The sequence below is a fragment of the Vibrio sp. 10N.286.48.F5 genome (genome assembly GCF_041469785.1).
Lineage (GTDB): Bacteria > Pseudomonadota > Gammaproteobacteria > Enterobacterales > Vibrionaceae > Vibrio > Vibrio crassostreae_C.
The window spans coordinates 212,333-253,295 of record NZ_JBFRLG010000022.1; the positions used below are offsets into that span (position 1 = coordinate 212,333).

Here is a 40,963-nt window from a genome sequence, read left to right on the forward strand (position 1 = left end):
GAAAGAGTTATCACAATATACTGATGCGCAGTTAGCGACACGAAAGACCCGTGCAGATTGTAAGGTACGCTCTAACCGCAACAATTATCGCACACATCAGTTCCGCTCTGTTATTGATCATATTGTGGTGAGTGAGTCGCTAAATGCTTCTCCTGCAAAGCAGAAGGTATTTGAAACACAAGATGTTCTGGACTACAAACTCAGCGACCACTGTCCAGTTTCAACGACTATTAAATAGTAGATTTTAGATAACAGCAGATTGTAGATAGCTGAAACTAATAGAAACAGTAAATATAGAAAGAGGCTGACTGACTTTCGTGCTGAAAGCGAGTCAACCTCTATGCTTGGTCAGCTCAGAACGGATAACGTCAAAGCCAATGTAATCAGCTATAAGCTTGCTACTAACACGTTTTGTTCATACGATCCGCCAGCCACATTCCCACCAGCATGCTTATCATAAACACCCACACCGTCGGGTTGCCGCCACTTAGGCTGGTTACCGCAGGGCCTGGGCAAAAGCCTACAATCCCCCAGCCTAAGCCAAACGCTGTAGATCCAAGAATCAGCTTTCTGTCTATCAACGGATTGTTACGGCTATCTAACGGCTCGCCATTGATGGCTTTAGCGCGCTTTTTAATGACCAGATGATAAAACGGTGCAAAGACCAATAGCGCGCCACCCATGACGAATGCCAAACTAATGTCCCAGTTACCGGTAATGTCTAAGAAGCCGAGTACCTTCTCAGGATCAACCATCCCTGAGATGATCATGCCAGAGCCAAAAAGAATACCTGCGACCAAACCGATAACGATAGTAAATGAAGCGTTTTTCATTATGCCCCCAAGCCAGTCAGATTCTTGATAAACACGGTTACGATTGCCACACCCATAAATACACAGGTCGCAACAATAGAACGTTTAGATAAACGCGCCATTCCGACAATGCCATGCCCGCTAGTACAACCGTTCGCTGTTTTAGTACCAAAGCCCACCAGAAGGCCAGCAATAATCACTAAAGCGAGATTCATCTCTTCTAACTGCGGAAGTTGGTAGCCCGTCGGAATTAATAGCCAACCACTTGCGACCATTCCCACAACAAAGGCGATACGCCAGTGTTTTTCGGTGTTTGCTGTATCCGCATCTTTACGTTCTTTGTTGCTGGTGCCAGTTGGCAATAATCGGCTGACAATGCCACTAATGCCAGCAACTCGACCAATCCCCAACATTAAAACAATGGCCGACACGCCTAACAACATGCCGCCGAAAAAAGCATCCCAAGGAATCAAACTAAGCACAAACCTCTCCTATCCACAAACATCATAAACTCATAACAACCTATAAATTAGAGTTTACTAATAAATATAAATTAGTCAATGCTAATGTACTGCGAGTATGTGTCGTTTTGTAAGTTTGGAATTAACAAGCGGCCTGCATGAAAAAAGCCCCTAGGTGTTAACCTAAGGGCTTAAGATTTATTCTGTCTTTGGTAAAGAACAGCTATTTGACCTTGTTCTTCTCAGCAATCCATTGCGACATGTACTTAGTGCTCGCCATACTATGGTGCTTAAGCATTGAACCAAAGAAATTATTCAGTCGATGCGCATCAAGCTCAGAACCTAGCGCAGTCAGTCGCTCGATCAATTTGTCGCCCAGTTGATTCTGTTCATAGTGCGCTTCAAGAATTGAATGACATTGGCTTTGAGCTTTAAGCCATTTCTTTTCATCTTTATAAAGAGCGACAGCTTGTTCAACAAACTCATCAATATCATCTGACACTGCACCCGGCCATTGCAGTTCACCTTGCGGTACCATGCCTTCACTGCCGATCTCGCTGGTTACATTCGGAGTTTGCAGCTTCATCGCATCAAGTAACTTGCCTTTAATGCCAGCGCCAAAACGTAATGGCGCAACACAAACACGTGCATCTTCCATCACTTCTTGAGCATCTTTAGCCCAACCTTTGATATGGAAACCGGTTTTTGGATTATGCAAAGCGGTTGCTTTCGGCGGCGGATAAGATCCGTAAATATGAAGTTCACTATCAGGCAACTGCTTACGAATCTTCGGCCAAATCTTCTGTAACTGAAGCACTGCATCCCAGTTAGGCGCATGTCTAAAATTACCTATCGTCATGAAATGCTTACGTTCTTCAAAGCTTTTCGTACTTTCAGGCAACGTGTTGAGATCAACCATGAACGGCAGGTGATGTAATAGTTTTGGATCGATATTGAACTCAGATTGGAGCAATTCCATCTCGTAACTTGAGATGATCAACGAAAGATCACAGCGCAGGATTGCAGCGATTTCACGTTTCGCCAAGTCACTGTACAGGTGCTCTTTCGTTAACTCTGTCTCTTTCTTAACAGCTTCATGTCGAGCATTGCGTAGGAATTGTAAATCTTCAGTATCCAGTAGCTTAAAGGCATTGGGACATACCTTCTCGACGCGCCAGCCGAATTGCTCTTCCATCATAAAACGGTCAAACATCACAACATCGGGCTGCAGCTCTTCAATGTAATCGTCAAAGCTATCGCAATTTAACTGTATAGATTGGCTTGTGATGCCCTCTTCAGAGAGATCAATCATGTGCTCGGTTTCTTGAGCGGGTGTTGCAAATTCAACTGACCAACCTTGTCTCTTAAATAGACGTAAAAGAGACATCATATGGCTGCCAGCCGCCGATGAATTCGGTTCTGGCCAAACGTAGCCAATTGCTAAAACTTTCTTCAAAATACTTCCTAAGAAATAACAAAAGGGCCACAGAAGCCCCTAATAAAACGTTAATCGAGTTATGCCGCTGATAATAATGGTTCTAAGAACTCAGCGATCAGATTCGTTCACCTACATTGCGAGCTATCATAAGCACTTCATCGGCTGAGTAAAAGTTTGAAATCGTGGTTTCGACTTGAGCGCCCAATGTCGACTGATAGAGCTTTTGTGCAAAGTTATCTGCTCTGGTGGTCACTAATACATGTTTTAGTGTCGAGCCCTGCTCTGATAGCTTCTGCTTCACTTGAGGCAAAGAGTCTAGAATCAGCTTTTTGCCCAATCCTTGCCCCTGAGCACTCGGTAACACAGCAAGTTGTTCTAGCTCCAAAACAGCTTCAGGCCTAAACCCACTCTTTTGAACCCAAATAATGTAGCCGACAAACTCGCCATCGCTTTCAGCAACAAAGTTAAGAAAGCGTGGCGCAGCATTTAAGTTACATTGTAACCAATTTTTTGAGTTTTGCTGTCGAACAAAAGTAGCTTGGTGAACTAAAGCCGCTCCATCGAGGTCGGCTTCTGTCATAAAACGAACTTGCGCCATGCTGCTACTCATTCTCAGAATTAGGACGCGTTTTACAGTGTAAAATGGCTTTCTCTAGAAGTTCTAATGCCGAGCTATCTGCTTCTGGAAGCTTAGCGTCCGATTGACCTAACGGATCAACACGGCTACCCCACTTAATATGGCCTGCCCCCCAAGTTAAACCGGCACCGAATGCCGCCACAAGGATGTTTGAGTTCGGTTTAACAAAGCCTTGCTCTAACGATTCACACAATGCAATTGGCACAGTCGCAGCCGACGTGTTGCCATAGTTTTGAATGTTCACAAACGCTTTCTCACGTTCAATGCCCGCCATATCACACAGAGTTTGAATAATTCGGATGTTCGCTTGGTGCGGGATCACAACATCGATGTTTTCAGTTGAGATGCCAGTGCGACTCAATACTGTATGTGCTGCAGCGCCCATTCCTTTCACTGCACGCTTGAAGATCTCTTTACCAACGAAATCAAAATCCCAGTAACCGTTATCAGCAGCAAAGCGGTCCATAGACGTACCGAATTTTGGTACTGCTAGAATGTCACGGCCCTCTGCGTCACAACCGATTTGAGCTTCTTGTAAACCCACTTGTTCTTCAGTACGCGATAAAACCACAGCGCCAGCGCCATCACCGAATAGAACCGCAGTATCACGCTTGGTCCAGTCGATGAAGAATGAAAGACGCTCTGCACCCACAACGATCGCATTGCGGTAGTTGCCCGCTTGAATCAATCGAGTTGCTGTTTCAACACCGTAGATAAAGCCTGTACACGCTGCATTAAGGTCAAAAGCTGCTGCGCTCTTGATGCCTAAGTTCTGTTGAACTTTAGACGCGGTATTTGGAATAAGAGAGTCTGGACTGCACGTCGCTACGATCACAAGATCGATATCTTCGGCTGTTAAACCAGCACACGCCATTGCATGTTGAGCAGCAACGGTCGCTAGCTCAGAGGTATTTACATGACTGATACGACGATTTTCGATACCAGTTCGAGTACGAATCCACTCGTCAGACGTATCAATGAAAGTGCTTAAATCATCATTGGATAGCACGGCTGGTGGCAGACACTTTCCCCAGCCCGTAATTTCAGCGTAAAATTTTGTCATCATTTACCTGTTTATTGTTTGTTTTTATTTGAGTATCTTATTCTTGTTTTAAACAGTATAAGCGTTCCGTACATGATTCGTAAATCGCGTTAGGCACGGAGACGCAATAAAAAGAGAAAGTTATGTCTACATTCAACACACGTTGCCCTTCTTGCGGTGGCGTAAACCGAGTTCCTTCAGAAAGAATTTCAGAAAGCCCTACTTGTGGTAAGTGCAAAAACGCACTTCTAGACGGTGCACCAATCGAAGGTACGTCACTGAATTTCCAATCAATTTTGAACAGTTCACAGCCTGTCGTTGTCGATTTTTGGGCGACATGGTGCAACCCATGTGTAGGTTTCGCACCTGTGTTCAGCGATGTCGCTAAAGAGCGCGCTGGCGATGTTCGATTTGTTAAAATTGATACCGAAGCTCAACAGCAACTGGCGGCTATGTATCAAATCAGAAGCATCCCAACGGTGATGGTGTTCAAGAACGGTCAACGTGTTGATACGATTAACGGTGCACTGCCAAAAGGTCAATTTGATCAGTGGCTTAATCAAGCACTAACTAAGTAATACTATTGGTTAAGCTATTGATTTAGCATTACTTAATTTTAAGTAAGCACACAAAAATAGGTTAGAGAGTCTTACCAAATCAAGACTATCTAACCTACTGTTTTATTTATGGTTATCACTTAACTTCTTGAATAAAACTACAGCTTCGCCTTTCGCTTGAATATTAGATTCTTGCTTGCCAAACCCGTATTGCTGTTTGATTTGATCTGCGACTTTCTCAGCAATCATAATGGTTGGTGCATTGGTGTTTGCCCCAATCAGTGTCGGCATCACAGAAGCATCAATGACTCTCAAATTATCCAATCCATAAACTTTGAGATCTTTATCTACCACAGCTAAAGAATCGCTACTAGGTCCCATTTTACAGGTCCCGATCGGGTGATACTGAGTGTCTGCACGATTGCGAATATCTTGCTCGATAGCCTTGTCATCACTGGCGTCCACAGGGTAGAAAGCATTGCCTCGGATATCATCAAACGCGGAACTCTCTAACATTTGATACTGCTTCTTCCAGCCCTTAATCATGATCTCCATGTCTTCAGGATGACTGAAAAACGCAGGATCGATCTTAGGCGGATCATAGGGATCATTACTATTGAGCGTTACGGTGCCGTAGCTCTTCGGTCGCAATAAGGTGACATGAGAGGTAAAGCCATGACTGGTATGAATTTTTCTAGCATGGTCATCTACAACAGCGACCACAAATACAAACTCTAAATCCGGTACAGCGATATGATCTTCGGAACAGAGAAAGCCTATTCCCTCTGCAAAATTACTGCTCATTTTACCGCGGCGTTCTTTGTGCCATAGTGGTAAGGCTTTGGTCATTTCAGAGGCCATTTGCAGCGAGATACCAAAAGTTTCACGCTTTTCACTGCATTTATACGAATGTACTAAGTCGATATGATCTTGAAGGTTCTTGCCCACTCCAGGTAATTCATGAACCTGTTCGATTCCATGTGTCTCTAGTTCAGTTTGAGCACCGACACCAGACAGTAACAGCAATTGGGGAGAACCAAACGCACCAGCGGAAAGAATCACTTCTTTGTTGCATCGTATCTGATAACGCTTTCCGCTAGAACCATATTCAACACCAATCGCCTTCTTGCATTCAAACAAAACCTTATGTGTGGTGGCTTTAGTCACGACCGTGAGATTCGATCGTGAAAGGTTTGGCGTTAAGTAAGCCTTGGCAGCACTGCATCGTTCACCATTCAGCTGTGTTACCTGCGTCGGCATCGCCCCAAACTGAGCAGCGCCGTTAATATCCTCATTGCGAGGTACACCTATCGATTCACACGCCGTTAAATAACGTTCCAACATAGGGCTTGGCGATCTAAGATTGGCCACATTAAGAGGACCACCTTGGCCATGGAACTCATCTTGGTGGACTTCGTTGTTTTCTGCTTTCTTAAAGTAAGGCAAACAGGATTCATAGTTCCAGCCAGCATTGCCCAAGCTTTCCCATCTATCGTAGTCATAGCGATGTCCACGAGCGTACATCATGGCATTGATAGAGCTAGAACCGCCAAGTGTCTTACCTCTAGGCTGATAGCCTTTACGACCGTTCAAACCCGGCTGTTCAACCGTTTCGAATGCCCAATTATTGAGTTTGGTTGGCATCATCGCCACCACGCCAACGGGTGTGTGAATGAATGGGCTGGTGTCTTTACCACCCGCTTCTAACAAGCAAACCGTCACATCAGGATCTTCCGACAGCCGAGAAGCCATCACACACCCAGCTGAACCACCGCCAACAATAATAAAATCATAACTATCCATTTGCCATCTCCGCTATTTCTAGTGGGTGTAACTCACGCTTCAAGATTTTTCCGGTTGCTGTCATGGGTAAGGCTTTACGAATGAATACCTTACGCGGGTATTTGTAGTCGGCGAGTTGCTCACGACACCATGCTATCAAGGCGGCACTATCACATTGCGTATGTTCGTGAAGAACCACATGCGCGTGGATCTCCTCGCCTAAATGTTCATGATGCTCGCCTACCACCGCGACCATTTCGACATCGGGGTGACACATCAACACTTCTTCGACTTCACGTGGATAAACGTTGTACCCACCACGAATAATCATGTCTTTAACACGGTCAACAATGAACAAATTGCCATGCTCATCGACGCGACCGATATCTCCCGTTAAGAACCAACCATCACGAATAGATTCAGCTGTCGCCTCTGGCCTTTGATAATAGCCTTTCATCACACTTGGGCTTTTAATGCAGACTTCGCCGAGTTCACCCATAGCGACAGAGTTGCCTTGTATATCAGTAATCTTGATGAGGTGGCCACATAAAGGCTGACCGACACTACCCGATAAACGATCGCCATCAATATGATTAAAGGTCGCAACCGGCGCCGTTTCCGAGAGCCCATAACCTTCTAAGACTGGTAATTCAAAACGAGATTCAAACTGTCGTATAACCTCAAGCGGCATAGAAGCACCGCCAGAAACACCTAACCTCAAGCTGTGTTTAACCTGTTCAGAGCGTTTGCTTGTGTTTTCTAAACTATCAGAAGACTCTTCTCCCGCCTTTAATAGCGCGATATACATAGTAGGAACACCCGCAAACACGCTGACTTTATGGCTAATGATCTGTTCAATAACCAATGACGGTTCAAAACGAGGAATCAACACCATGGTGGACCCTGTTAGCACACTCGCGTTCATCATCACCGTCTGACCGAAGCTATGGAATAAAGGCAGTGTAGCCATTGTGGTGTCGCTGTACTCCAATCTCATTAGATACTGTGACGACATCGCATTGGTTTGCATGTTGGTGTGGGAAAGCTCAGCCCCTTTTGGTTGACCCGTCGTGCCAGAGGTATAAAGGATCACAGCGGTATCATCGCCATGACAAGCCACAGACTCAAAAGGAGTAAAAGGTTGTGCCAACCAATCAGCGATTGATTCATGCTCCTCATTACTTTCTAAAGTAGTGTCTGTGTTTGTTGGGATAGGCATCTCGACAAAGTGTTCACAGTGGTTTGCCTGCTCAAAACCTTGTAAACCATAGCGACCAATTGGAAGCTCTTCACTGCCGTCAAAACATAAATAGGCCTTCGCGTTAGAGTCATTAAGGTGATAAGCGATCTCTCTGGCCTTGAATAGCACGTTCAAAGGCACGACTACACAACCCGCTTTTAGAATCCCGTAATAGGCTATCGGAAAGTAAGTCACGTTCGGGCATGACAACGCTACCTTATCTCCGTTCTGCAACCCAAGTCTTTTCAAGTTAGCAGCCACGTTTCCAGAAAGTTGTTCTAACTGAGAAAAACTGATTTCATCCGATCCCATACGCAGAGCGGCCTTAGTTGGAAAAAGCGAAGCGCTACGCTCCAAATTAACAGCAAGATTGTGCATCCATGATCTCCTTGTGCGGCTTAGACCTGTTTGTGACGGTCACCGTAGACGTTCTAATCGTTGTAATAAGTCTCTTTCTTGTCATCACGAGCCTGCACATTGGTGTGTCATGTAGATAAGAGTCGTTATTGAGCAAAATGTTTGAGACGCTCCAATGTGCAGCCCAATAAATTACAACATTTCGATAACATTTCGAACAGGTTTCAAAAAGACAAAAACCGGTGATATTCGGACACAGCCTGCGCTAGCCCAATAAAACCTTGCACACATAAACCAAAATTTGGAACAAGCTTGCGAAAGTGAGAACAAGCAACAGGCGTAAATGTTAAAAGTTCGGTTAAGATATCGATATTCAACAAGAGGCAGCTTATGGAATACACCGCAGTTTACGAACCCGACATGCAAGCATTCGGCATTCTGGATCTTCAGTTGCTGCATCGTTACCTGTCGCCTGTTCTCAGTATCGAAGAGTTGCTCGAAGGCAGTAACATCGATGCTCTCCAACTCAACACACCCGATACACACATCACTTTGGCGCAAAAGCTTGCTGTGTTCAGTAATGCGTTAGCGAATTCCAACGAAGACGGATTGGGGCTTAAAGTTGGCCAACAAGCGAGGTTCAGCGATTTCGGCGTGCTCGGTTATGCGGTGTTTAGCAGCGAAACACTACTCGATGCCTTTTTAATCGGGTTTAAGTATCTGCAACTTGCTGGCCCTGTCCTCAGAAAAACCATGTCTGTAGAAGACAACATTGGTTACTTTCGCGCAGAGCAACTTATCGAACTCGATTCTTTACTGCCCTTTTGTTGTGAATACTGGTTCGCAGCGATACACAGTTTGTGCGAAGAGGTCTTACAGCAGCCCTTTCCTTCTCAAGTGATCCGCTTCCCCTATCCAAAACCTGAATACGGCGATCTATACACAGAGATTTTCCGCTGCCCGGTTGAATTCAATAGTGACCGGCTTGAATGGGAGTTCGACGCAACCACCTTGTATTCATCTCTTCCTACCGCCAACCCCATCACTTTACAGATGTGCTTAAAATCGTGTGATGACATGTTGGCAAAAGTCAGTGCACCCAGTAGCCTCAAAGAGAAAGTCTCTCAGATGCTGATTGAAAGGCCAGGATGTTACCCTTCTATAGAATCCATTTCTTCAGAACTGGGCATGTCTTCTCGAACTCTGCGTCGTCACCTGAAAGCAGCGGATACGAGCTATCAGAAGATACTGGACCATGTTCGCTTTCACCTTTCCCGGCACTACCTTTCTTCAACTCGAATGAGTATTGAAGAGATATCTGAACGAGTTGGCTTTTCTGATAGCGCTAACTTTCGTCATGCCTTTCGTAAGTGGAGTGGTAACTCGCCACGTCAATACCGTAAAGAAACGGTCTAACACTTAAAATCCCACTCAATCCAAATCATAAAAAGACAATCACGCTGCAATCTTTTTCTAAATTAAACCACCAATGAACAACGGCTTAACGACTTTTTGCCCGCATAAAATCTCGCCAAACCACCAAATATCGCAACCGTATTTTAGTTTAGTTGGTCGATAAATTTCTTTTATCTTAACGACCATTTTTATTTGTTTTACCCAATTCAGTTTCTCCCCCATAGTCGCGGAAAATTCATCGTTTCTTTTACTATCAGAGGCTCCTGCATTGGACAACATCCAACCAACAACTCGCATAACTGTTCCTGTTATTGCATTGTCTTTTTACGCGATCGCTTCAGGCTACTTAATGAGTTCATTACCATTAATGCTGTCTGAGTATGGCTTAGACAAAGATCTATCGAGTTGGTTGGCGAGTGCATTCTATGCAGGTCTACTGGCTGGTACATTATTGATTGAACGTGCCATTGCGCGTGTTGGCCACAAAGATGCGTTCGTCATCGCATTGAGTGTGTTCATCGCAACGATCCTTGTATTGCCATTGATCCCACGCCAAGCAGTATGGCTACTAGCTCGCTTTGTGGCTGGTGTGGCGGTTGCAGGTATCTTCGTGATTGTAGAGTCTTGGCTAATGAGCGGTGACGAGTCACAACGCGCAAAACGTCTCGCTATCTACATGTGTTCACTGTACGGCGGTTCTGCAGTTGGTCAGCTTGGTATCGATTACTTAGGTATTACTGGTGGCGTACCTTTCATCGCAATGTTCACCCTTCTGTTTGGTGCGATCATTGTGCTGATGTACGGACAAGCAACTCCACCACAGATCCACGATGCGCAATCTTTGTCTTTAAAGCAGATCAGCAAATTAAGCCACAGCGCGCTAATTGGCTGCATTGTTTCCGGATTAACGCTAGGTGCGATTTACGGCTTGATGCCAGTTGAACTTGCTCAACGTAACATTGCACACGAAGACATTGGTGGTTTGATGGCTTTGGTTATCATGGGTGGTATGGCTGTACAGCCGATGGTGACTTGGTTATCTCACCACGTAGGACAAGTGTTATTAATGGCTCTGTTCTGCCTGCTAGGGGTTGCAAGCATTGGTGTGCTGACTATCAATCACGATTTCTACGTACTAGGCATGAGCTTGTTCGTATTAGGCATGGCCACATTTGCGCTATACCCAATCGCGATTAACTTAGGTTGCCGTAACCTTGACCCAAGCTACTTGGTGTCAGTGACTCAAATCATGCTACTTTGCTACAGCATCGGTTCTGTTGCGGGACCAATCGTTGCAGACAGCTTTATGGATTCACAAGCAGGATTGTTCACTTACCTGTTCGCGTCTCTACTTGCTACAACGATCTACATGTTGATTGCTAGCCTAAAGCGCTCTCACCTACAGATTGCAGGCGAGTAAGCTTAAATAGACAGACACTAGATGCGTGTCATTAGGGCTCCGAGTTCAGACTTTATGTCTAAGCGAAGGGCTCTTTTCAACTCATGCCTATATGTAACCTTCTTCTCCCACACTTCTCATTTCATCGTGCAAGGCTAACCAAGAAGTCGATGGCTCTTTCGATATTGACTGGGTGACAAACCGAAATGCTTTTTGAAACGATGCGAAAAGTTATAAGGATCTTTGTAGCCTAAGCGATTAGCAATCATAGAAACTGACCAATCTTGATATTTCAGTAGACTGGTGGCTTTGTCCATGCGTAATTGAATCAATTTACTGCGTGGTGAGAGGTTGAATAGCGTCTTGGTGACTCTATTGAGTTGCTCTTCACTGATAAACACTCTTTCAGCCATCCCTGCCACTGTCCATGGCTGATGCAGACTACTTTCAATTTCGTTATAGAGCGCTTGAACACGTGCAGTGGTGCTGGTCGACTTAGGCTCAAACCCCGTCAATGTTCGGATAATTTCACTCAAGAGTAACTTACGGTAACTGGCTCTACCGCCTATCTCAAAGTAAACCAAGTTCATTAATGACCAGATCTGCTCACACTCTCCAAAAGGCACAATCCCCTGTCCTAAACTTGCTATGTGCTGCCATTGCTTGGTGTCAGGCGTCAGCATCCACGCCATTTTCCAATAATTATATTGAGGATCGAGTTCAAAACGAAATGGGGTTTCAGCAGGAAGCACCACGAGTGTATAAGGTGTAATCGCTTGGACCGATGTTGCGGTTGTTAGAATGCCGCCACCTTCCATAGTGAAAATCAACGTATGAACATTAACGGATTCGCGCTCAACCCAGTAGCCATCATATAGCTTCGCCATGCCGCCCATATAGACACCAAAGCTTTTCATCTCTGGAATATCTTCAACGGTCAAAAAACGTTCTTTGCACTGTTCAGCGAGAAAAACATCATCATGCCAAGTTGATTTTGGTCTCATTGAATCAATGACGGATTCGCACAGGTTTTGTTGTTTTTTAAACATGTTGTTACTTCGCTCAAATCACTATAGTTCTGCCATAAATCGGAGAGCTTATGACAACTAACATCAACCCTAACTCATCTATGAATAACAAGCCAGAGAGCATCTTACCTCGTATCGTTAAACTGGGTTTACCTGTTGCTTTACAAAGTGCGCTTGTCGCTATTCTTGCCCTTGCTGACGTATTAATGGTCAGTGATTATGGTATGGAAGCAGCTGCGGCTGTGGGAATTGCATCAAAATGGCACTTCGTTGCTATTATGATTATGGCAGGGTTGGCCTCAGCAAACGGAACATTAGTCGCTCAATACTGGGGAAAGAACGACCGAAAAAGCGCGCGAACGGTATCATCTATCGCAATGGTGTTTGGCTTAAAAGTTCTGCTGCCTGTTACTGCAATCATCACTCTTGGTTCTCAGTTTTTAATGATGTTGCAGACCAGCGATCAAACCGTGATTGAACTTGGCGCGACTTACCTGTGGTATGGATTCCCTGTCCTTCTGCTGACTCACATTGTGGTCGTGGTAGAAGCAAGCATGCGCTCATCAGGTGACACCGTAACCCCGCTGCTATTAGGCGCGGTGACCATTGCACTCAACATTGCGCTTAACTTCGTTCTAATCAAAGGTGCCTTTGGTATTCCCGCTATGGGCGTAGCAGGTGCAGCACTAGCGACGACACTCGCTCGCGCAATTCAAGTCGGCTTGATGTATAGCTACATGCGCATGCGTAAACATTGGTTGTTAACCACGCCTAGCTCACCACATCGTCCATCATTGTGGCTATCTTACCGTCGTATTGCTTTGCCACTAACGATGAATGCCGTGTTATGGGCAATGGGTACTATGGCATACCAAATGATCTTCGGTCACATGGGCACAACGGAACTTGCTGTGTTCTCTATGCTCGCGCCTTTTGAGTCGCTGTGTTACTCGATATTCTTTGGTATTTCTGTAGCGTGTTCCGTGTTGCTTGGTCACTCACTCGGTCGTGATGAGTTTGATGACGCTATGAGTATGGGTCTGACGTTCATCAAAGCCGTGGTTGGTTTTGGTGCGGTTGTAGGCTTGCTATTGTTTATGGGTAAAGAGCACGTTCTGTCATGGCTAAACCTGACCAAAGACGCTTTATACCCGCTTGCTTCACCTGCGATGATGATCATGTGCTTTGCGGTCGTGATTCGCATGCTCAACATGGTGATCATTAACGGTATTATTCGTGCTGGTGGTGATAATGCGTTCTGCCTTCGCATGGATTTCATCGCGATGTGGATGGTGGGCATTCCAGTATGTGTTTACGGCGCGTTTGTCGCTGAATGGGACTTTAAATACATCTATGGTCTAATGTTGGTAGAAGAAGTCGTGAAATTGACCATCTGTTCACACCGTTACTTGAGCCGACGCTGGATCAACAACCTCACAGTGACCTATGACGAGCCTCAAGCGGCATAGGCTACTTGGCTAGATTCAAGCTGAGATGGAAGTGTATCTACATCAAAAAGGTCTGCGCAATCAGACCTTTTTCGTTTCTTCAGCAACCACTTTTAAACGCCAGTTACTTCTTATTCATTCGGATATGGCGGTTCGACACATTCGACAGTGGCTTCTCAGACACTTTTCGCTTTTCATGTATCAAATGTCTGATCGCTAAAATCGGATGCTTGAGTAACATTCTTGGCCCAGCATAGCGCATGACTAAACGCATCTGCTCTTTCGGATCGGGCTTATAGCAATGAATCGGACACTTATTACAGGTCGGTTTTGCTTCGCCATAAGGACATCTATCCAGTCGTGTTTCGGCGTAACGCAACAGTTGCTCACACTCCTCACATAACGCGTTATTCTGACGAACTTCACCGTGGTGATCTTTGCAATAGATGTGCACCATCGCAATAACGGTTTTGTACTCCGTTGCGAGCTCACCTTGTAGAATATTGCTATGTTGGAACATGTTTTAATTACCTAATGAGAAACCGTACAGGTTGAGATTAACGCTTTCGCTTATCACATCTTCAACTCGCTCGAACACAAAGCCTAACTTAGTCAGTAGTGTGATACTTCGAATGTTATCAGAGGTAGTGATGGCAACTAAATGATCGATATCAGCATTCTGCTTAGCTTGTTCAATTATCGCCTCCGCGGCTTCTTGGGCAAAGCCTTGACCATAAAACTCAGGAGCAAACCCGTAGCCAATATCATGCGACGCTAAGGTGTCTCTTTTTATTAATCCGCAGATACCAATTGGCGTTGAAGTTTCTTTGATTTCAACCATCAACAAACAGACACCCTTCTCTTCATGCATCTTAAGAATGTTGTTTTCAATGTACTCGACAGCCTTTTCAGTGTTGTTGATTTCCTTATCACCAATGTAACGCAGGAAATCTTCTGAGCTGTATAGTCGTTGAATAAACGCCGCATCTTGAGGTGTGATCATTCTTAATCTTAAACGTTCGGTCTCGACTGACTGCATAGTGATATTTTCCTTGCTGAATACCATGTAAATATTGAGTTCTAGAGCTAAAATGATTATCCTCCACCGCCTAAACTAAATACAAGGCTATGCAGCAATGAACCGTAAGAAAAAAATCAATCAAATTCTAAAAAAGAAGCAGAAACAGGCGAATTCTAAACTGCATAGTAGCAACAAGCCTCGCTACATCTCTAAAGCTGACCGTGCAAAAATGGAAGCTGAAGAACAAGCGAAAGCAGCTCAAGAGCAAGCTGAAGGTTCAGTAGAAGCAACGGTTGAAGCTGAAGAGACAAAAGCTGCAGAGTAAGTTTATACTCGCAGTCCTCTTGTCTGACACTCTTTTCAGAGCCAACAGACAAGAACAAAAAAGCAGCCTCAAATTGGGCTGCTTTTTTGATCGTACTTTTTTCATTACGTGGTTTATTAGCTAACTTATTTTAGCCACTTAACCTTTGAAAGGCTGAACTTCCCAGCGTGCAAACGGCGCTTTTGCATTAATCCCCGCTCGTCCCCAACGGTCAACGGAATCAACCACTAAGATACGCTCGTTAGGTACTAGAGACTTAATTAAGTTAGTTGGGTTTTTCGCTGTGACTAACCATAGTGCATCATCTTCTGAAAACATCGCTTTGAGTTTGGCTTTGTCTTGCTCTGTCCATTCAAGTTCAGCTTTGAACATACGTTCTTCAACAAACAGTTGAGAACCTGAAGCGAAATCTTCCAAGCTTTCTGAAAGCAACAAAACTGAATCTACATCGTTATCCAATAACACCGCTTGTTGTTTGTTAATCAGTTCACGCACATCAAGCATTACACGCTGTAGGTTGCTATCAATGGTCTCTGCTTGCGCTGGCCACAATAACTTAAAGTCGTCAGCAACAATCGCCGCCATGCGCGTTAAGTTGGTTGGGTTTAACCATGCATATTTAGACACATCGCCATTTGATAACGTCAGCGCTGCAACACCTTGAGCACGCGGTGTGATCGCTTGAGCAGCATCCACTTCAACCAAACGGATATTGCCCTGTCTTGCGTAAACAAATGTAGGATCAGCTTGCCAGATCGATGACAAAGTCACTGCTACGGTCGCCTTTTCGCCGGATTGAAGCACTTTGCCTGCGCCCTTGGTACCAAACCAGTTTGGCAAACGATCAATGCCGTAGCGTTTTGGTGGCAGATATTCGGTGGTAATGTCTGTGCCTTTGGTTAACTCTGTCGCCAAAGCATAAGTCACAGGCGTACTGGTAAGGATGTCCTCGGCATTAGCACTGATAGACACCATTGAGCCAGTCAACAATAAGCTAGTTAGTGCGCCTACTTGAGTCGTTGCCTTCACTGAACTTGAGATACGATTCATTAAAGAGGTCATGATTATGCCTTTCTTACAATTCGGTATAGCGTTGCCGCTAGGAAAAATGTTGCAGAAACGATGATGATTGAAGCGCCCGAAGGTACTGGCAGTTTCAACTCCATAGGTAAGACGGTTCCAACTAAACACGCGACCGTTGCCAGTAATGCCGACAGCAATACAAAGCTGCCCATGCGTTTAGTTAGCAAGCGAGCGGTAGCACCTGGAATCAGCAATAACGCGCCAACCAGAACAGCACCTACGATCTTCACCGCTGCAATCGTCACTAAGGTGATCATCATGACAAACAAGTAGTCGTAGAAACTGGTGTTATAACCACGAACCTTGGCAATATCAGGGCTGATACAGGTCAAAAGAATACGATTGAACGTCGGTATCAAGAGCAAAATAATGATCGCGCAGCTGCCTGCGAGAATCGCTAAGTCTTGGTCTGTTACCGTCAAAATCGAACCAAATAGTACGTTCTCAAGCATGTGGATGTTGATCTTACGCGCCACGTACATCAGCAATGCCGCACCCACTGCCAGTGCTAAAGCAAGGAAAACGCCAACTAAAGTATCGTATGGCACATTGGTTCTGTTTCTTACAAAGTGAAGAAGCAGCGCGAAGATCATACAGAAGCTAAACAGACCAATAATTGGGTTTTCTGGTGGCTCGCCAAGCAACACACCTATAGCGATACCGGTTAATGCCGCGTGGCCTACCGCTTCAGAGAAGAAAGCCAAACGCTTGGCAATCACCAAAGTACCCAGACCACCTAACAGAGGACCAAGTAGTAACGCTGCAACCAAAGCATTGACCATGAAGGCATACATGAAGCTGTCAGATAACCAACCCGCTTCAACACCACTTACGGCAAGTTGTCGTAGCCAATCCATTACGCAACCTCCTTCGGTTTGTTCATCGCAGCACCACTGCTGTAATGCTGGAATAAGCTTTCAATCTTACTTGGATGTAGTACCTGTTCGTGTGGACCACTATCAACCAAGAATCGATTCACAACATGTACATTGGCTTCAAGGCGACGTACTGCGGTTACATCGTGGTGAACCGCAAGGATCGTGCGACCCTCGTCAACACATTCACGAATCAGCGATTCAAGATAACGAACGCCCTGCTCGTCCATACCCGTGGTTGGTTCATCCAACACCAATAGACTTGGGTTATCCAATAGCGCTTGAGCAAACAACACACGTTGCTGCTCACCACCCGACAACTGTCCCATACGGCGATCGCTACGTGTCGCCATACCCACTCGATCCAATTGCGCGAGTGCAAGATCCAATTGCTTAGACTTACGACGCCAAAATAGCGGAATTCGAGTTTGGTTAAGCAACACGAAATCCATGACCGTCAAAGGCAAGCTCGATTCGAAGGTCGCTTTTTGTGGAACATAACCGATACTTGGCTTTTCTGGCCAATGAATATTGATTTGCCCAGAGAAAGGCGTCAAACCAAGAACAGAGCGTAGCAGAGAGGTTTTACCACCGCCGTTTGGCCCCATGATTACATGGCACTCACCCGCTTTAAGTTCTAGTGAGATATCGTCAAGAATGACGTTGTTGTCATATTGCAGACCGAGTTGATTGATTGAAATCGATGGACCTAACATTATGCGTTCCCGCTTTTAGCTTGGTTCGCCGCCGCAAATTTCATTGCTTCGATTAATGTCTCGAGATTCTTCTGCATCTCAACTTCGACTTTGTCGTCTTCATATTCGCCATGCGTCATGTGAGAGAAACGGTAAAGCTGAACACCCGTTTCCGCTTCAATCGTGTCAACAAAACGGTTTGGCATGTTTAGCTCGTAGAACAACACGTCAATGCCCGATGCGCGGATCTTTTCGATCGTTTCTTGCAACTGGCTCGCACTTGGTTCAACACCGTGTGCAGGCTCAATCACCGCCGCAACATCCACACCAAATTCTTGAAGGATGTAGCCATACGCATTGTGCGTGGTCGCCACCTTCATACCTGAAGTATCTAACTCACCTAATGACAACATCGCATCGCGCTTCATAAAGCGAAATTGCTTTGCGTATTTACGTGCATTCTTACGATAAAAAGCCGCGTTGTCAGGGTCGAGCTTAGAGACCTCACTCGCGATGGTGTAAACCTTTTGAATTGTTGTCGAAAGCCCAACAAAGGTATGTGGGTTAACGGCACCTTGACCAACAGACTGACCAAGAGCAGGAAGTAGAGGCACTTCTTTGTTTGCTTCGATCACGACTAAGTCATCACGTTGCGCTGCTGAAATCACTTTAAGCGCAAAGTCATCGTGACCAATACCGTTTACTACGATTGCATCCATTTGGCTCAATCGTTTTAAATCATTGGGTTGTGGTAAGTAGTTATGTGGGTTGAAACCTGCGTCAACCAAAGGAAGAATGTTCACTTTGTCACCTACCACGGCTTTCACGTAGCTGTAGTAAGGTTGAAGTGTGATACCAATCGTCAGCTTGTTGCTGTCGATCTTATATTCTTTTGCCAATGCATTGGGTGCCATGAACACCGCTAATAACGACATGAACAGAGTCATAATTCGCATAGTAATTCTCTTATTATTAGTGAGCATCGCTTTCATGATGCTGTTCAATTTCTGATTCGTTCACGACCATTTTCCAACCCGTAGACTCTAGCGTGTGTTGGTCAAAAGTAGCGGGCTGTTTCGCTACACCGCCCAAGAAGATCCAGATTTCAGGAGAAACGCTGTTCGCATTTAAAATAAAGGAATCCGCAAAACCATGATCGGTAGGCGTAGCTTGTTCACTTGGAGTAGAAAAGTAATAACCACGCTCGTCCAGTACCCAAGCATGAGAACCTTTGCGCTTCCAACTCTGATCTTCTACAAACGGGGCAACCCATTCATCTTTAAGTGATGCAACACTCGGCCATTCACCATCTGAGTCCATGCGCAGGTCACGGATTTCTTCATGCGCTAAACGCAGCTCTGATAGCATCGCCAAGTTTTCTTGTTCAACATCAGTCACTAGAATTTGATGATCAAGCACTGCTTTAACGTGGGATTCAGCCTGATGAAATGGGATTGCGACAGTTGCAAAGCAAAGGATGAACACAATGATCAGTCCTACCCATTTGCCCTCTCTGCCGCCCGTATCAGCACGTACGCTTTGAATCATCATTTTTCACTGATCTCTACAACATCAACTTCAACTGGAAACTCATGACCTGAATCGAACACAAGGTAGAACTCAGTGTCAGGATGTGGGAATTCAACGATAGAACGTTTATCTGTCATCTCTTTTGCAATCAAGTTGTCTTCGTAATCGTACATCTCAACTGCGTAATCAATCGCTTTGCTGCCATCCGAATAACCCGCTTCACAAGCAACAGTCTTACCTTCAAACCAGCAGCTCATCAGTGGAAAGTGTGCTTGAGCAGGTAATGCAGCGAAACCAAGTCCCAATGCTAAGCAAGGAGTCATTAAAGCGTTAAGTTTTGTTTTTATTGTCATGGTTCGTACCCTAGCCACAGTGCAAATTCTCAGAAGTAAACTGAGCGATAAAGGGCTCAAATGAGCCCTTAAGTTTTTTTGATTCTTAATCAGGGATCTAGCCCCGATATCACAGACTATTGAAGCAGCGCTTCGAACGTTAGGTGAACGTTCGCGCTTGCTTTGTCTGCCAGTGGGTTGTCAATCAACTCACCTTTGTAGTTCGCTTTCATTACGTAACGACCTGCTACGTCTGGAGTAAACGTGATTTCACCGTTCTCATCACTCACCACATCAATCTGCTCTTGGTGGTTGCGGTAAAGCGTACCTTCACGAGTAATCTCCGCTTTCACGTCTTTCTGGATTTCACCGTTGTAGAAGAACTGGAATGTCACAGGTTCGCCTTCAACGATATCTGAAGGGTGTGTCACAGGCTTCATTTCTAGAAGCTTGCCTTCAATTTTGAACACTGAATCCGTTGGCTTACCTACCGTGATGTAGCTTTCTGCACGAGTGAAGCTGATCTGCGTTACCACGTCACGTGATTTTTCAGGCAGAACTGAGTCACGCTCAGCTTTGTTTGCTTTAATCCACTTCACCGTGTCACGGCGACCCGCTTTGTATTGCGTGTAGTAAGACGGCTGGTTGTTGATCGCCACTTTGTGTGTACCTTCTTCTTCAAAATAGAAGTCGAAGATTGAACGACGCTTGCCACGAATAACGAAGTTAGGACGCTCGCTGCGGCCATCTGGCATGATGACATGAGCATTTTCGCTGCCAGCAGGCTTATCAAAAACAAACGTACCGTGAGACGCAGTAACATCGAACGTTAGCCAATCACCACCTTCTTTAGATACAGTAAAGTGAGATGGCAAAATCCAACGTGGGTGAGCTTGTGCCGTTGTCGTTGCTGCTAGACCGAATGCCATCACACCCGCTAGAGCAAGTGCTTTGATTTTTGTCTGTTTCATCATGTTCAATTCCATTATTTATAATTGTTAGCCGTGTCGCTCTATCTGAGCCTACGATGACCACTGTCTATTCTGTTCAGCTTGGTTTTAGTTCGTACTTACTAGTTACTGTTCGCACTTGCTAGTTACTGTTCGCACTTACTATTTAGCGATGTAGTTCAGGGTGATTTCACCCGTCTCTTCCGTTGCTTTTAATTCGTAAGATATGTTTGAATCTGCGAGTGATACTTTTTGGCGAAGGTAATTACGGCCACCGTGTTCACGAACCACTTCGATATGAACCGTGTACTCGCCTTGTTCTAACGTTTCACCGCTGTCGCTCTTACCATCCCACACGAAACGGTACTGGCCAGCAGGACGTGTTGCAGACGTCACAGCATCAACCAGTTCACGATCGTAACGGCCAACCTTTCTCCACCAGCTGCGCAGATCCTTAAGCCATTCGTCTTTACCGACCCAAAGCTCGATGGTTTTCACTGACTTTCGTTCGCTATTCTCTACCCACACCGCCACATAAGGACGTGCATACATAGAGGTATCAATCTTTGGAAGCTCAAAGCTGACATCCAGTTTTGCCGTATCAGGAATCGCTTGTGCCATACCTAGGCTTGGCAAAAGAGATAAAGCAAGAAGCGCCTTGCTCCAGTTCATTTTTTTCATTTTTAACAACCTTTTAAATCCGTTTAACCTTAAGTTCGCTCTTCAATCCGATTCATCAATCGAATCAAGCGTTAAGGCACGGCGACAAAATAGATAACCAATGAGATTGCAGACCCAAACACCGTCCATTTGATGGAAGTATTAAGCGTCTTTTTCTTAGGTAACAGTAAGCACACGCCAGTAAGCACAAAGAAGATCATCAATAGCGCAGTGATATCGATAAACCATTTCCATACTTCACCGCTGTTACGACCTTTATGCAGATCGTTCAACAATGCGATAACGCCGTAATTAGTGGTTTCGACTTCTACAAACTCAGACGTAACGTCAACAAAAACGGAAGCGTTGTAGCCGGGTCCTTTGAAGTCCATAGATACCTCACCGATGAGCAACTCACCATCTTCAATCTCTGCATAGATGTCCAAACCAGAAGGAACGCCGGAGAGGTTGGCTTCTTCGAACAGAAACGTTTCAAAGGCTGTCTCGTCAGCTTTTAAACGTCCGTCTTGAACCGTAAATAAACTTGTAGGAAGCGTTAGCGTAGAGCGTTGGATATTGGGTTGGCTTGATTCAAATAACTCAGGTCGGTTCAGGGTGATACCGGTTACTGAGAAAAAAAGAACCACGAACAGAAGCGCCATAGAAATATAAACATGAAGTCGACGAGACCATGACTGAACCGCCCTACTTTTTAACGACATACAAACCAATACCTATAAATTTTATGGCGACAATTTAGTTGATAATCATTCGTATTGGCATTCAATTTACATTGTTTACGTTTGCCGAGCGGCGTAAGAAAATTTACATAACATTACATGGGAAGTAATCGAACTGTATGCATATTCTTGCTAACGTGTACTAAAGGGATTTGATTCGTTTTATTAGAGGTTATTGATAACAGGGTCAAAGCTCAAAAAAGCTCAATCTCAACATGCTTGATTGAGATGGGTTTAAGGTAACAGTCGTAGCTTTAAGGATAGAAAGTTGGGACTATTTGATCACTGGTTTGATGATAGCTAATGAAGCTTAAAAGGATTTGAAATGCGTATTTTTGTTTTGGCTTTTGCTGCGCTAGTGACGGCGTGCACTAGCCAAATAATCAGCACGGAAGAACATATTCAAGAATACATCGGTTCAGACATAACCGATGTACAAGAACGTTATCTCACCGAACGGTCACGCCCTATCAGTTTTTGGGCGTCTCGAAACTATGCTTGGATTGAAACCAAGAAACCGTTAGACAATGGTTATACAGTACACGCATTCAAAAACCCTTATCGTGACTGCACCATTAATTGGGTTGCTGATACCAGCGGCGTGATTCAAAGTGCTACGTCCAGCGGCACGATGTGCGAGCCTTAACTGCCGCATTGGAACGATAAAGTTCAAAAAGCTTTAACCGCCAAAATTAAAAAGGGTGTCATTTGAACCATCAAATGACACCCTTTTCTCTATATTACTTTCTCTTGTCTTCTGTTGTGCTATTCGCAGTTAGACGTTGCCGTTATCACTCACTGTTCTTAGCTGAGTCAGATATTTAATCCAACCTTTTGCCTCAGAAGAAGGCTCAATGTTGTTCGCACGTTTCGCTTGAGCAAGAGCATTATCAAGATTCTTTAGCTTGTACCATGAACGTACTTTCGCTAAAGCAACATCAGCTTGCTTGTTCTTGTCTTTCACTTTATCCAAAACAACCAGAGCACGATCGTAGTAACCTTGCTGAACCAGTAATTGAGCCACATTCCAATGATATTGCGTGTCCTTTTTAGACGCTAACGTCCATACTTCAATAGCACTGTCCCACTCTTTCGCTAACTGCCAGTAGGTTGCTTGCTCAGCCAGAAGTTGAACATCGCTGTTCGCATCATCTAACTTACTAATTTCTTGTGCTGCGCGCTCTGGAATGCCACGTTTCGCGTAAAGCTGCGCTAACAAGCGGCGATCTGAGTTCTTCAGCTCAACACCTTGTAGATCAGCCAGTGCTAACGTGTTCAATGCATCACGATTACGATCTAACCTAAGTTGAATACCAACCAATTGACGCCACCAGTTATCTTTCTCGGGTTGAAGTTCAATCAAGCTTTCCAGTGTAGGAATCGACTGTTTCCACTGCTTTAACTGAAGCTGTGCGCCCAGTTTTAGCGATAGAGGTGATAACTCTGGTTTTGAATTGAACTTGTCGTGATTACCGATGGCCACTAGGACTTTCGACCAGTTTTCAATTTGGTATTCAGCTTGTGCAATTCGCATCCAAAGCGTGTCTTTCTTTTCCTTTTCAGGCGCTGTTTTCACTAACTCGTAGTAGTGCGGAAGCGCGTTTTTAAACTGCTGATCGTTCAACAACAAATCAGCCAGCATACGCTTCGTTATCCAAGCTTGCTCATCGACTAACAAATTCGTATCGACGGCATAAGTGAGCTGCTTAATCGCCGCGTCAGTTTTGCCATCTTGCCAGTAAAAAACACCTAGCATACGAGCTACGTACGCTTTGTCGTAGCCCTTAGAAAGCTCTAAACCTGCTAGTACGTCAATGGCCTGTTTAACCTGTTCATCTTGAGCAAGCTTATGCGCCTTTTGAACACGAATAGCAGTATATTGGGTTAGCTCTTGCGCTTGTGTTGTAAGGGGCATTAACAACAAGCCCACTAATATCCATATCTGTTTCATCATTTTGCCAACTTAAACTCTAGTTTCACGGTTTGACCAACCTGAGCTATCGCTTTTCCATCGACGACTTTCGGTTGATATTTCCATTTTTTAAGTGCTCTCATCGCTTCACGTTCAAACATACGACGTGGGTTTGCGTCAGTGACTTGAATGTCAATTGGACGTCCCGTTTCATCGATAGTAAAAGACATAATCACATGGCCTTCAGCTCCACGCTTAAGCGCTTTCGCTGGATAACGAGGCTCTACTCGATACAAAGGCATTGCTTGTTGGTTTGACCCAAAATCAGAGAATGTCGGTGCGTTAATCGCTAAGCCATCAATGGATGTGTTCAAATCCAATGAAGGCAAAGAAGACATCGAATTCAGAGGCGTAACTTCAGCTTGTGACTGAGACGTTTGCGCTTCCGGTGGCGGCTCTGGCATTTCTGGTTTTTCAGGGACTGCGCGTTGTCTTCTTTGAACTTCTTGTTCTTGTTCCACCATTACCATGTTGAAACTTAACGTCTCGCTATCGTCTGGTGAACGTTGGTGGCCATTATCGACCATCCAAGCCATGAAAGAAAACAGCGCTAAGCCCAACGCGCCCGCTAGCGGTAAAGCAAGAAATAGGCGAATCATTTATGAAGATCCTCCAAGATCATCGCTTATCAGCAGCAAGCGCAATGTTTTTAACACCTGCACCTTTCGCGGCATCCATCACTTTAACAACAGTACCGTTGTAAGCGTGTTCATCCGCTTGAATAACCAAAGAAGCATCAGGTTGTTCTAGCAACAAGTGCTCTAACGTCGCTTGGACACGTTCAACATCTACGACACGCTTGTCGATGAAAATGTCGTTTGCAGAAGTAATCGCAACAAAGATGCCTGCATCCTTTTGGCTTACTACGTTAGAAGCTTGTGGGCGATTGACTTCCACCCCTGACTCACGAACAAATGAACTGGTCACAATAAAGAAAATAAGCATGATAAAGACAATATCAAGCATCGAAGTAAGGTCTATTTGAGCCTCTTCGTTTTTAGAATGACGTCGACCGAGTCTCATCGTTGACTCCTTAAAGATTTTTCTAATTTCAATTCTAAGCGGTTACATACTTTCGCTAAGCGAGCGTGAACGAACATGCCCGCTAACGCTGCAACCATGCCTGCCATGGTTGGCAGTGTTGCTAACGAGATACCTGAAGCCATCAATTTAGGGTCACTGCTGCCTTGTGTCGCCATAACATCAAAAACAGAGATCATACCGGTTACAGTGCCTAGCAAGCCCAACATCGGGCAAATAGCGACTAACAGCTTAATAAAATTCAAGTTTTGGTTAAGCAAGATACTCGCTTGCCCTAACCAACCTTCACGAATGGCTTTGGCATGCCAAGAAGAGTGATCTTCTCTTTCATGCCATTTCGCTATCCAAGCTTGGCGTTGCTTAGGAAAGTAGAACGCAAGATAAAGCACACGTTCTACCACAAGCACCCAATACACTAGGACGACAGCCGCTAGCCACCACAGGACGAAACCGCCCTGCTCCATAAAGCTTGATAAAGACAGCAGCCAGTCACTCGTTAACCAACTCGCTGGTAATAGAGAACCCGACAAAATATCCATTACGCAGCAGTCCCAACTGGTGAAACAACAGCGTTTGATTCAACGGTCTTTTCAGCCTGCTCAGCAACAAGACCAATACCTTGCTTCTCAAGAATATTGCGAATGTTTTCTGCTTGAGTGCTAAGAATGTTGTGTGCCAGTAGAAGAGGCATTGCCGCAACCAGACCAAGTACCGTAGTTACAAGCGCCATCGAGATACCACCCGCCATAACTTTAGGGTCGCCATTACCAAACTGAGTGATCACTTGGAATGTTTCGATCATGCCGGTTACTGTACCTAAAAGGCCCAACATTGGTGCTAGTGCCGCCAATAGCTTAAGCATCGATAGACCTTTCTCTAGGTGAGTCTGCTCATCAACTACCGCTTCTAAAAGTCGCAACTCTAACGCTTCAACCGTTTGGTTTTGTTCCTTGTTGTACATCGCAAGAACACGACCTAGTGGGTTATCACCCGCTTGCTCAGGGTTCTTAAGTTGCGCGCGAATTTTCTGGCGTGCGATAGCAAGAGAGACACCACGAACTAATGCGATGATTAGACCAATAGCTAGTAGGCCAAGAATCACTTTACCAACCACACCACCCGCTTGTAGACGGTCAGTTAAACTTGGCGTAAGTGCTAATTGCTCTAGCATAAACCCGCGAGAAGGATCGACAACCACGTTAGATACTTCACCATTCGCTAACGAAGAAAGTGACGCTAACGTTGGACCATTTTGTGGTTGCTTAAGGTAAGCGATCGCATCTTCACGCTGAGTGTTCCAGCTAACATAGCCTTGCTCTGTCACAAGACCAATCGAACCTAGTCGGTAAGCGTCAACCTTGTTTGTATTGCCTTCACCATTAATGAATGCAATTTGAGATTTGCTAAGCTCAGAGCTCGCTTGGATCTGTTCAACCATGCTCATCCACAAACCGGTCAGCTGTGGCATTGAAGGCAGTGATTTAGCATCAATGATTTGATCAACAGTTGCAGTGTGTTCAGCACGATCAACACTATTCACGGTTGAGCTAAGCTCTGCGCCGAGTTCTTTTGCGTTTTGACGAACGACACCGAACAGCTCGCCTAAGCTACCGGTTTCTAAACGCAGCTTCTCTTCTAAGCGAGCAAGCTTGTTTTCGTTATCACTGAACGTTTGAGTCAGAACATCTGTCGCACCTTGGATAGACGTACGCTTCGCTTCAAGCTGAGCTTTGATCGCTTTCAGTTCTTGTTCTGTCTTTTTGAAATCAGCTTCACGCACTACGTTGTGAGAAGCTTGAGTTCGACTCTCTGATTTTGCTTTATTAACTAGCTGAGCCGTCGTATCTGATGCAGAGAAAGCTGAAAATGAAAGTGATGTAATGCAAAGCAATGCTGCTAATGGCTTTAAGTTCATTACTTAACCTCCGCAACAGTTAAAGAAACAGGTAAAGTAATTAGGCTTGGCGCCGCTTGTTGGCTTGCAATGTCGTAAGCTTTATCTAGCTCAGATTTCATTGAAGAATCTAGCTCTTGCCACTGATTTTGTGTTTGATTCCAAGACCAATATTGGCTGCCATTTAGGTTACGAGCCACCAAAGAGATACGACCTAGGTGCAACACGTCAGCTTCAATCGTTCTGTCGTTGCTCAATGCAACGCGGCCTTGGTAAGCACCGAGCTTGATGCCGTAGTCCATCTCGATTTGGTAAGCTTCCAGGATACGACGATACTTCTCAGCATCACTCACATCAGCACGAGTCATCATTGCTTGTAGCTTTTCTACTCTTTCTAGACGCTGTTCTTTCTTAATCGGCACGTCTTTCTCTACCAACTGTTCAAGACCATCGATCATTTGATACATCAATGGCACAACACCTTGGCGTGTGTATTTGATTTCTTCGATCTGCTCTTCAATGCTTTGAGCTTCTTGGTTTTGGCTCTCAACTAATGCAGCAAGGTGATCGTGATAGATTTCTAGGTTTTTAACTTCTTCTTGCAGACGCTCAATCTCAGCTTGCAGCATTAAAGTCGCTTGTGAGCTTTTATCAATAACCTTTTGGCTCGAAGCCGACGCGTTATTGGTCTTGTTTTGAATTGATTGAGCTTGATCCAAGCTGTTTGCCATAGAAGACGTTGCAACCAAACTGATGGCAAGCGCTAGGCTAGTTTTTAAAAGATTCATAATTGTAGTCATTTACTATAGAAGAAGGTCAAATACATTTTATTGATAAATACTATTATTGATAAGCACTCTCATTATCATTAAAAGTCACTCGCATTACTAGGGATATTTTACTGAATAGCAGAATCACGAAAGGAGAAAGCCGAAACTTTCCCCTTAGTATTTAGGCTAACAATAGTACCCTACTAACAAATTAGTATTTTACCTGTAAAGTCGCCATGTAGTTACGGCCTTCGCCGATTACTACGTCTTCAGCAAATTGGTGGTTTGAAGATGTTGAACCGCCACCCGCTAGGTATTCTTTATCAAATACGTTCTCGACTGTTAGACGCGCTACGAAATCAAGAGAATCGTCGTACTTAAGCGTGTATGCTGCACCCATATCGACACGTGCGTAGCCGTCTTTCTTGAATGTGTTCGCGCTATCGCCGTAACGAGAACCTTCGTAGATAAGACCCAGGTTCACATCAACTTCGTTTGTTGCTGCATAGGTAGACCAAACGCTTGCTGCAAACTCAGGTACGTCTACTGGACGGTTACCTTCATATGTTTCATGGTTCGTGATTTCAGCATCTAAGTACATTGCAGAACCAGACATAGAGAATTTTTCTGAGATAAAGCCTTGCGCTGCTAACTCAGCGCCACGGTGAACTTGTTCGCCACCTTGTGTCTTCGTCCAATCGCCTGATGAAGTGTCTTCTACATCCATTGAGATGTTTTCTTGGGTAATATCAAATACCGCACCAGAAACGAATAGACGTTCGTCCATCAGCTCCCACTTAGTACCGACTTCGTAAGAAACACCCGTCGCGGCATCAAGAAGTTCGCCATCGTTGGTGTAGTTACGGCTACCGCTAGAGACAACACCTTGTGGTTCGAAACTTTCAGAGTAAGAAGCGTAGATACTACCGTTTGATGCTGGGTGGTAAATCAGGCCAAGCTTAGGCGCTACATTTTCTTCTGCTACGCCATCACTTACTTTACGGTCGAAACGAGCACCCGCAAGAACTTGCCATTCATCATTAATAGTAATCAAATCTTGGATGTAGAAGCCCCAAGTATCGTAAGTACTCATCTTACCTAGCGATGTTGGACCCACTGACGGCGCTGGTACTGTTGCATCTGGTGCGTATTCAGCGCTGCTGAAGCGATCCATACCACGGTAATAGCTGTAGCCTAACCAGTTAGCACCGAATAATAGTTGGTGCTCTGTGCCCGCAAGATCAGCGGTTGTTGTTAGATCAACGTAAGCCGTTCTGAAACGCCATTTATCATGACGGTAGTTACCGCCTTGAGTCACGGTGCCCGTACCATCAGGATTCATATTTGAAAAGCTTGGGTAGCTTTCCATATCAATACGTTCGAAATCTTGGTAGTTGAAACCTGTTTTTAATGACCATGTATCAGTCAGGTTAGCAGCAATATCAAAACCAACGTTCTCAACATCATTCTCGATCTGTGACCACTGTGCATCCCAGATGTGCTTGTCGCTACCTACTCGGTTGCCGTCTAGCGTGTATAAAGCGCCAGAATCTACGCTACCTTCGTCGTTAGTTTTGTCGTAATGAACAGAAACTGTCACGTCTTCAGTTACATCGTAATCAACGAATACACCACCAACAAAACGTTCTGTTTGTGGTTCAGTTCCGTCACCATAAGTTCTCCAAGAGCCGTAGCTTTCTTTAGATAGAATCGCGCGACCACGTAGAGTTTCAGCGTCGTTCAAAGCGCCACTTACGTCTACCGTTGTACGAGAATGGTCATTAGAACCAATATCTTGGCTAACACTTACTTGCGTATCGTAAGTTGGCTTTTTGCTTACCATGTTGATCAAACCACCTGGTGCAGAAATACCGTAAAGAAGACCAGAAGGTCCTTTTAGTACTTCAACACGCTCTAGCAGTTCGATTGGTTGACGGTAGTGAGACCAATGTTGCTGGCCATTTTTAAGGAAGCCCGAAGAGCTTTCTACCGAGAAACCACGTAGAGAGAAACGTTCACGGTTACGGCTTGTACCGCCAGCACTTACACTCGCGTCATTCTTAAGCACGTCACCAAGCGTTGTTGCACGCTGTTCATCGATGATTTGCTCGTCGATTACTAAAACTTGTCCCGGAGTCTCTAATTGAGTCGCCTCCATGCGCATTGCTGTTGTGTTCGTGTCGGCTTTATAACCGTAGTCACGACCTTCAACAACCATATGCTCGTCTGTTTTTACTGTTTCTGCCAATACTGCTGGTGAAGCTAATACTGCGCCGATCACTAAAGCCAATGGGCTCTTTGAAAACATGTCCTTTACTCCGCTTTTATTCTTTTAGACGAACACTTTGTTATTTATTCGATGTGTTCGCTGAACCGTTGCCGGTACCACTGAATTATTTCGGGAGTGAATATAAGTGATAACTATTACCATTTGCATTAAATTTACATTCTTTGCATTCGTAAAGTTTTGTAAAGGCCTGTCGGTGAGTCATATTTGAGGAGTTCAACAAAACCATTCAATACAAATAGTTAAGGCTCATGGACGTAAATCGACTGGTTATCTTCACCGAATTTTTTGAAACAACGGTATTTGTTCAGTCAATTGAAGACGTGAAGATTGATAAGAAAATCATCTCTTCTTATTTACTACCTTTGAAACGACAAATTTATGTATAAAACCCTCGATAGATGTAAATTAATAGTGAATTATTTTGTTTTTATTTGTTTAATTTACACAATTATCAGTGATTTTGATCACATCTATAATTCCAAACTCATTTTTTGTTTTTCGAATTGATTATCCGACTGCTAATCTCCTGCTCACTTTGAAAAGGTATCAAAGTTATAAATAATAAGGAGTGTTCTAAATGAATACCAAGAAACCTATGTCTCTGACTGGTCGAGTAATCCTCGGTATGGTCGTAGGTATATTAACGGGATTCGCCATTCAATCCCTTTTTGCAGACAACGGATTTGTTAACAACTACATCGTTAACGGACTCTTTGAAGTGGGCGGACAAATCTTTGTCGCCAGTTTAAAAATGCTTGTTGTGCCTCTAGTCTTCGTTTCACTAGTGTGCGGTACAAGTTCTCTTAAAGACTTATCAACTCTTGGCCGTATGGGTGGCAAAACGCTTGCACTTTATATCGGTACTACTGCCGTTGCCATCACTCTAGCATTAACTATCGGTAACCTGTTCCAACCTGGAGCTGGTGCGGATCTTACTGCTGCGAGCTCTTTCAAATCAGCGGATGCCCCTTCTCTGGGCCAAGTAATCATCGACATGTTCCCAACCAACCCTATTCAGGCGATGGCTGAGGGCAAAACGTTACAAGTTATCGTATTTGCAGTGTTGTTTGGTATCGCAATCAGTGCAGCGGGCAAACCCGGTGAACGTATCGCTGTAGTTTTCTCTGATCTAAACGAAGTGATCATGAAGCTAGTTGCGCTACTAATGAACCTTGCTCCTTACGGCGTATTCTTCTTGATGGCGAAACTGTTCTCTGGCCTTGGCTTAGGTGCAATTTGGAACCTAGCAGAATACTTCTTAGTGCTTGCTGGTACCCTGCTGTTGCATGGCTTGGTGACTTACAGTGCGATGCTTAAAGGATTCACAGGTCTTAGTCCGATTACGTTCCTACGTAAGATGGAAGATGCAATCATGTTTGCATTCTCAACAGCATCTTCGAACGCAACAATTCCAGTAACTATGGAAACGGCTAAGAACCGTATGGGCGTAGACAACAAAGTCGCTTCTTTCACAGTACCACTAGGTGCAACTGTGAACATGGACGGCACTGCAATCATGCAAGGTGTTGCGACGGCGTTTATCGCGCAAGCGTACAACATCGACCTTTCAATGGGTGATTACCTAATGGTTATCCTAACGGCGACACTGGCGTCTGTTGGTACTGCAGGTGTCCCTGGTGTTGGTCTTGTTATGCTAGCGATGGTATTGAACCAAGTTGGCCTGCCGCTTGAAGGTATTGCTCTAATCATGGGTGTTGACCGCCTTCTTGATATGATTCGTACCGCTGTAAACATCACAGGTGATAGTGCCGTATCTATCATCGTTGCTAAGTCTGAAGGCGCTCTAGACGAGTCTCGCTTCAACGACCCAGCAGCAGGTGAGAAAGAAGAAGAAGTTAAGCTAGCTCGCCAACAGGCATAGTCTCGCTTATCTTATGCTCTTGTCTTCAAGCTCAGGCGTAATTAATGGCTACGCCTAGCCCATACCAAAGCGCATAAAGAAAAACGCCACTGCAGATGCAGTGGCGTTTTTATTGGGCTATGTTTCTAAGCTATATTTCTGAGCAATATTTCTAAGCTATGTTTCTTAGCACGCTTTCAGTCATAGTTATCTATGGAGCAAGACAGGTAACAGCAGGAAGCTAATCAGCGATTGGGAACATTAGATTTACTCTCAATCCCCCACCTTCTCTATTCTCAGCAGTTACATGTCCATTCATCACACCCATCGCTTCTTTAACAATCGCAAGGCCCAGACCGTAGCCACCAGACCGTTTGTCTCTTGCTGATTCAATACGAGTAAACGGGTCGAATATACCTGCAATCTTGTTATCAGGAATACCATCACCGTCATCTTCTACAGATATTACACTGTAACGTCTATCCATTACCTGTTCGTATGTCGTCACGACCACATGAGCGTTCTCACCCGCGTATTTAATGGCATTCCCGACCAAGTTACCAATGACTCGAAGCAGTAGCCTCTCATCAACGTTCACCATTGATATCGGCGTCTCTAGGGAACCAATCAAAGTTTGATTCGGTTTTAAATCGTTTTGCATCTGCGCGATCAACATTGAACAATAGTGCTCAAGGTGCATTAAACTTAACTTGGAGTCATAGCGAGAGGTTTCTAAGCGGCTAAATTCAAGTATCTCACCCACCAGCTTATTCATCTCTTCTGTTTCATTTTCCATTCGTTCTAGCAAACCAATGCTTTTATCATCAACCTTGCTGCGCAGCAGGTGTAGTGCGAGGTTTTGCCTTGCTAATGGTGTTCTTAACTCGTGTGAGACATCACGAATCAAACAACGTTGCTTTTCAGCCAGAGATTTAATCTCAAAGGTCATATAATCAAAATCGTGTGCAAGCTCGTTGAATTCACGCGTGGTGGAGTTCAACTCCGACACCACACTGACCGTGAAGTCACCTTGAGCCAGTCTGCGGCTCGCTTCTCTCAATCTATCCAACGGTTGCTGAAGGCTTTTGGCCATGATAATCGAGAACAGAGACAATACGACCAATGCAATCAATGCTTTAAGCATATAGGAATATGGCGCAAAAGATTTTGCGGGATGAAACTGGTGCGGTAGTTGGATAACCAGTGTTTTACCGTTATCCAGTGGTAGGCCGAAGATCGGCTTACTCACACGATCACTAAGTTGGTGATCTAACGTTCTTAAGTATTTGAGCTTAAATTCAAAATGTGGGTGCATGTGACGATGTGTGATCGGACGATTGTCTTTATCAATGACGAACAGATAATACTGCTGAGCATTACCCCAGTCCGCGAGTTCATCCATGTCCCCTTCTTCGATCAACACATTCGCTTGGTAAGCAAGGTCGAGCATTTCCGCTTTTACCGATTCTGGGACTTTAAGCAGCGCTTTCATCAAGGCTCTTTCAGCGACACCTTGCAGGATCAAAATACTCACCAAAATGACGGTCAGGTAACTGAACAGTTGGAAAGTGAGTCCGTCTTTACGCTTAGCAATAAAATCAGGGCAACGCAGCAGTTTTTTACTCATGCTCCGACCGACTCTAGGTAACTGTAACCTTTACCACGAACGGTTTTTATATGTTGTTTAGACAAACCTGCCTGAACGAGCTTTCTACGTATATTGCTGATATGCATATCTAAATTACGATCGAAGGGACACAATTCTTTCTTGAGTACATGGATTTGCAGATCAGATTTTGAGACGACAATACCGTCATTTTTGACCAAATAATCAAGCAAGTCTTTTTCAGTGCCAGTTAATGGCAAACGAGAGAGTTGTTCACACAAGCCGTGATTAGAGGAAGCTAAAGATTGTCTTTGGCGTTCAAAACCCACTCGGCGCAAGATCACCTTAATACGGGTTAAGAGTTCAGGAACATTGAAAGGTTTAGCGATGTACTGGTCGGCGCCTGCTTGGTAGCCATCGAGCATTGAGGCATCGTCGTTAAGCGCGGTTAGCATAAGAATGGGAGTAGCAAAACGCTGACAAATACGTCTTGCTACTTGAATGCCGCTTAGGTTCGGAAGCATTACATCGAGTAGAACCAAATCGACAGGGTGAGATTGAATAAACTCAAGCGCGGATTCACCGCAATGAACAGTATCAACGTGATACCCCTCATTTTCTAACACTTCACCCAGTAATTCACACAACTGAATATCATCATCAACAACTAAAACGCGAGACATTACACATACCGATAAATAAGAACTGTTTGCATTCTAATTATCGTTATTATTGATTTCAATTATAAAGTGCCCGATTTCCTCTATAGAAGAAAATCTTTTTCAATCGGTACAAATTTTGATGCAGAATCGATAAGATTTTGAGCAGTTAACCCGGGAACACCATACACTTCAACAGGCTTGCCAAAGCGCTCTTTGATTCGCTCTACAAGGATTTCGAAATCACCGTCTCCTGATACCAAAACAATCGTATCAACCGTCTCAGCAAGTTCTATCGCGTCTAACGCAATACCCACATCCCAATCGCCTTTTGCACTGCCATCTCGACGCTGAATAAACGGCTTTAACTTCACATTAAAGCCCACACCACGAAGGATATGATGAAATTGACGCTGCTTTGGATCTTGGCTTGAGATTGCGTAAGCATTAGCTGCAATAACGTTACGCCCTTCCGTGGCAACATACCAAAACTGGTTATAGTCGAAGTTAGAACGGTATTTGTCGCGCGTCGTGTAGTAAACGTTCTGAACGTCGACCAAAATTGCTATGTTTTCCATAAATTCATACCTTTAGATTTTCCGTATACCCTATTCTATTCAATTGTAAAATGCGAGTCGCTTTACTCAATAAAAATGAACCTGCCAGCTATCGTTAACGTAAATCTAATATCTTTAGCGTAAAGCTAAGTGTCTTTACGTAATCCTAACTATGCTTATTGTAAGTGGATTTGTTTTGAGCGTTTCTTAGGTGGTTCTGATCTTCACCTTCTTCTTTACGTAGCGTTCAAATCGTACTCAGGCTTAGAGTTTTTAAAGGGAGGTTGGCAATGCTGCACCGACAAACACACAATTCGATCGTAAGCATCGACACAACCAAAGCGATGCAAACTTTAAATCAACCATCAAACTCTGGTAGCTGGTTTAGTTTGCTTAAACTACTGACCATCAGCACGTTAATAATCATGAGCTTAACCATCAATTCAGTACTCGCCTACCCCGCTTATTCTCACTCAAAGCCTTTGCCACACCGCAGTGTGATTTATTTCGCTCCAAAGGAAGATTCAATCGTTAAAGAGTTTCTGAATGAAGTGTTGCTCAATAACTGTCAATTGGACGAACGGGATGTCGTCATTATGGTTATTGCTGAGAGTGGTTACACAGTCCCAACTTGGTTAGAAGAAGAGTTTAACTTAGAAGCAGTCACCAGTATTTACGAGATCCCGAAAGGATCACATACCGCTGTTTTGATTGGTAAAGACGGGAAAGAGAAGCACCGATGGAGTGGCAAAACAGATTGGAAACAGATCACCAATATCATTGACGAAATGCCGATGCGCCAACAAGAAATGCAGCGACAAGGCAGCCGCTGCAGTATTTGATTCTTGATGGACTCAGTAGTGGCTTAGAGATCCAATTAGAAGGTCAAACGATCAAGCTTGTTTGTTAAACCAAGCCAGTTTTTCATGGAGCTGAGCCACGCTGCCTACAACAATCAGCGCTGGGCTCTTTGCGACGCTCGCAAGGTCAGCTAAATCACGTAACCCACCTCTAAACACCTTTTGTTCTTGGCGTGTACCGTTTTCGATGATCGCAACTGGCATGTCAGCTCGCATACCATTATCGAGTAGATTCTTCTGAATGTTCGGACTCTCTTTCAAGCCCATGTAAAACACGATGGTATGGTTGTGCTGAGCAAGAGATTGCCAGTCAATATCTTCGCCATCTTTCTTCAAGTGACCTGTAATAAACTGCACGCTTTGTGCATGATCACGGTGCGTCAACGGAATGCCCGCATAAGCCGTTGCTCCGGCAGCAGCTGTGATGCCCGGAATCACTTCAAATCTAACGTCATTTTCAGCCAGTGTTTCACACTCTTCCCCGCCACGACCAAAGATAAATGAGTCTCCACCTTTAAGGCGTACTACATGCTTGTTCTCTTGTGCTTTAGTGACCAATAGTTGGTTGATCTGATCTTGAGGTACGCAGTGATGATCGAGCTTTTTACCCACATACAGCATTTCCGCTTCTGGGTTAGCCATCGCCAAGATATCCTTTGATACCAAGCGGTCATAAACCAAAACGTCTGCTTGTTGAATCACTCGTGCCGCTTTTAACGTAAGTAAGTCTGGGTCGCCCGGACCCGCACCTACTAATGAAACAAATCCTGTGTTTCCTGTTTTAACATTCGATGGCGATACTTCTGACATGCTTTGCTCCGAAAGTTAGCTTGTTATATTTCAAGCTTAATTCTGTATGACGATTCATCGTTGTATGAATCACCAATATCCCTACTTCTTAGACTATCAGTTGTTGCCATAAAACTTTACGATTAATTCTAATCAAGATAGAAGTTTATATAACAAAACAATCTATTACGTTGGAAAACCCTGACATTTGCACCATCATCAAGCACACATTGCTCGCCTTAGGTGCACGGTTATCAAAGTAGAGAGTGTTAAGATCAAAAAAGCCCCAAATCAACAGCTTGGGGCTTAACACACATTATTAGTTGCTCATTAACCTAGAACTATCTAATTACTTAGCGCCTAGAGAAGGAGCTGTTTTAGCATGAGTTAGGTATAGAGGAACACACGTCATTAATAGACCACCAACGATGTTACCTAGGATTGTTGGGATAAGGTTGAAGTTCAACCATGTCGCGATACCAAAATCAGCGCCAAGAATCATACCTAGTGGGAATAGGAACATGTTTACCACTGTGTGCTCAAATACGAGTGCGAAGAAGATGAAGATTGGGAACCACATCATTGCTACACGGCCAGATACTGTGCGTGCAGTCATGTTACCAATCACACCTAGACATACCATAAGGTTACAGAAGATACCGCGTACGAAACACGTGATCCATCCGTCCATACCCATGTTTTCAAAACCTAGGCTACGACCTGTAGAAACAGCAATGAACTTTTGAGCAACAGCGTTTGGTTCTAAAGAGAAGTTACCCGTTAGTGATACTGCAACAAGGAAAGCAACAATCAAAGAACCGATAAGGTTACCAAGACCAACAATACCCCAACAACGTAGGATACGACCCCAAGTAATACCTGGGCGGTTGTCGAATTTCGCTAAAGGTGCAAGGCCGAATACGCCAGTTACTAGGTCATAACCCATTACACTTAGAATGACGAAGCCAACTGGGAACACAAGTGCGCCAACAAGGCCAATACCGGTTTGAACCATTGCTGTAATAGCAACAACAACCGCTAGAGAAAGGATGATACCAGCCATAGTGCTTCGAATCAGAAGATCGCGAGTACTTGTTTTCGTTTTCGCTTCACCCACATCAATCATCGTTTGAACGAATTCAGCTGGTTTGTAATCAGGAGACATAAGGTTGTCCTTAAAAAGTTTAAATTAAAAGTTAAAATTGGATAGGAAAAGGCTCTAGTTGCCGAGTTAAGGCAATATCGAGAACTAGAACCCTTGAACTATCAAATTTTACTCATCCGAAGATTAAGCAGAGATTTCTACAGCGCCTTTGGCAACACGAGCTTTGTACGCTTTCACGTTGAAGTTCTCGTCTTCCATGCACACACCTGTTGCTAGGTTAAAGCGTTGCTTCTTAAGTGGGCTTGCTACCCAAAGCTCTTCTTTGTGCTCAACAATCAAGCCACGTGATAACACGTTTGACTGGAAGTAAGGGTCTGTGTTGCTAATCGCGAATACTTCTTCAGCTTTCGTTGGGCGGAATACAGCTACTTGCTCACCACCAACCAACGCACAAACACCTGTACCTGGGATAATGTCTTCGATCTTACAAACTTTGGTAAATGCCATGATGTCGTCTCCCCTTAAACAGATTCTACGTGAATGATGTCGCCCTGATGCTTTGAAGTAATGGCTTCAGGGTGTTTCTCAGTGAATGTCGCAGGACGGTGTTGTTCACGACCATCTTCAACAAACACAACGTTATCATCGCGGTCATCAGCATTGATGAAGTGTGCAAAGCGCTTAAGTTGAGCTTCGTCGTTGATTGTATCTGTCCATTCACAAGCGAAGTTATCAACTAGGCCAGCAATGTCAGTTTCAAGTTGGTCATTGATACCAAGCTTGTTGTCTACAATCACTTCACGTAGGTAATCAACACCACCTTCTAGGTTGTCCATCCATACCGAAGTACGTTGTAGTGGCGCAGCCGTGCGGATGTAGAACATCATGAAACGGTCGATGTACTTGATTAGCGTTTCTTGGTCTAGGTCGCTTGCCAGTAAGTCTGCGTGACGAGGTTTCATACCACCGTTACCACATACATACATGTTCCAACCTGCGTCAGTCGCAATAATACCTAAATCTTTACCTTGAGCTTCAGCACACTCACGAGTACAGCCAGACACACCAAACTTCATCTTATGAGGAGTACGGATGCCTTTGTAACGGTTCTCGATCATCACGCCTAGGCCAACTGAATCTTGAACGCCGTAACGACACCAAGTAGAACCTACACATGTTTTCGCCATACGAAGTGCTTTTGCGTAAGCTTGACCCGTTTCGTAACCTGCAGCGATTAACTTCTTCCAGATTGCTGGTAAGTCATCTTTCTGAGCACCAAATAGGCCGATACGTTGTGCACCTGTGATCTTGGTGTACAAGTTGTATTCAGCAGCAACATCAGCAAGAACGCTTAGTGCTTGAGGTGTTACTTCACCACCCGCCATACGAGGGATTACAGAGTAAGTACCGTCTTTTTGCATGTTACCTAGGAAGTTGTCGTTGGTATCGTGCAGCTTCACTAATTCAGGCTTAAGGATGTGTTCACCCCAGCAAGAAGCAAGGATAGAACCTGCTAGAGGCTTACATACTTCACAGCCGTAGCCTTTACCGTATTTCTCTAATAGCTCATCGAACGTTTTGATTTCTTCGATGCGAATTAGGTGGAAAAGCTCTTGGCGAGAGTATGCAAAGTGCTCACACACGTCGTTCTTCACTTCAACACCAGCTTTAGCAAGTTCAGCGTTTAGTACTGAAGTCACTAGTGGAATACAACCACCACAACCAGTACCTGCGCCTGTTACTGCTTTGATATCACCGATTGTGTGGTGACCTTCAGCAACCGCTTGAGCGATCTTGCCTTTAGTCACATCGAAACAAGAACAGATAACAGCAGACTCAGGAAGAGAATCCGCGCCAAGTGTTGGCTTTTCAGCACCAGCATGAGCAGGAAGAATCAATGCATCTGGGTGTTCTGGTAGGTCGATTTCGTTCAGCATAAGCTGTAGAAGATCACCGTAGTCAGACGTGTCACCAACCATTACTGCACCAAGCAGCTTCTTGTTGTCTTCAGAAACGATTAGACGCTTGTAAACTTCTTGTTCTTCGTTTTGGTAAACGTAGCTCTTACAGCCAGGAGTACGACCGTTCGCATCGCCGATAGAGCCTACTTTCACGCCCAAAAGCTTAAGCTTCGCAGACATGTCAGCACCTTCAAATGTGCTTTCGTTACCAACAACGTGGTCAACCGCTACCGTTGCCATTTTGTAACCAGGAGCCACTAGGCCGTAGAACGTTTGGTTCCAAGACGCACACTCACCGATTGCGTAGATGTCTTTGTCTGTCGTTTGACAGTGATCATTAATCTCGATACCGCCACGTGGTGCAATACCCAGCCCCATTTGACGAGCAAGTTTGTCTTGTGGGCGAATACCAGCAGAGAATACGATGAAATCAGTTTCTAGCTCTGTACCGTCTGCAAAGCGCATTACGTTACGAGCTTCAGTGCCTTCAGGAGCAATCTCAAGCGTGTTCTTACTTGTATGTACGTTAACGCCCATACGTTCGATTTTTTGACGAAGTTGGTTACCACCCGCTTGGTCAAGCTGCTCAGCCATTAGCTTTGGAGCAAACTCAACAACGTGCGTGGTTACACCAAGAGCTTTTAGTGCGCCTGCAGCTTCAAGACCAAGCAAACCACCACCAACAACCACACCAGATTTAGAATTCTTAGCGGTTGCTTCGATAGCTTTCAAGTCTTCGATTGTGCGGTAAACGAAACAGTCTTTACCTTCGTTACCTTTGATTGGCGGAACGAATGGGTATGAACCTGTAGCAAGGATTAGCTTGTCGTATTGAATTTCACGACCAGTACTTGAGTAAACTGTTTTCTTTTCACGGTTAACGTTAATAGCACGCTCACCGATCAGCATGTTGATGCCGTGTTTCTCGTAGAAGCCTTCTTTAACTAAAGAAAGTTCGTCCGCAGTATGGTGTGAAAAGTAAGAAGAAAGGTGTACACGATCATAGGCTACGCGAGGCTCTTCACAGAAGACTGTGATGTCCATGTTAGCAACGTCTGTCTTCTCGACTAAATCTTCGATATAGCGATGGCCGACCATCCCGTTACCGATTACGACTAGCTTCATCTTGCTCATAAGAATTCCTGAAGGTTATATATTTCTTAACTGAGCGAATAATGAATTATGAAAGAAAATGAAAATATGATGTAAATCAATTACGAAATCGAACTACCCTAAAGGGGTAGGACAAAAGAGGTAGATCTGCTGATTTATCATACGAAGCAAACGAATAACCGTAGGTTTAATAAGGTTTAGCGGGGTTTTATATACACTTTCGTGCACTAGATAAGATGTTGTAAAGTTTCACAATAGGTTAGCAGTAACACAAGTAAATGACAATCATTTTCACTTGTGGTCATAATAAGTGTAATAACTCATGAAAGCGTTACAGGATCATGAGCAACTATGTATAAATATGAAGAATTTAATGACGCAAAAGACAGTCGCCCTTTTCCATTCCCCACTCATTCCACTCACAAACGGCGCAATTGGTTAACAGATGCTGTTGGTTGTTTAGCAAATGATAGGTTTACATAAAGAAAAGACCGGCACAAAAGTGATCTGATATAGCTTGTTCCTAGTGGTGCTACTGATTAGAGAGCATACGTGGAAGTTTGAACATAGCATGAGGGTTTAGAATTTCAGATAGCAAAAAGGCCAGCATTTCTGCTGGCCTTTCAACTTTGAATAGTGGAGGCGCCTCCCGGAGTC

At 44.5% G+C, this 40,963-nt stretch carries 43 protein-coding genes (1 of these 43 only partly in view); 9 read left to right on the forward strand and 34 right to left on the reverse strand.

The genetic code is table 11. The features are described 5' to 3' along the window. Nucleotides 1-238, forward strand: the end of a protein-coding gene (locus tag AB4185_RS14200) for an endonuclease/exonuclease/phosphatase family protein (RefSeq protein ID WP_102333616.1). It extends 638 nt beyond the left edge of the window; the window shows 238 of its 876 coding nt (coding positions 639-876); its start codon lies off the left edge, out of view; it ends in the stop codon at nt 236-238. Between the two features lie 163 nt (nt 239-401). On the opposite strand, the gene AB4185_RS14205 is transcribed toward AB4185_RS14200, so the two are convergent. From AB4185_RS14205 to AB4185_RS14225, 5 genes are all read right to left on the reverse strand, one after another. Next, nucleotides 402-833 carry a DUF6691 family protein gene (locus tag AB4185_RS14205; protein WP_372135579.1) on the reverse strand — a complete coding sequence of 144 codons (432 nt, stop codon included), beginning with the start codon at nt 831-833 and terminating at the stop codon, nt 402-404. Continuing rightward, a complete protein-coding gene (locus AB4185_RS14210) occupies nt 833-1,294 on the reverse strand; it encodes a YeeE/YedE family protein (RefSeq protein WP_010429747.1) in 462 nt (153 codons plus the stop codon). Before AB4185_RS14210 ends, AB4185_RS14205 begins: the two co-directional genes overlap by 1 nt. A gap of 202 nt (nt 1,295-1,496) precedes the next feature. Further along, nucleotides 1,497-2,729, reverse strand: coding sequence for a glycosyltransferase (locus tag AB4185_RS14215; protein ID WP_372135580.1), 1,233 nt, complete (start codon nt 2,727-2,729; stop codon nt 1,497-1,499). A gap of 97 nt (nt 2,730-2,826) precedes the next feature. After that, complete coding sequence (locus AB4185_RS14220; RefSeq protein ID WP_372135590.1) at nt 2,827-3,291, reverse strand: GNAT family N-acetyltransferase; 465 nt, start codon at nt 3,289-3,291, stop codon at nt 2,827-2,829. 22 nt (nt 3,292-3,313) lie between these two features. Beyond that, the gene (locus tag AB4185_RS14225) at nt 3,314-4,411 is read right to left on the reverse strand and encodes a ketoacyl-ACP synthase III (RefSeq protein WP_017067864.1); all 1,098 of its coding nucleotides are present in this window, start codon (nt 4,409-4,411) and stop codon (nt 3,314-3,316) included. Nucleotides 4,412-4,533: 122 nt separating this feature from the next. Here AB4185_RS14225 and trxC point away from each other — a divergent pair, with 122 nt between their 5' ends. Beyond that, nucleotides 4,534-4,968 (forward strand): thioredoxin TrxC, encoded by a 435-nt coding sequence (trxC, locus tag AB4185_RS14230; protein WP_017060125.1) that lies wholly within the window; start codon nt 4,534-4,536, stop codon nt 4,966-4,968. 102 nt (nt 4,969-5,070) lie between these two features. Here trxC and AB4185_RS14235 read toward each other — a convergent pair whose 3' ends face one another. Both AB4185_RS14235 and AB4185_RS14240 read right to left on the reverse strand, forming a co-directional pair. Beyond that, nucleotides 5,071-6,750 carry a GMC family oxidoreductase gene (locus AB4185_RS14235; protein WP_102333614.1) on the reverse strand — a complete coding sequence of 560 codons (1,680 nt, stop codon included), beginning with the start codon at nt 6,748-6,750 and terminating at the stop codon, nt 5,071-5,073. Further along, on the reverse strand, nt 6,743-8,347 hold the full coding sequence (locus AB4185_RS14240) for a long-chain fatty acid--CoA ligase (protein WP_017060127.1): 1,605 nt from the start codon (nt 8,345-8,347) through the stop codon (nt 6,743-6,745). The genes AB4185_RS14235 and AB4185_RS14240 overlap by 8 nt, the downstream gene beginning before the upstream one ends. Nucleotides 8,348-8,716: 369 nt before the next feature. On the opposite strand from AB4185_RS14240, the gene AB4185_RS14245 reads away from it, so the two are divergent. Further along, a complete protein-coding gene (locus AB4185_RS14245) occupies nt 8,717-9,742 on the forward strand; it encodes an AraC family transcriptional regulator (protein ID WP_017069105.1) in 1,026 nt (341 codons plus the stop codon). 57 nt (nt 9,743-9,799) lie between these two features. On the opposite strand, the gene AB4185_RS14250 is transcribed toward AB4185_RS14245, so the two are convergent. After that, nucleotides 9,800-10,039 carry a hypothetical protein gene (locus AB4185_RS14250; protein ID WP_017060129.1) on the reverse strand — a complete coding sequence of 80 codons (240 nt, stop codon included), beginning with the start codon at nt 10,037-10,039 and terminating at the stop codon, nt 9,800-9,802. Between AB4185_RS14250 and AB4185_RS14255 the strand changes: the two genes are divergently transcribed. Continuing rightward, the gene (locus AB4185_RS14255) at nt 10,011-11,162 is read left to right on the forward strand and encodes an MFS transporter (RefSeq protein WP_372135581.1); all 1,152 of its coding nucleotides are present in this window, start codon (nt 10,011-10,013) and stop codon (nt 11,160-11,162) included. The genes AB4185_RS14250 and AB4185_RS14255 overlap by 29 nt on opposite strands. Before the next feature lie 134 nt (nt 11,163-11,296). On the opposite strand, the gene AB4185_RS14260 is transcribed toward AB4185_RS14255, so the two are convergent. Beyond that, entirely contained in the window at nt 11,297-12,190 is an 894-nt protein-coding gene (locus AB4185_RS14260) for an AraC family transcriptional regulator (RefSeq protein ID WP_017060977.1), read from the reverse strand. Nucleotides 12,191-12,240: 50 nt separating this feature from the next. Between AB4185_RS14260 and AB4185_RS14265 the strand changes: the two genes are divergently transcribed. Next, entirely contained in the window at nt 12,241-13,638 is a 1,398-nt protein-coding gene (locus tag AB4185_RS14265) for an MATE family efflux transporter (protein ID WP_372135582.1), read from the forward strand. 103 nt (nt 13,639-13,741) lie between these two features. Here AB4185_RS14265 and AB4185_RS14270 read toward each other — a convergent pair whose 3' ends face one another. Together AB4185_RS14270 and AB4185_RS14275 are read right to left on the reverse strand one after the other, a co-directional pair. Then, complete coding sequence (locus AB4185_RS14270) at nt 13,742-14,137, reverse strand: nitrous oxide-stimulated promoter family protein (protein ID WP_372135583.1); 396 nt, start codon at nt 14,135-14,137, stop codon at nt 13,742-13,744. A gap of 3 nt (nt 14,138-14,140) precedes the next feature. Further along, a complete protein-coding gene (locus AB4185_RS14275; RefSeq protein ID WP_136978234.1) occupies nt 14,141-14,656 on the reverse strand; it encodes a GNAT family N-acetyltransferase in 516 nt (171 codons plus the stop codon). A gap of 97 nt (nt 14,657-14,753) precedes the next feature. Between AB4185_RS14275 and AB4185_RS14280 the strand changes: the two genes are divergently transcribed. Continuing rightward, entirely contained in the window at nt 14,754-14,963 is a 210-nt protein-coding gene (locus AB4185_RS14280; RefSeq protein WP_017060973.1) for a DUF2986 domain-containing protein, read from the forward strand. A gap of 138 nt (nt 14,964-15,101) precedes the next feature. Here AB4185_RS14280 and AB4185_RS14285 read toward each other — a convergent pair whose 3' ends face one another. The 9 genes from AB4185_RS14285 to AB4185_RS14325 all read right to left on the reverse strand — a co-directional run bounded on the left by AB4185_RS14285 (nt 15,102) and on the right by AB4185_RS14325 (nt 21,810). Next, nucleotides 15,102-16,025 (reverse strand): ABC transporter substrate-binding protein, encoded by a 924-nt coding sequence (locus tag AB4185_RS14285; RefSeq protein ID WP_372135584.1) that lies wholly within the window; start codon nt 16,023-16,025, stop codon nt 15,102-15,104. A gap of 2 nt (nt 16,026-16,027) precedes the next feature. Continuing rightward, nucleotides 16,028-16,903: a metal ABC transporter permease gene (locus tag AB4185_RS14290; protein WP_017067856.1), complete on the reverse strand. Its 876-nt coding sequence runs from the start codon at nt 16,901-16,903 to the stop codon at nt 16,028-16,030. Further along, entirely contained in the window at nt 16,903-17,637 is a 735-nt protein-coding gene (locus AB4185_RS14295; RefSeq protein WP_017067855.1) for a metal ABC transporter ATP-binding protein, read from the reverse strand. The genes AB4185_RS14290 and AB4185_RS14295 overlap by 1 nt, the downstream gene beginning before the upstream one ends. Beyond that, on the reverse strand, nt 17,637-18,572 hold the full coding sequence (locus AB4185_RS14300; RefSeq protein WP_104216034.1) for a metal ABC transporter solute-binding protein, Zn/Mn family: 936 nt from the start codon (nt 18,570-18,572) through the stop codon (nt 17,637-17,639). The genes AB4185_RS14295 and AB4185_RS14300 overlap by 1 nt, the downstream gene beginning before the upstream one ends. A 16-nt stretch (nt 18,573-18,588) precedes the next feature. Continuing rightward, nucleotides 18,589-19,167, reverse strand: a complete 579-nt coding sequence (locus AB4185_RS14305) for a DUF6162 family protein (protein WP_029235381.1) — start codon at nt 19,165-19,167, stop codon at nt 18,589-18,591. Further along, on the reverse strand, nt 19,164-19,499 hold the full coding sequence (locus tag AB4185_RS14310; protein WP_017062543.1) for a hypothetical protein: 336 nt from the start codon (nt 19,497-19,499) through the stop codon (nt 19,164-19,166). The genes AB4185_RS14305 and AB4185_RS14310 overlap by 4 nt, the downstream gene beginning before the upstream one ends. Before the next feature lie 116 nt (nt 19,500-19,615). Continuing rightward, nucleotides 19,616-20,452: a DUF4198 domain-containing protein gene (locus AB4185_RS14315; RefSeq protein WP_017062544.1), complete on the reverse strand. Its 837-nt coding sequence runs from the start codon at nt 20,450-20,452 to the stop codon at nt 19,616-19,618. Nucleotides 20,453-20,590: 138 nt separating this feature from the next. Next, nucleotides 20,591-21,109 carry a DUF2271 domain-containing protein gene (locus AB4185_RS14320; protein WP_017062545.1) on the reverse strand — a complete coding sequence of 173 codons (519 nt, stop codon included), beginning with the start codon at nt 21,107-21,109 and terminating at the stop codon, nt 20,591-20,593. Nucleotides 21,110-21,180: 71 nt separating this feature from the next. Continuing rightward, nucleotides 21,181-21,810 carry a PepSY-associated TM helix domain-containing protein gene (locus AB4185_RS14325; RefSeq protein WP_372135585.1) on the reverse strand — a complete coding sequence of 210 codons (630 nt, stop codon included), beginning with the start codon at nt 21,808-21,810 and terminating at the stop codon, nt 21,181-21,183. A 343-nt stretch (nt 21,811-22,153) separates the two neighbouring features. On the opposite strand from AB4185_RS14325, the gene AB4185_RS14330 reads away from it, so the two are divergent. Beyond that, a complete protein-coding gene (locus AB4185_RS14330) occupies nt 22,154-22,474 on the forward strand; it encodes a hypothetical protein (RefSeq protein ID WP_017067850.1) in 321 nt (106 codons plus the stop codon). A 129-nt stretch (nt 22,475-22,603) separates the two neighbouring features. On the opposite strand, the gene AB4185_RS14335 is transcribed toward AB4185_RS14330, so the two are convergent. The 7 genes from AB4185_RS14335 to AB4185_RS14365 all read right to left on the reverse strand — a co-directional run bounded on the left by AB4185_RS14335 (nt 22,604) and on the right by AB4185_RS14365 (nt 29,813). Beyond that, nucleotides 22,604-23,782, reverse strand: coding sequence for a tetratricopeptide repeat protein (locus AB4185_RS14335; RefSeq protein ID WP_372135586.1), 1,179 nt, complete (start codon nt 23,780-23,782; stop codon nt 22,604-22,606). Continuing rightward, complete coding sequence (locus AB4185_RS14340) at nt 23,779-24,399, reverse strand: energy transducer TonB (RefSeq protein WP_008219721.1); 621 nt, start codon at nt 24,397-24,399, stop codon at nt 23,779-23,781. The genes AB4185_RS14335 and AB4185_RS14340 overlap by 4 nt, the downstream gene beginning before the upstream one ends. A 19-nt stretch (nt 24,400-24,418) precedes the next feature. After that, nucleotides 24,419-24,823, reverse strand: a complete 405-nt coding sequence (locus tag AB4185_RS14345; RefSeq protein ID WP_004739212.1) for a biopolymer transporter ExbD — start codon at nt 24,821-24,823, stop codon at nt 24,419-24,421. Beyond that, the gene (locus AB4185_RS14350; protein WP_010429842.1) at nt 24,820-25,380 is read right to left on the reverse strand and encodes a MotA/TolQ/ExbB proton channel family protein; all 561 of its coding nucleotides are present in this window, start codon (nt 25,378-25,380) and stop codon (nt 24,820-24,822) included. Before AB4185_RS14350 ends, AB4185_RS14345 begins: the two co-directional genes overlap by 4 nt. Beyond that, on the reverse strand, nt 25,380-26,756 hold the full coding sequence (locus AB4185_RS14355) for a MotA/TolQ/ExbB proton channel family protein (protein ID WP_017062549.1): 1,377 nt from the start codon (nt 26,754-26,756) through the stop codon (nt 25,380-25,382). Before AB4185_RS14355 ends, AB4185_RS14350 begins: the two co-directional genes overlap by 1 nt. Next, nucleotides 26,756-27,523 (reverse strand): DUF3450 domain-containing protein, encoded by a 768-nt coding sequence (locus AB4185_RS14360; RefSeq protein WP_017062550.1) that lies wholly within the window; start codon nt 27,521-27,523, stop codon nt 26,756-26,758. The genes AB4185_RS14355 and AB4185_RS14360 overlap by 1 nt, the downstream gene beginning before the upstream one ends. A gap of 193 nt (nt 27,524-27,716) precedes the next feature. After that, on the reverse strand, nt 27,717-29,813 hold the full coding sequence (locus AB4185_RS14365; RefSeq protein ID WP_372135587.1) for a TonB-dependent siderophore receptor: 2,097 nt from the start codon (nt 29,811-29,813) through the stop codon (nt 27,717-27,719). Nucleotides 29,814-30,372: 559 nt separating this feature from the next. Here AB4185_RS14365 and AB4185_RS14370 point away from each other — a divergent pair. Continuing rightward, nucleotides 30,373-31,677, forward strand: a complete 1,305-nt coding sequence (locus tag AB4185_RS14370) for a dicarboxylate/amino acid:cation symporter (protein WP_372135588.1) — start codon at nt 30,373-30,375, stop codon at nt 31,675-31,677. Nucleotides 31,678-31,897: 220 nt separating this feature from the next. On the opposite strand, the gene AB4185_RS14375 is transcribed toward AB4185_RS14370, so the two are convergent. The 3 genes from AB4185_RS14375 to AB4185_RS14385 all read right to left on the reverse strand — a co-directional run bounded on the left by AB4185_RS14375 (nt 31,898) and on the right by AB4185_RS14385 (nt 34,499). After that, nucleotides 31,898-33,283 carry a sensor histidine kinase gene (locus AB4185_RS14375; protein ID WP_136979549.1) on the reverse strand — a complete coding sequence of 462 codons (1,386 nt, stop codon included), beginning with the start codon at nt 33,281-33,283 and terminating at the stop codon, nt 31,898-31,900. After that, entirely contained in the window at nt 33,280-33,945 is a 666-nt protein-coding gene (locus tag AB4185_RS14380) for a response regulator transcription factor (RefSeq protein WP_017062555.1), read from the reverse strand. Before AB4185_RS14380 ends, AB4185_RS14375 begins: the two co-directional genes overlap by 4 nt. Nucleotides 33,946-34,025: 80 nt before the next feature. Next, nucleotides 34,026-34,499, reverse strand: coding sequence for an NYN domain-containing protein (locus tag AB4185_RS14385; protein WP_010429860.1), 474 nt, complete (start codon nt 34,497-34,499; stop codon nt 34,026-34,028). Nucleotides 34,500-34,822: 323 nt separating this feature from the next. Between AB4185_RS14385 and AB4185_RS14390 the strand changes: the two genes are divergently transcribed. After that, nucleotides 34,823-35,320, forward strand: coding sequence for a DUF4174 domain-containing protein (locus tag AB4185_RS14390; protein ID WP_372072954.1), 498 nt, complete (start codon nt 34,823-34,825; stop codon nt 35,318-35,320). Between the two features lie 51 nt (nt 35,321-35,371). Here the strand turns inward: AB4185_RS14390 and cobA are convergent, their stop codons facing one another. The 4 genes from cobA to nirB all read right to left on the reverse strand — a co-directional run bounded on the left by cobA (nt 35,372) and on the right by nirB (nt 40,327). Next, nucleotides 35,372-36,148 (reverse strand): uroporphyrinogen-III C-methyltransferase, encoded by a 777-nt coding sequence (gene cobA, locus AB4185_RS14395; protein WP_017066845.1) that lies wholly within the window; start codon nt 36,146-36,148, stop codon nt 35,372-35,374. Between the two features lie 328 nt (nt 36,149-36,476). Continuing rightward, entirely contained in the window at nt 36,477-37,292 is an 816-nt protein-coding gene (locus AB4185_RS14400; protein ID WP_017062558.1) for a formate/nitrite transporter family protein, read from the reverse strand. A 123-nt stretch (nt 37,293-37,415) separates the two neighbouring features. Further along, nucleotides 37,416-37,739, reverse strand: coding sequence for a nitrite reductase small subunit NirD (nirD, locus tag AB4185_RS14405; RefSeq protein ID WP_017069123.1), 324 nt, complete (start codon nt 37,737-37,739; stop codon nt 37,416-37,418). A 14-nt stretch (nt 37,740-37,753) separates the two neighbouring features. Further along, nucleotides 37,754-40,327, reverse strand: coding sequence for a nitrite reductase large subunit NirB (nirB, locus tag AB4185_RS14410; protein ID WP_017062560.1), 2,574 nt, complete (start codon nt 40,325-40,327; stop codon nt 37,754-37,756). Nucleotides 40,328-40,963: the final 636 nt, after the last annotated feature.

Excerpts from the sequence above, each read along its gene's own strand:
- AB4185_RS14330 (WP_017067850.1), top strand. The coding sequence starts at position 22,154 with ATGCGTATTTTTGTTTTGGCTTTTGCTGCGCTAGTGACGGCGTGCACT.
- AB4185_RS14310 (WP_017062543.1), bottom strand. The coding sequence starts at position 19,499 with ATGACAATAAAAACAAAACTTAACGCTTTAATGACTCCTTGCTTAGCA.
- cobA (WP_017066845.1), bottom strand. The coding sequence starts at position 36,148 with ATGTCAGAAGTATCGCCATCGAATGTTAAAACAGGAAACACAGGATTT.
- AB4185_RS14225 (WP_017067864.1), bottom strand. The coding sequence starts at position 4,411 with ATGACAAAATTTTACGCTGAAATTACGGGCTGGGGAAAGTGTCTGCCA.
- nirB (WP_017062560.1), bottom strand. The coding sequence starts at position 40,327 with ATGAGCAAGATGAAGCTAGTCGTAATCGGTAACGGGATGGTCGGCCAT.
- trxC (WP_017060125.1), top strand. The coding sequence starts at position 4,534 with ATGTCTACATTCAACACACGTTGCCCTTCTTGCGGTGGCGTAAACCGA.
- AB4185_RS14235 (WP_102333614.1), bottom strand. The coding sequence starts at position 6,750 with ATGGATAGTTATGATTTTATTATTGTTGGCGGTGGTTCAGCTGGGTGT.
- AB4185_RS14220 (WP_372135590.1), bottom strand. The coding sequence starts at position 3,291 with ATGACAGAAGCCGACCTCGATGGAGCGGCTTTAGTTCACCAAGCTACT.
- AB4185_RS14290 (WP_017067856.1), bottom strand. The coding sequence starts at position 16,903 with ATGGATTGGCTACGACAACTTGCCGTAAGTGGTGTTGAAGCGGGTTGG.
- AB4185_RS14360 (WP_017062550.1), bottom strand. The coding sequence starts at position 27,523 with ATGAATCTTTTAAAAACTAGCCTAGCGCTTGCCATCAGTTTGGTTGCA.
- AB4185_RS14250 (WP_017060129.1), bottom strand. The coding sequence starts at position 10,039 with ATGCGAGTTGTTGGTTGGATGTTGTCCAATGCAGGAGCCTCTGATAGT.
- AB4185_RS14370 (WP_372135588.1), top strand. The coding sequence starts at position 30,373 with ATGAATACCAAGAAACCTATGTCTCTGACTGGTCGAGTAATCCTCGGT.
- AB4185_RS14260 (WP_017060977.1), bottom strand. The coding sequence starts at position 12,190 with ATGTTTAAAAAACAACAAAACCTGTGCGAATCCGTCATTGATTCAATG.
- AB4185_RS14325 (WP_372135585.1), bottom strand. The coding sequence starts at position 21,810 with ATGTCGTTAAAAAGTAGGGCGGTTCAGTCATGGTCTCGTCGACTTCAT.
- nirD (WP_017069123.1), bottom strand. The coding sequence starts at position 37,739 with ATGGCATTTACCAAAGTTTGTAAGATCGAAGACATTATCCCAGGTACA.
- AB4185_RS14390 (WP_372072954.1), top strand. The coding sequence starts at position 34,823 with ATGCAAACTTTAAATCAACCATCAAACTCTGGTAGCTGGTTTAGTTTG.
- AB4185_RS14345 (WP_004739212.1), bottom strand. The coding sequence starts at position 24,823 with ATGAGACTCGGTCGACGTCATTCTAAAAACGAAGAGGCTCAAATAGAC.
- AB4185_RS14335 (WP_372135586.1), bottom strand. The coding sequence starts at position 23,782 with ATGATGAAACAGATATGGATATTAGTGGGCTTGTTGTTAATGCCCCTT.
- AB4185_RS14385 (WP_010429860.1), bottom strand. The coding sequence starts at position 34,499 with ATGGAAAACATAGCAATTTTGGTCGACGTTCAGAACGTTTACTACACG.
- AB4185_RS14305 (WP_029235381.1), bottom strand. The coding sequence starts at position 19,167 with ATGATGATTCAAAGCGTACGTGCTGATACGGGCGGCAGAGAGGGCAAA.
- AB4185_RS14350 (WP_010429842.1), bottom strand. The coding sequence starts at position 25,380 with ATGGATATTTTGTCGGGTTCTCTATTACCAGCGAGTTGGTTAACGAGT.
- AB4185_RS14285 (WP_372135584.1), bottom strand. The coding sequence starts at position 16,025 with ATGACCTCTTTAATGAATCGTATCTCAAGTTCAGTGAAGGCAACGACT.
- AB4185_RS14295 (WP_017067855.1), bottom strand. The coding sequence starts at position 17,637 with ATGTTAGGTCCATCGATTTCAATCAATCAACTCGGTCTGCAATATGAC.
- AB4185_RS14265 (WP_372135582.1), top strand. The coding sequence starts at position 12,241 with ATGACAACTAACATCAACCCTAACTCATCTATGAATAACAAGCCAGAG.
- AB4185_RS14380 (WP_017062555.1), bottom strand. The coding sequence starts at position 33,945 with ATGTCTCGCGTTTTAGTTGTTGATGATGATATTCAGTTGTGTGAATTA.
- AB4185_RS14375 (WP_136979549.1), bottom strand. The coding sequence starts at position 33,283 with ATGAGTAAAAAACTGCTGCGTTGCCCTGATTTTATTGCTAAGCGTAAA.
- AB4185_RS14355 (WP_017062549.1), bottom strand. The coding sequence starts at position 26,756 with ATGAACTTAAAGCCATTAGCAGCATTGCTTTGCATTACATCACTTTCA.
- AB4185_RS14320 (WP_017062545.1), bottom strand. The coding sequence starts at position 21,109 with ATGAAAAAAATGAACTGGAGCAAGGCGCTTCTTGCTTTATCTCTTTTG.
- AB4185_RS14300 (WP_104216034.1), bottom strand. The coding sequence starts at position 18,572 with ATGCGAATTATGACTCTGTTCATGTCGTTATTAGCGGTGTTCATGGCA.
- AB4185_RS14365 (WP_372135587.1), bottom strand. The coding sequence starts at position 29,813 with ATGTTTTCAAAGAGCCCATTGGCTTTAGTGATCGGCGCAGTATTAGCT.
- AB4185_RS14275 (WP_136978234.1), bottom strand. The coding sequence starts at position 14,656 with ATGCAGTCAGTCGAGACCGAACGTTTAAGATTAAGAATGATCACACCT.
- AB4185_RS14315 (WP_017062544.1), bottom strand. The coding sequence starts at position 20,452 with ATGATGAAACAGACAAAAATCAAAGCACTTGCTCTAGCGGGTGTGATG.
- AB4185_RS14280 (WP_017060973.1), top strand. The coding sequence starts at position 14,754 with ATGAACCGTAAGAAAAAAATCAATCAAATTCTAAAAAAGAAGCAGAAA.
- AB4185_RS14400 (WP_017062558.1), bottom strand. The coding sequence starts at position 37,292 with ATGTCTCCTGATTACAAACCAGCTGAATTCGTTCAAACGATGATTGAT.
- AB4185_RS14340 (WP_008219721.1), bottom strand. The coding sequence starts at position 24,399 with ATGATTCGCCTATTTCTTGCTTTACCGCTAGCGGGCGCGTTGGGCTTA.
- AB4185_RS14205 (WP_372135579.1), bottom strand. The coding sequence starts at position 833 with ATGAAAAACGCTTCATTTACTATCGTTATCGGTTTGGTCGCAGGTATT.
- AB4185_RS14270 (WP_372135583.1), bottom strand. The coding sequence starts at position 14,137 with ATGTTCCAACATAGCAATATTCTACAAGGTGAGCTCGCAACGGAGTAC.
- AB4185_RS14245 (WP_017069105.1), top strand. The coding sequence starts at position 8,717 with ATGGAATACACCGCAGTTTACGAACCCGACATGCAAGCATTCGGCATT.
- AB4185_RS14240 (WP_017060127.1), bottom strand. The coding sequence starts at position 8,347 with ATGCACAATCTTGCTGTTAATTTGGAGCGTAGCGCTTCGCTTTTTCCA.